Origin of the sequence: Bartonella pachyuromydis, assembly GCF_039543065.1 — a bacterium.
Classification (GTDB): domain Bacteria; phylum Pseudomonadota; class Alphaproteobacteria; order Rhizobiales; family Rhizobiaceae; genus Bartonella; species Bartonella pachyuromydis.
This window is the reverse complement of the sequence record NZ_BAABJA010000001.1, coordinates 284,227-341,897: the sequence shown is the minus strand read 5'-3', so window position 1 is coordinate 341,897 and position 57,671 is coordinate 284,227. Positions and strand designations below refer to the sequence as shown.

Below are 57,671 nucleotides of genomic sequence, written 5' to 3'. Positions count from 1 at the left end.
ATTTTCATTTTTAAACCTCACATCAAAGCTTCTTACAAGATCACACATTTGTTAAATTAGGAAAAAAAGCAGGCATATCAAAACAGCGAAAGCCATAATGATCTAACCAACGCAGATCAGCATCAAAAAACGCCCGTAAATCAGGCATACCGTATTTCAACATAGCAATGCGATCAATGCCCATGCCCCATGCAAAACCCTGATACTCATCGGGATCTAAACCAACATTCTTTAACACATGAGGATGAACCATTCCGCATCCTAAGATTTCCAGCCAATCCTGCCCTTCCCCGAATTTTACTTCCGAACCAGAACGATCACATTGAATATCGACTTCCATAGATGGTTCGGTAAAAGGAAAAAAAGAAGGGCGAAAACGCATCTTGACAGAGGGAACTTCAAAAAAAGCCTTACAAAAAGTTTCATGAAGCCACATCATATGTGCAATCGTAGAGGTTTTATCAATAACAAGTCCTTCTACCTGATGAAACATTGGAGAATGCGTTGCATCTGAATCCATACGATAGGTTTTCCCAGGAATAATAATGCGTATCGGAGCCTTTTGCTTTTCCATGGTACGAATTTGTACAGGGGATGTATGGGTGCGCAATAATTTCCGCTCTCCTGTTTTATCAACATCAAAAAAGAAAGTATCGTGCATTTCGCGCGCTGGATGACCTTCAGGAAAATTCAATGCCGTAAAATTATAATAATCTGTTTCAATATCTGGACCCTCTGCAAGAGAAAAACCCATTTTTGTATAAATAGCTATAATTTCCTCAATAACCTGTGAGATAGGATGTATACGCCCCCGTTCCATAGGCGAAGAACGCACAGGTAAAGTAACATCAACTGTTTCACGAGACAGACGCGCATCTATTGCTTGGCGTTTTAGAAGATTGCGTCTTTGAGACCATAATTCTACAATGCGATTTTTTAAGCCATTAAGAGCTGGCCCAACTTTTTGGCGCTCCTCAGCATCCATCTTCCCTAATGCTTTTAATTTTTCGGAAATACTGCCTTTTTTGCCTAACACTGCGATACGCACTGCTTCAAGCGCTTGTTCATCGCGAGCCCCCTCTAAAGCTAAACAAATTTCTTGTTCCAAACGCTCAATGTCGCTCATATTTTCGCCTACTGTTTTTGAATAGAAAAAATCCCGCACTCGCAACAACCAGTACGGGATCCCAAATAAATGAATGCGTTAAGAGAACACGACCGGCTTATTTGACAGCGCCTTCAAAAGCATTAGGCGTTGTGTCTTTCAAATATTCCAAAGCCTTCTTTGCAGAAGCAACCAAAGCAGAAAATGCAACCTTTTCATGAATTGCTATATCTGAAAGAACTTTACGATCAACCTCAATACCCGCTTTTGATAAGCCATCAATAAAGCGCCCATAAGTTAAACCTTCTGCGCGAACCGCCGCATTAATTCTCTGAATCCACAAAGCACGGAAATTACGTTTCCTATTTTTACGATCACGATAAGCGTACTGCTTCGAACGATCAACTGCTGCCTTAGCGGCACGAATGGTATTTTTACGACGACCATAAAAACCTTCAGCCTGTTTCAAAACTTTTTTGTGTTTAGCGTGCGCTGTTACACCTCTTTTTACACGTGCCATGTAATACTCTCCTAAAAATCAAAAGCGTAAGGTTTAAAAACCATTTGGCAAATAATATTGAACAACTTTTTTAGCATCTGGTTCACTCAAAACCATTGTCCCACGTGCATCGCGAATAAATTTATTCGAACGTTTAATCATGCCGTGGCGTTTACCAGCAGCTGCTACTTTAACTTTGCCTGACGCAGTGATTTTAAACCGCTTTTTAGCGGATGATTTGGTCTTCATCTTGGGCATTTTGCTACTCCATACAATATTTGTTTATTCATACAATTCTATTTTATTCCACCTAATTCTACTCAATTAAAGTGGGAACTCATTCACTCAAGCGGACCAACGCTCGAACAAGCATTTAAACAGCCACGGCATGCCCTGCCGGACGGTTCCAGAGACATTTCATAAGCTAGTATACACAAAATAGCAAGAGCGTATCAAAAAAAAATGGGAGACCCATTGCCTTGAACTTCAACCAAAGGTGCTGGAATTGCATTCGTTTTGATTGCTGCTTTACAGAGATCAGCAATAATGCATTGCATACATTGTGCTTTACGTGCTTGGCAAATATAACGCCCATGTAAAATAAGCCAATGATGCGCATGACGAAGATAATGGGCCGGTATAATCTTTAGCAGTTTTTCTTCAACAACCTCTGGCGTTTTACCAAGCGCTAAACCAAGACGGTTGCTAAGGCGTAAAATATGCGTATCTACCGCCAACGTGGGCTGACCAAAAGCAATATTCAAAACAACATTAGCCGTTTTACGCCCCACGCCAGGAAGGGACATAAGTGCTTCACGCGTATTGGGGACTTGACCACCATAGTGATCAATTAAAAAACGGCAAAGTGCATAAACATTGCGCGCTTTTGCACGCCAAAGGCCAATGGTACGAATATGGCAAGCAATTTCTTCTTCTCCTAAGGCAATCATTTTTTCCGGACAATCCGCGAGGCGAAATAATTCTTTTGTTGCTTTATTAACACTGATATCTGTTGCTTGAGCAGAAAGAACAACAGCAATCAAAAGAGTAAAAACATCTGTATAGATAAGATCACTTTGAGGGGTTGGGCGTTGAACAGAAAAACGGCGAAATATTTCTTCAATTTCATCTTCCCTGTACAATGTTCCAGAAGATTCTCGCGCCTTTGACACTTTTTTTGTCTTTTGAGCCATTAAACTCTCTCAATCTTCTCTCTTGAAGTTATCATCCATACTTGCCATATGAGAAGCATGTAGAAAACACTTTTTATAGAGCTTGGTCAAGAAAAGCCGCTTTGAAGAGGACATTCACAATGACACATGTGACGCCTTTCTCCAATCCCTTTCTGTTAGGATTTGAAACGGTAGAAAAAACATTGCGACGTATTAATAAAGCTGATGAGACTTATCCAGCTTACAATATTGAACGTTTACACAAAAATGATGACACAAATCATATTCGTATAACTTTGGCTGTTGCTGGATTTAAAGTCAATGACCTCAATATCTTGCTCGACGATAATCAACTTATCATTCATGGCAAACAAACAGACAGTCAAAATCATCAATATTTATATCACGGTATAGCAGCGCGCCAATTTCAACGGACCTTTGTTCTCGCCGAGGGAATGGAGGTTATAAATGCAGAGTTGAAAAATGGTCTTTTATCAATTAATCTACACCAACCAAAATCAAAAAAACAAATAAAACAAATTCCGATTAAAGTTAGCGATGCTTAAGTCATAAAAGCCAAAGCGTAGAGGAATAGGGAAATGGGAGAACATAAACAAAGTTTTTCTTTACAGAACATGTTCTGTTCTGAAATGGGACAAATTGCTTATTTAAAAAAAGTTTGTACCGATGACCTCGCTAAAACTTTTCCAGATCTTCCACCAATGACCCCAGGCATTACAATATGGGCTCTTTTTGGTGAAACGGGTTATCCAATCATTTTATCTGATGAACGCTCTATCGCTCTTGCTGGAGCCAATGAGCATGAGCTGCAAATTGTAACTCTACACTAAGCTGTTTTACGAAAAGATATTTTATAAGTTCTATCGATCTTTCTTAAAAAAACTATAGTGATATGTTTTTTTGTAGCTAAATTGGACGGCAAATCATTCCAGCTTCAGAGATGGGAGACTATTTTAATTAAGATATGTGGTTGTGCTTAACTTCGTGCTATCTCTTTAGACTATCAAATCTAACGGTATCTGCTTTTTCTTTTATAGTTTGCTGTTTGGCTTTTATAAAAGATGAGAGCCTTTTTTGATTGTCGCTGTTTTATATATTCTGTTAGCAATCTTTTATATTAAACTTTTTATCTTTTGTTATTGTATTTTCTTTTTAACAAAGATTTTGATAATAATTTCTCAATCACATTCTTAAACAGACTGAAAGAGTTACTTGAACAGAGGGAGATATTTAATTCAATATAAATTTAATATAATGTATCTGATTTATAATGATAATTTGTCGTCTGCATGTCGAATGAGAAACCTAAATATCGTAAGATTCCTTCATCGCAAACCTCTCCCATATTGAATCAATAAACGTATTTTCTGGCATGTTATACGCAAGGCTGGAATATAGATAAGAAACACTAAAAAAGGGGAGCAAATGCCTTTTCTTATGAAGAACCTTAATATAAAGGCTGTCGGCAACATGAGGTGCTAGAAAAATAGTATAATGATTATCACTCGCAGCTTCATAAGCACAAAAACTTTATTGCCAGATAGATCTCAATTCATACCATTCACAAGCTATATTTATGAAATCGCCTTGAAAGCGTGAAGAAATATTTCTTTAAAACCACACCATCATCACTTGGCCCGTGAGAAATTCTGTACTGAAGTAAATTACCAATTCGACTTAATGCTTGTCAGTATTTTCGTAATCCTTCCTAACGCCGCCCACATGCTTTTAGTTGTTGATCATATTGCCTAGACAGGATTGCCATACGCTGTGCGGCCTGTACAAGTGCACCATTTGCATATCCTCGGCTGCGTGCATAAGCACCATGACCCATATGATAATTTAAATAAAGGCTGTAGGCATCATCAAATCTCACACCATTGCGCTCCACACTTTTACGATGATACCAAGCGACAAAATCAGCGGCATCGGCAAAATTTGTACGCCATGCAAAAGATCTGCCCGTAGAACGAAGATACATTGCCCATGTACTGTCAAGCGCTTGAGAATAACCATAAGCTGTCGACCGACGCTTCCATGGAATAAAACCAAGCAATCTTGTGCGTGGAGGACGTGCATTGTGACGAAAGTTCGATTCTAACTGAATGGTTGCAAGAATAATAGGCATAGGAATTCCATAGCGTATTTCTGCTCTTTTGGAGGCCTTTTCCCAATTATCAAAAAAACCATCTTTTTGTGCTAAAATAGCGCAAGCATTGTTTGTATGGATCGGGGTGGTTGTTGCACACCCTTCCAACAAAAACACCAATGCCCCTAAAAACAAAAGGTGTCGCATATTCTCTCTTTTTCTCATGAAGAAATCATGAAAGATGAATACCAAAAAATTATTACCAATCTATAAAGGATATAACGATAATTGTGATGACTAAGAAGCCTATTTTATTCCTCATCAATCAAACGCAATGTTTGTGATTGAGCAGATGTTGTTATTTGCGTTGGTTCAGTATTATCGTCTTTTAAGTGAAAAGTTTCAATACGGTTAGCGCGTTTCATAATTTTCGAGGATGATATTAAAATCCCCTCTATATCTTCACCTGCTTTGTAAAAATGTTTTTGTAATGCGCGAACACGAGTATCCAGTCGTCCAAAATCTTCCATCAATTTTGCTACTTCTGACTGAATCAAATGCGCTTGTTCACGCATCCGCGCATCTTTCATAATGGTTTGTACAACTTGAACGGATAACATCAACAAAGACGGAGATACAATGATCACATGTGCCTTATTGGCTTTTTGTACCAATGGCTCAAAATCCTCATAGATTGTAGCAAAAATCGATTCCGATGGTACAAAGAGAAAAGCCGTATCATGTGTTTCTCCAGGAACAAGATATTTTTGAGCAATATCACGAATATGAACTTCCATATCGCTACGAAATTGGCGTTCTGCCTCTTGACGCTCTTGTGTGGATGCTGCTTTACGCATAGCATTCCAAGCCTCTAGAGGAAATTTAGCATCAACAACCAAGGAAGGTGATTTATTCGGCATATGAATAAGACAATCCGGCCGCTTTCCATTGGAGAGAACTGCCTGAAAAACATAAGCATTTGTTGGTAGAGCATCAGCAATAATTGCTTCCATCCGTCCTTGACCAAAAGTACCGCGCGTTTGCTTATTGCTTAAAATGGCTTGTAATTGAACAACCTGTCCCGTAAGTGACTGAATATTGTTTTGTGCGGCGTCAATGACCGCTAAACGTTCTTGCAAACGATTTAAATTTTCATAAGTCGATTTGGTCTGTACCTGAAGAGTTTGGCCCAAATTGGCTGTCATACCATTGAGTTGTTCACTGAGTGACTTATTCAATTCAGCCTGCCTTTGACCAAAAATTTCTGCCATCGTTTGCATCCGTCCTTGCATTTCAGCTTGTGTTTTGAGCAAGGTAGCCATCTGTATTTGTGCTTCACGAGCATGCTTAGCAACTTCGCTTTCCAAAAATGCCTTTTTCCGGTGAGAATAAATCAATATAAAAAATGCCAAACATACAAGTAGTAATAAAAGCAGAGCACTCAGTCTTGTAAAAGACTCATCAGAGAGCACAAAAGAAAAAAACGAATCAAACATAAGAAACAATATAACGTGCTTATCGCAAAAAAGCGCGAGAATCCGTTATTCAATATTGACCCAAAGCGAACCATTGATTAATCTGTGCCCCATGTCAATGAGATCTTTAGTTATTTTACCTGATCCGATTTTACGGGAAGTATCTAAACCTGTCGAGCATATTGATGAAGCTCTCCAAACGCTTGCTGATGATATGCTGGAAACTATGTATCATGCTCAAGGCGTTGGTCTTGCTGCTATTCAAATTGGTATACCGTTGCGCATGTTGGTTATAGATGTTTCGCAAAATAATGAACAGAAAAATCCGCTTGTTATTATCAATCCAGAAATCTTATGGCTTTCAGAGGAACGTAATATCCACAAAGAGGGTTGTCTTTCTATTCCGGAATATTATGCAGAAGTTGAACGTCCAAAGCGTCTGTGTGTTCACTATCAGGATCGCGAGGGAAAACAAACAGAACTTGAAGCAGATAATCTCTTAGCTACTTGCTTACAGCATGAAATTGATCATTTAAATGGTCGCCTTTTTATTGATCATATTTCAAAAATCAAACGCGATATGGTGATACGAAAATTTAAAAAACGTGCAAAAGAAAAAAATACACAGGATGCAGTATTGTAATGGCATTACGGTTAAGTTTTATGGGAACACCGCATTTTTCTGTTCCTATTTTAAAAGCTTTGTTAGATGCGGGCCATGATGTTGTTGCTGTTTACAGTCAACCTCCTCGCCCAGCAGGACGTCGTGGTCTTAAACTGATCCCATCACCTGTGCAAATTGCAGCAGAAGAAAAATCTATTCCTGTATTCACCCCTCAAACACTCAAAACAACCAAACAACAAGCGCAATTTGCAGAACTTACTGTTGATGTTGCTGTTGTTGTTGCCTATGGCCTTCTCTTACCTAAAGCCATTCTTGAAATACCGCGTTTTGGTTGTTTTAATGCCCACGCTTCACTCTTACCGCGTTGGCGTGGTGCTGCACCTATTCAACGCGCCATTATGGCTGGTGACAAAGAAACGGGAATGATGATTATGAAAATGGATGAAGGGCTTGATACAGGGCCTATCGCTTTATCGCGCTCCACTCCTATCACTGATAACATGACAACCGATGAACTTGCAAATAAGCTTTCATATATCGGTGCAGAACTTATGATAGAAGCTCTATCAGCTCTTGAAAAAGGACGGCTTCAACTTACCCAACAATCAGAAGAAGGCATTACCTATGCCGCTAAAATTGACAAGGAAGAAACCCGCATTGATTGGACAATGCCCGCAGAACATATTCACAGATATATTCGTGCACTCTCTCCCTCTCCTGGTTGTTGGTGTAACATGAATATAGGTGGACGAGAAGAACGTGTAAAAATTCTTGGAAGTCGTCTAACAATGGGTTCTTCTCTTGAAATTGGTCGAATAGAACCAAATTCTTTGATTATCCATTGTGGACAAGGATGCCTTGAAATAACCCATCTGCAAAGATCTGGTGGTAAAGTTCTTGAGTGCGCAACATTTTTGCGAGGTGCTCATATTTCTTCTGTTTGTTGATATGCCACGTTTTAAACTTACTCTCGAATATGATGGCTCAAATTATGCTGGCTGGCAACGTCAAGCAGAGCTGCACACCATACAAGGAGCTCTTGAACAAGCTATTTTTCTCTTTTGCGGACAGCAATTGACCATCACAACAGCAGGGCGAACGGATGCTGGTGTACATGCTATGGGGCAAGTTGCGCATGTCGATTTTGAAAAAAACTGGCAGACACGTACTGTACGTGATGCTTTGAATGCACATTTGCAAAAACAAGGAGAAAATATTTCAATCTTAAATGTAGAAAATGTCTCTGATGATTTTGATGCACGATTTTCTGCAACCAAACGTCATTACCTTTTTAAAATTCTTAATCGCCGTTCTCCACCGGCTCTCAATGCTAAACGTGTATGGTGGATACCAAAACCCCTTAATGCTGAAATCATGCATGAAGCTGCCCAAAAACTTATAGGAAAACATGATTTTACCACTTTTCGTTCAGCACACTGCCAAGCTAAAAGCCCTATTCGCACCCTTGAACGTCTTGATGTGAAAAGAGAAGAGGACGAGATCCTACTCTATGCACAAGCACGTTCTTTTCTTCATCATCAAATCCGTTCATTTGCAGGAAGCCTTATGCAAGTTGGTATTGGACGTTGGAGAGCACAAGATCTTGAAGCAGCTCTTCATGCTAAAGATCGCACACGTTGTGGTGTTGTCGCACCGCCTTCGGGACTTTATTTGACTAAAGTGGAATATTAACTGTCTTACAAAAATGACTTCTTCAAAAGCAATTAAGGAAGTTTATAAAAACAACGTATTTCTTCAAAGGCTTCTGCTGCAGTGTTGACAAATTTTACCAAATCAACATCGGAGGGAGAAATTGTGCCTTGTTCTGATAAATAGCCCAAATTGATCACATTGTGCCAAAATTCTCTGCCAAACAATAAAATCGGAACCTGTTTCATCCGTCCTGTCTGTATTAAAGTTAATGTCTCAAACAACTCATCTAAAGTACCAAACCCTCCAGGGAAAACCGCTAATGCTTTTGCCCGCATGAGAAAATGCATTTTGCGCATCCCTAAATAATGAAAATTAAAACATAAATGTGGCGTCACATAAGAATTAGGCGCCTGTTCATGGGGTAAAACAACATTCAAACCAACCGTTGGTGCACCGACATCAATCGCACCACGATTTCCTGCTTCCATTATCCCTGGTCCCCCTCCTGTGACAACCACAAATTCACGATATTGTGTGGTAGCAGAATAGCGTGAGCATAAACGTGCAAATTCCCTTGCCTCATCGTAATAATGCGACATAGCATGTAAATTCTTTTTTTGCGTGTCATTTTTTGCTGCCCACGCTGCTTGTCCAGATTCAGGAATACGCGCACCACCAAATAAAACAACTGTTGATTGTATGTCAGATTCTTGAAGCGCTATTTCCGGCTTTAAAAACTCAAGACCAATACGTTGTGAACGTAGTTCTGGACGCATCATAAACTCTTGATCGATATAAGCCAAACGATAAGTGGGTGAACGCATTTGTGCTGAATCAGAAATTTTTTTCACGCGTTGTAGGGCATCCTTCGCATGAAGCAATGGTGTCCAATGGTTTTGTTCTTCTTTATGTTTTTCTTTATAGCCTTTTTTCATGCACCTATCCTATTTCCCTTTCTCATCGTTTTGTTGACTGAACAGATTTCTTCGCGTAGTCCATAGAGTCATAAATATTGAAACTTTCAACTTGTTTAACGGAACTCTGGCCATGTCTCATCTCACGCAACTGGAAATGATTATTGAAAAAGCATTTGACAACCGCAATTCTATCAATACCACCACAAAGGGTGAAATTCGTGAGAGCGTCGAACATACATTAAACCTCCTTGATAACGGAGAATTGCGTGTTGCACAACGCCAAAAAAATGGACAATGGCATGTTCATCAATGGCTGAAAAAAGCTGTTCTTTTATCTTTTCGCCTTAATCCTATGCATATCCTTTCTGGTGGCGTTAATGAATCATATTGGTGGGATAAAGTCTCTTCGAAATTTTCTAGTTGGCAAGAAGCTGACTTTCAAAAAGCCGGTTTTCGCTCCGTTCCCGGAGCAATTGTACGCCATTCTGCCTATATTGCACCAAACGTCATACTTATGCCTTCCTTTGTCAATCTTGGGGCTTTTGTTGATGAAGGCACAATGGTTGATACATGGACTACCGTTGGCTCTTGTGCACAAATTGGTAAACATGTTCATCTTTCTGGGGGTGTTGGCATCGGTGGCGTTTTAGAACCACTGCAAGCAAATCCAACCATTATTGAAGATCATTGCTTTATTGGTGCACGCTCTGAAATCGTTGAAGGTTGCATTATTCGTGAAGGTGCTGTTTTAGGGATGGGGGTCTTTATTGGAAAATCCACAAAGATTATTGATCGAACAACAGGTGAAATTTTTATTGGTGAAGTTCCCCCCTATTCTGTTGTTGTTCCAGGTTCTCTCCCAAGTAAACCACTGCCAAATGGCGAACTAGGTCCAAATCTTTATTGTGCTGTTATCGTAAAGCGCGTTGATCAAAAAACACGAGAAAAAACATCTATTAATGATCTTTTGCGTGATTAAATACACTCTTCAAGAACAACATAAAGAACTGTGGCCACTCAACAAAACTAAAGCAATCAATAAGGGAGTTTCTTCCTTTTTTCATTATTTATTCATTTTAAGTGCTTGAATAAAAGCTGACTGTGGAATTTCTACCTTTCCAAATTGGCGCATGCGCTTTTTGCCTTCTTTTTGCTTTTCTAACAGCTTGCGCTTACGCGTAACATCGCCCCCATAACATTTTGCAGTTACATCTTTGCGTAAAGCACGAATTGTCTCGCGCGCAATGATTTTACCACCAATTGCTGCTTGAATCGGAATCTGAAACATATGCTGCGGAATAAGATCCTTCAATTTTTCGCACAGTGAACGCCCGCGCTTTTCTGCAATAGTGCGGTGCACAAGCATCGACAGTGCATCTATTGATTCTCCATTCACCAAAATAGACATTTTGACCAAATCGCCCTCTACATAATCCGTCATCTGATAATCGAAGGAAGCATAACCCTTTGAGATTGATTTTAAACGATCATAAAAATCAAAAACAACTTCATTGAGAGGCAAATCATATGTCACCATGGCGCGCGTCCCGACATAGGACAAACTAACCTGTACGCCACGCCGTTCTTGGCAAAGTTCTAAAACTGATCCAAGATAATTATCCGGAGTCATGATTGTCGCACGAATCCACGGCTCTTCAATGGAAGAAATTTTAACAATATCAGGCATATCTGCTGGATTATGAAGTTTTTTGACAGAACCATCATTCATATTCATACGATAAACAACTGAGGGTGCTGTCGCGATTAAATCCAAATTAAATTCGCGCTCTAATCGCTCTTGAATAATTTCAAGATGAAGAAGTCCTAAAAAACCACAACGAAAACCAAATCCCAAAGCCGCTGATGTTTCAACTTCAAAAGAAAAACTGGCATCATTTAAGCGCAATTTCCCCATGGCTGCACGCAAATCATCAAAATCAGCGGCATCAATGGGAAACAGTCCACAAAAAACAACCGGTTGGGCTGGTTTAAAACCAGGTAATGCCTCTTCACAAGGACGGCGCTCCTCCGTAATGGTATCACCAACCCGTGTATCTGCAACTTCTTTGATAGAGGCCGTTATAAAACCAATCTCGCCTGAACCCAATTCATCTACCTGAATCATTTTTGGAGTAAAAACCCCAACCCGCTCAACTGGATATTTTGCTCCAGTCCCCATCATGCGAATGGTTTGCCCCTTTTTTAATACACCATCAATAACGCGTACCAAAACGATAACACCAAGATATGCATCATACCAGCTATCAACCAACATTGCTTTTAAAGGTTTCTGAATATCACCAGTATGTGGAGGAGGTAATTGTGTAACAATTGCTTCTAAAACATCAGGAATGCCTAAACCTGTTTTTGCTGATATTTCCACGGCTTCGGAAGTATCGATACCTATCACATCTTCAATTTGTTCTTTTACACGCTCAGGCTCTGCTGCGGGAAGATCAACCTTATTAAGTACCACAACCAACTCATGAGAATTATCAATAGCTTGATAAACATTTGCCAACGTCTGTGCCTCTACGCCTTGACTCGCGTCTACAACCAATAGCGAACCTTCACAAGCTGCGAGTGATCGTGAAACTTCATAAGCAAAATCCACATGACCAGGTGTATCAATAAGATTTAAAATATATGTTTCACCACTGCGCGCTTTATAGTGCAAACGTACCGTCTGTGCTTTAATGGTGATCCCACGTTCACGTTCAATATCCATGGAATCGAGCACTTGCTCTTTCATCTCACGAGTCTCAAGCCCTCCTGTCATTTGAATCAAACGATCAGCTAAAGTCGACTTTCCATGGTCGATGTGTGCCACAATGGAAAAATTACGGATATAATTACGATCTACTGTCATAGGGGCGATTTAGCAAAGAATAGCACAAAAGGCAAAGACCAATTATGCTTCTTCGAAAGCCTTTCAAAAAATACAATTTCTCATAGCATAAAAAATGACGCTTTTGTTTGCTAAATTCTATACAAATGATTGAGAATACTATTAACTTTCTCATCATATGCGCTGGTATTAGCTCTGACATGCCGTACATTATTAGAGATGCTTACATAGCTTGAGGCTAGCAATAAAATTCATACAATTTGCAAAAGAGATGACTTTCTCTTTGTCCATGCTAGCCCGTTTTTACTAATTTTACATAAAACAAAAAAAATTCTACCGGAGCAAATGATCTTTGTAACTGTCAAAACTTTAGCAATATATTCCCTTGCGTAATGTCTTTTGAAAAAACACGCACCTTCTAAAAAACTCTTTTTCTTCTTTCTCTTGATAGAGTTACGTCCTTTATAAAAGGCAAAGCGCTGCAAAATATAATGCAATTGTATTATGCATTCATGTCTTGTTTTTAAAAAAACTTTTCTTAATATTCATTATACCTATTTCATGACAGCATCCGTGAATGGTATAATGTAAAACCCATTGAACGCACCATTTTTATACCTAGGCACAAGTGAGCGCTACCACGCTATCGGCAAGACTCTAATGTCGCATACTTCTTGCTTTTGTAAGCGTTTATAAGCAACATTGTTACGCTTTTTTAAACGATTTTATCTACACACCAGCCCTGCTTATAGTATGTAAGTGAATGATTCTAACCATTTCAATATAAACAGAGTTGAAATGAACGAGTTTTACTATATTCAGGAGCTTTCTTTAACATGCGGAGCAATATATCGGTTTAAAGGTAAAAACATCAAAAATTTACTCAATTTTATTAAAGAAATAGACAATGAAATCTCTTCAGATGGAAATATCATGGTACAAATGCATGATTAATTAATTTTTTCAGTTATTTTCGCTTTCTTACGCCATTGTGAAGGTTGTAGTTCAGCCACAACAATCCCAATCAAAATAAGTGTTCCTCCCAATAAAGCTAAAGGAGATAAACGCTCACCAGCCAAACGCCCAACGATACCAGCCCATACAGGTTCACCTGCGTAAATAAGTGTTGCACGCGTGGGCGAAATGGACTTTTGTGCCCAATTCATCGCTAATTGAATGATAGCACTCATCAATGCCAAACCTATACCAATATTCAACCATACCCATGAAAATTCAGGCATGTTTTCACCCATAAAAGGCATACAAAAAAATGAAAAAATACCACTAAAAAATAGCTGTATAACCGTTACACGCCGACTATCAACCTTGCTGGCAAAAATGCTGATAAGTATCACTTCCCCAGCAATTGCTAAAGCACCTAACAAAGTTAAAATTTCACCTTTCGAAAAATCAAGCTGTCCCACCTTTTGTCCAGAAATAAAGACAAGACCAATAAAAGCAAAAATAATGCCAAGCCAAGAAGCTAAACGGGGTGGCTTTCTAAAAACAATCCATTGTAATATTGGAACTGTCGGAACATAAAGTGCTGTGATAAAAGCTGACTGACTACTAATAATTGTCTGAAGTCCCGCTGCTTGTAAAGCATAACCTAAAAACATTCCTACACCAATAGCCATCCCAGCAAAAATCTCATAAATAGTTATACCTTGCATTGAGCGCCAAAAAATTGCGCCGCATATAAGCGATGCAACAACAAAACGAAATCCAACAAAGAACAAAGGTCCACTATAGCGTACCGCAATGTGAACTACTAAAAATGTAATACCCCATAATATTGTCGCAGCAAATAATGTGAATTCTGGTTTGCTTAACAAAGAATGTTTCAACTGTTTTATATTAATCATGAAAGGTAGTTTTCTCCAATTCTTCTTTATATCTTATGAAACAATAAGTGTTCCAACGCCCTGTTCCGTAAACAGTTCTAACAAGACAGAATGCGGGGTTTTGCCGTTTAAAATGACAACACCTTCCACACCATTTTGAAGGGCTTTTATACAAGTCTCTACTTTCGGAATCATACCACCTGAAATTGTTCCATTTTTAATGAGGTTTTCAGCTTCCGAAATTGTCAATTCCTTTAAAAGATTGCCCTGTTTATCTAAAACACCGGGGACATCCGTTAAAAATAAAAGACGCTTAGCCTCTAATGCACCAGCAATGGCTCCTGCAAAAATATCAGCATTAATATTATAAGTTTTTCCATCGCGGCCTGGAGCCACAGGAGCAAGAACTGGAATCATTTCAGAACATGCTAAAAGATCCAATAATGTGCGGTCAACTTCAACTGGTTCTCCAACAAAGCCCAAATCTAAAACACGTTCAATATGCGAATCGGGATCAAGAACAGTTTTATAAGCCTTTTCAGCAAAAACCATATTGCCATCCTTGCCACACAACCCTATTGCCCATTCCCCCTCTGCATTGAGAAGAGCGACAATTTCTTTGTTTATGGAGCCTGCCAAAACCATTTCAACCACTTCGACAATCCGTTCATCGGTTACGCGTAAACCGTTTTCGAACCGTGATTCAATGCCCATTTTCATCAAGATTTCAGCAATCTGAGGCCCTCCACCATGAACAACAACAGGATTGATTCCTGATTGCTTCAACAGAGCAATATCACGTGCAAATGCCCGCCCCAAAGCAGGATCACCCATAGCATGACCACCGTATTTCACAACGACAGTTTCATTTTCATATTGTTGCATATAAGGTAAAGCAGACGATAAGAATGCTGCTTGTTTTTCAAAAACATCTTCAACATCATTTTCAACTTTATCCATTAAAAGAGCCTCCTCATCACTTTTTTCCTTCTCTTAAGTAGAAGAGAGGAAAAGTGAAAATAAATTTCAAAACAAGCTTACTCTGCCCATCCCCCTGAAAAATGCTCATTGTTTAAATCATCACAAAAGTAATAAAAAGATGCGATAAAGGCTGCCCTTTAAAAAATTAGTATCTAAAAACTAAAAAAAATATTATTGTTTTTATGACCCTGTATATCAATGAGAGCAGAATTTAGAAGAACTTTGAAGCTACACCGTACACTTAACTTACTGATGTCATCTTATGGATCTTTAACAATGAATACGGACATATACAACCATTGATTTTATAAGATGAAAATAAAAATCACGATGAAATTAATTAGTATATCACCGATACAGAAAATAGCTCAGTCGCACATATGTCCACCTACAAATAAGTTAAAGTTTTAATTTAAAAATTTGTCTTCTTTCCAATCATCGAATATAAGAAAATATGAACTAAACGATCTACCCTTACTACATATTGGTAATCACTATAATCAACTGATTTATAACGATAATTCATTACTACTCTTTTAAATTAAGAGTTCTGAATATAGAAATGTTTTCTTCATTTTTAATCCCTTTTTATGATAAATCCCTAAGACCATTTACTTACATATGGCAAATAGTCACAGCGTTTGGTTAAAACTATTAAAAAAAAAGTTGTAACAATAGAAGCGTACAAATGAATGATAGAACTGGTTTGACAACACCACATCAGAAAACCTTTAGATCAGTCTCATACTTTGTGATTTTTAATAGAATACAAAAACTCCCTGATAGAGAGCCGTAAAATCATTTAATTGTTCCTTCTCTTCGTTTTATACTCCATGATTTATAAACCATCCACAGATAGCCATAAAACCGTATCCTAAAATATCTACCCTCTTTTCTCTTCAAACAACTTCATAAAAAAGCAAACTTTTCAAATATTGTGATACAATGGAAAATGGATTTTAAATAATCTTGCTAGTACACAAATCTCGTCCCATACAGAATTTTGCTGCACATCTCCTAATTTTGTCTCGAGATATTTTCAAAAAATTCTTTCATACGTGAAAAAAAACCGTGTGATTGTGGTGAATTCTCATGATTTGAAAGCTTTTCAAACTTTTGTAATAACTCGCGTTGTTCTTGTGTTAGTTTCTGTGGTGTTTCAATAGTGATATGGATATAAAGATCACCTCTTTCTTGCTGACGGCGCAACATAGGCATACCTTTTCCTTTAAGGCGAAATTGACGTCCATTTTGTGTACCCTCTGGAACTTTAACACGTGCTTTGACGCCATCAAGATCAGAAACCTCAAATTCACCTCCTAAAGCAGCTGTCACCATCGAAATTGGAACACGACAATGAATATCTGCACCTTCTCTCTGAAAAAACTCATGCGGTTTAATAGAAAGAAAAATATAAAGATCACCGCTAGGACCACCACGAATGCCAGCATCTCCTTCACCAGAAAGACGAATACGCGTACCATCTTCAATACCAGCTGGAATATTCACGCTTAATGAACGCTGTTTTTCTACTCGTCTCGTCCCCTGACATTTCGGACATGGATTTGTTATGGTTTCACCACGTCCATGACATGAAGGACATGTCCGTTCAATCGAAAAGAAACCTTGTGCGGCACGTACACGCCCAGCTCCATGACACGTTCCACAAACTTGTGGCTTAGAGCCCTTTTTAGCACCCGATCCCTCACAAGTATCACAAGTAACAGAACTTGGAATATTAATTTGCGCGGTTTTTCCTGAAAATGCCTCTTCCAAGGTCACTTCCATATTATAACTCAAATCAGCACCACGCTCGCGACCATCACTACGCTTACGCTGCATTCCTCCCATAATTTCGCCAAAAAAATCTTCAAAAATGTCGGGAAATCCGCCACCAGCAGCAAAACCACTAAAGGGATTTGCTCCTTCGCGTCCACCATTTTCAAAAGCCGCATGGCCAAAACGATCATAAGCAGCACGCTTTTGAGGATCTTTAAGAACTTCATAGGCTTCGCCAATTTCCTTAAATTTCCGTTCTGCTTCTTTATCCCCTGCGTTGCGATCAGGATGATATTGCATTGCCAACTTACGAAAAGCAGATTTCAACTTTTTATCATCACATTCGCGAGTCACGCCAAGAATTTCATAATAATCAACCTTCATCATGTATTCCTGATAATTTTTCATCCATCTTTATGGATAATATTTGTTTTCAATTTATATTTTTAGCAAAAAAGTTGCAACTCATCTCAAATAACAAAGCCCAGCCTTATATTTCAAAGGCCGGGTTTATTCATTAATTAACACATTTGCTTACACTATTTCTTCTTATCATTAACTTCTTCGAAATCAGCATCAACAACATCATCATCCTTTGTATCTGTCTCAGTATTCGCTTCGGTTGCTTGTGAAGCTTCATACATTGCCTGTCCAAGTTTCATACTAACTTCCGCTAATTTCTGCATTTTCGCTGTTACCTCTTCAGTGTCGGTGCCATCAAGTGCAGATTTCAAGTCAGATATTGCTGTTTCAATCTGTCCTTTATCTTCAGAAGAGACCTTATCACCGTACTCTTTCAGCGACTTTTCCGTTGAATGGATAAGAGCTTCCGCTTGATTTCTTGCCTCAACTCCTTCACGGCGCTTTTTGTCCTCAGCTGCATGCTCTTCTGCGTCCTTTACCATTTTCTCAATATCAGCATCACTTAAACCACCTGATGCTTGAATACGAATTTGATGCTCTTTACCAGTTCCTTTATCTTTAGCCGAAACATTGACAATACCATTCGCATCAATATCAAAAGTAACTTCAATCTGAGGCATACCACGTGGTGCTGGTGGAATACCAACAAGATCAAACTGAGCCAACAACTTGTTATCATTAGCCATCTCGCGTTCACCTTGGAACACACGAATAGTCACAGCACTTTGATTATCATCAGCCGTTGAAAAAACTTGCGATTTCTTCGTTGGAATAGTGGTATTGCGTTCAATAAGACGTGTAAAGACTCCACCCAATGTTTCAATACCCAAAGATAAAGGTGTGACATCCAACAGCAAGACATCTTTCACATCGCCTTGCAATACACCACCCTGAATAGCTGCACCCATTGCAACAACTTCATCAGGATTAACGCCTTTATGTGGATCTTTGCCAAAGAAGCTTTGCACAACTTCTTGAATCTTGGGCATACGTGTCATACCACCCACTAAAACAACTTCGTCAATCTCACCAGCTTTTAACCCCGCATCTTTCAATGCAGCTTTACAAGGCTCGATAGTGCGCTGAACCAAATCATCAACGAGAGATTCAAATTTTGCCCGAGTCAATTTCATTGTTAAGTGCTTGGGACCAGATTGATCAGCCGTAATAAATGGCAAATTAATTTCTGTTTGTTGTGAAGAAGAAAGTTCAATCTTTGCTTTCTCTGCCGCTTCTTTTAGACGTTGCAATGCTAACTTATCATTCTTTAGATCGATCCCTTGTTCTTTCTTGAATTCATCAGCAAAATAACCAACCAAGCGCATGTCAAAATCTTCACCGCCTAAAAAAGTATCTCCATTGGTCGACTTAACTTCAAAAACACCATCTCCAATTTCAAGCACAGAAATATCAAATGTACCGCCACCAAGATCGTAAACCGCAATAGTTTTCCCGTCTTTTTTATCCAAACCATATGCTAAAGCAGCAGCTGTAGGCTCATTGATAATCCGTAAAACTTCTAGTCCAGCAATTTTACCCGCATCTTTCGTAGCTTGACGTTGTGCGTCATTGAAATAAGCAGGAACAGTTATAACCGCTTGCTCAACTTTTTCACCAAGATAAGACTCGGCCGTTTCTTTCATCTTTTGCAAAATCATCGCTGAAATTTGGGAGGGAGAATATTTCTTACCTGCTTCTTCAACCCACGCATCACCATTATCGCCTTTAACAATTTTATAAGGTACAAGTGCTTTATCTTTTTCAACCATGGGGTCATCAAAACGGCGACCAATTAAGCGTTTAACTGCAAAAACTGTTCCTTCAGGATTTGTTACAGCTTGCCGTTTAGCAGGTTGTCCAACAAGCCGTTCTCCCCCATCCGTAAAGGCGACAACAGAAGGCGTTGTGCGCGCTCCTTCTGAATTTTCAATAACTTTTGCGTTTTTACCATCCATGACAGCAACACAAGAGTTTGTTGTTCCCAAATCAATACCAATTACTTTTGCCATATTATAATCTCCATTTCAGCAAGCTACCTCAATCTTCATCAAGCATTTTCTAAGACAGCTCCTCATAACACTCAAAGCCTGCATCCCACTTCAAGTCACATAAACAATAAACTGCAAGTCGCAACAAGCCTTTCTGCCTCGTATATAAGAACAGGCTCTTATCGCTACAAGAGAGTCATGAAAGAAACATTCTTAAAATAAAATTTTTCTTTTAAAATAGCTATTCTACTTACCCGCAAGCAACCTCTTTGACTGATAATGCGAATACCATAGCATCCCTTTTTACGATGTAATCAATATATAAATCTATAAAAATTGGAAAATAAAAATAACAATTGTGTACCCTTTCTTAATCTCTCATCTCTCCATGAGATTCTGATTAGGAAATTGTTCAACACATCACTCAAAAGTAAATGACTAATACCACAAATATTACATTCTCCCTTAGCCCACCGCTGTCATGACCATTATATCTTTATTCGATCAATAAACGCCGCGTTCTTTACATCACTGTATCTATAGCGTTAAGCTTCATCTTTCTAAATACATTCTTTGTAAGGGCATACTCTGTCAATCTATTCATAATAGCTCCATTTCTGAACAACTTATTATTCATTACTCTTTAAAAGCTGCACTGTGAATAAGCTCGACGTCCTTTTCTCTTTAATCTATTTATTAAATCCACTAGTAGAATTCACAATACCCTTTTGCCTTTAAATACATTGTTCAAATTCTAAAGATCTATGCATCTATTCTTGTTCATATAACTCTAGTAATTCTTTCTTTTATTTTGAATAAAAACGCTCTAAAATAATAAATAAGGAGCATATAGCAGTGAATTGACCAAAGGAGGGTGAATAATGGTAAAACTTATTATCGAGCAAATAAAGAAGTTCATATCTCAATATATAACTTACGGACAATGGCCACTTAAAACGATTTTTACAAATGTCGTGTGGGCCCTTCTTTTCACTTGTATAGCCCATCCAGCAACCGCTCAGCAATATAAAGTCGGAAACATAGAAATCCTTCATCCTTGGGTGCGCGAAACAGCTAGAGGTATTAAAGTTGCTAGCGGTTATCTCTATATCATTAATCACGGTAATATCCCAGATCGTCTGGTTTCTGTTTCAGCAAATGGAGTACAGACAGCAGAAATCCATTCCATGGCAGTTGTTAACGATATTATGAAAATGGAAAAAATGCACCATGGTATTGAAATTCCTGGCAATGGTGAAATCACTCTTAAACCCGGTGGTGATCATATTATGTTCATGGGACTTTCTCAACCATTCAAACTAGGTGATAAAATCAGTGCAAAATTGACGTTTGAGAAAGCAGGAACAATAGACGTTGATTTCTCTGTAAATGCTATGGGAGGAAAATCACCTTCCAAATCAGCTCCTCATCATTGAGTTCTTTCATCATTATTTAACGAATGAATTGAGAAGCGTGAAAATTTTTCCATGCTTCTTATTTTTGTTTAATGCCATAAAACATACTCTAAAAAATTATTCTTTCTTTTAATCAAATATGATCAAGTTCAGGAATACGCAAAACTTGTCCAGGATAAATTTTATCGGAAGATTTGAGCATTGGCTTATTCGCTTCGAAAATAAATGTATTTTTATCCCCTTGCCCTTTTCCATAAACTTCTTCAGCAATTTTCCAAAGCGTATCACCAGATTTAACCTCATAAAAGCGAGACGCTTTTACAGACGTGGTATCTGCAATCTTTAATTGATCAATATCAACAGAAGAAATACCTTGCGAATTACCAACAACTAAAAGTGCTTTTTCAAATGTTTCCCTATCTGGAACCTCACCACTTAAAATAGCTTGACCGTTTTCAATCTTAATATTTACTTTTTCTGTGCCAAGTTGAAAATTATTAAAGGCCTCCTTAAAATCCTTTTCTTCTGGCTCACGATCCCCAATACCAAGTTTTTCTCCAACTGTTTTTATAAAATTAAAAAATCCCATTTATGCTCTCCTTTCGTGCAGTGAAAGAAAAATTTTTGCATATATGTCACTACACTCTTTTCTTTGCTCTTAAAAACAGATAGGCGATTTTTCTAAACGTCAACAATCACGAACAGATCTGTTTAATTATGGGACATAAAAAATAATACACTTTGGTAAAAAACATATTTTATGAAAATTTTCTTTCAAACAAAGGGATCTTTACGCACGCAACAGCATTATAAAATTACAAAGATAAAACAAGCTTTTACCGTAAAAATGAAAGGGTGTTTACTTCGCTACAATTTGTACCACATTTGTTTTGCAAAAAAAATGTGAACTCCCATATAAATAATGTGGATAATTTGCTACCATAGCAATAGAAAGGTCTAAGAAGCCATGAAAGATACACCAACAATCACGCAAACGATCGTACTTGTTGATGATGATCGCAATATTTTGACATCTTTATCTTTTGCGCTTGAGACAGAAGGCTATCGGGTTGAAAGCTATACAGATGGAGCATCTGCGCTCAAAGGTCTAACTCTTCATCCTCCACATTTAGCTATTTTTGATATTAAAATGCCTCGAATGGATGGGATGGAACTTTTGCGCCGATTGCGTCAAAAATCTGATATTCCTGTTATCTTTCTTACCTCTAAGGATGACGAAATTGATGAGTTATTTGGTCTTAAAATGGGGGCGGATGATTTTATTACCAAACCTTTCTCTCAACGTCTTCTTATTGAGCGCGTAAAAGCTATTTTACGTCGTTCAAATGCGCGCAACCAACCACTTATAACAGGAACTTCTCCTACCTCTTCTCTCAAACGTGGGGATTTGGTGATGGATCAAGAACGTCACACCTGTACATGGAAAGATAAACCTGTTATCTTAACTGTTACGGAATTTTTGATTCTACAAACCTTAGCGCAAAGACCTGGAGTCGTAAAAAGTCGTGATGCTTTGATGGATGCTGCTTATAGTGATCAAGTCTATGTAGATGATCGCACCATTGATAGTCACATTAAGCGTTTGCGTAAAAAGTTTAAACAAGTGGATGATGATTTTGCAATGATTGAAACACTTTATGGTGTAGGTTATCGTTTTCACGAGGTATAGAACTATTTTGTCGCAAAAGTTTGAACGGCGATCAAATCGATGACAAAAAATACTCAACTGGAAACTCTGCAAAAAACGACATCTAATGGCCTCCTATCAACGCCATTTCCTATGTTTACTTATTGGCATCTTCAGGTGCGGCGTCTTTTTAGACAATTGCTTTTTTCCAGTCTTACACGCCGTATTGTCATCTTAAATATTGCTGCTCTTGCCGTTCTTGTTACTGGTATTTTGTATCTTAATCAATTTCGCGATGGTTTAATTGAAGCAAAAATTAAAAGTTTGTGCATCCAGGGAAAAATTATCGCTGGAGCTATTGCCGCCTCTGCAACGGTGGATACCAATTCTATTCTCATTGATCCCCAAAAACTTTTAGAATTACAGACTGGGGAAAGTGTTACACCCGCACCTCAATCAACCGATTCTTGGGACTTTCCTATTAATCCCGAACAAGTTGCTCCTCTTTTGCGACGCCTCATCACCCCCAAAACAACAAGAGCACGTATCTATGATCGTGATGCGACTTTACTTCTTGACTCGCGTGTTCTTTATTCTAGTGGTGAAGTTTTTAGCTATAATTTACCCCCACTTAAAACTGAACAAAACATGTGGGAACGCTTCATTTCATGGTTCTCAAACACATTTTACGGCAATACTATCACTCTTGATAGAGAACAGGCAAGAACCAGTGGTATTGCTTACCCAGAAGTGTACCGAGCATTAAACGGATCTCTTGCTACTGCTAAACGACGTAACAGACAAGGTCAACTCATTGTTTCTGTTGCTGTTCCTGTTCAACGCTATCGTGCCGTGGTGGGAGCACTTCTTCTTTCAACAACCGGTTCAGATATTGACAACATTGTAAAAGGTGAAAGACTAGTTATTTTTAAAGTCTTTGCCGTGGTAGGCAGTGTACTTTTAGTCCTTTCTCTCTTTTTAGCCCATACGATTGCGCATCCTTTAAGCAAACTATCTGCTTCTGCTAATCGTGTGCGTAATGGTAATAATAAGCGCGTAGAAATTCCTGATTTTTCAATGCGTGAAGATGAAATTGGTCGCCTTTCAACCTCTATTCGTGATATGACCAATGCTCTTTATATGCGTATTGAAGCCATTGAACGCTTTGCTGCTGATGTAAGTCATGAATTAAAAAATCCGCTTACCTCACTGCGCAGTGCTGTTGAAACGCTCCCTCTGGCTAAAAATGAAGAAGCACAGGAACAATTATTCGAAATTATTCAACATGATGTACGTCGTCTTGATCGTTTAATTACTGATATTTCCGATGCCTCTAGGCTCGATGCAGAACTTGCTCGTGAAACCGCACAGATCGTTGATATGACACCGCTTTTGGAAAGTCTTGTTCATGCTGTTCAAGAAGTATACCGTAATAGGCAAACCATCGATATAAGCCTTAATATTATCCCACGTCCTCATGGAAAAGCCTATCTTGTGTTGGGGCATGAACTACGTTTGGGACAAGTTATTTCGAATCTTATTGAAAATGCACGTTCCTTTATTCCCCATGATAGAGGTAAAATTTCTATAGCTATGAAAAGTCATGCTTCAACTCTTATCTTAACCATTGAAGATAATGGTCCTGGTATTCGTTCAGAGAACATTGAACGCATTTTTGAACGCTTCTATACTGATCGACCAAACGAAGATAGTTTTGGTCAGAATTCAGGTCTTGGTCTTTCTATTAGTCGACAAATCATTGAGGCGCATAATGGGACAATTACAGCCGAAAATATTATTGATCCCAATCTTGAAAATAGTAAAACTGGTGCACGTTTTATTATTATGCTCCCCCTCGCTAAATAAATCTTCATCCAAAGTAACAAGGCATGACAACAAAAAGCGAAATACTTCACGCAAATTGCCTTCAACTAGGAGGGAAAGGGCTGTTGATTATAGGACCATCGGGATCAGGAAAATCAACCCTTACCCTCTCTCTGCTCGATCGTGCCGAATGGTCAAAACGTGAAGCAAAACTGATCAGTGATGACTATACAATGGTGCGTGTGGAAAATGGAAAACTTCATGGATACACCCCTGAAGGTTTGCAGGGCGGTATTGAGATTCGTGGTGTTGGTCTTTATATGATAGAGTTTGAAAAACAGACAACGATTGATTGTGTTGTTCTTCTTGGACCCGAATATGAACGCTTTTCCACAAATCAAACTTTTCAATTTGCAGATCTACATATTCCTCTTTTAAAACTCCCTAGCCTTCATGAAGCCGATTGTACAGCCATTTGTCAGGCTATTGAAGCATTCTTTTTTAGAAAAATATGGCATAAATCGGTTTAATTTTTTTCTAAACACAAAAAATTACATTTTTTGCCTTTTTTTTGCAAATTTTTCTTGGCAGCAGAATAAAGCTTTGTAAAATATACTCTCCACCAATATGGTTGGATCTTTAGTTAACAGGAGTTTGTGTAAATGATTGGACTCGTGCTTGTAACGCACGGTGAGCTGGCTGTTGAATTTCTACATGCTGTGGAACATGTTGTTGGAACACAAGAAAAGTTCGCAACAATATGTATCTACCCTGATGATGATATGGATCAGCGCCGAGGCGATATTATAGCTGCTGTTTCCTCTACAGATACAAACCATGGTGTGATCATATTAACAGACGTATTCGGTGGAACACCATCAAATATGGCTATTTCTGCTGTTGAAAAAGGACGTGTTGAAATGATTGCGGGGGTTAATCTACCTATGCTCATTAAACTCATTTCTATTCGCCAATGCCCTAATATTTCATTATCAGAAGCTTTAAAAATAGCACAAGAAGCAGGACGTAAATATATTAATGTACCAGTATAACTTTATAGCGGATAATTAAACTCTAATGCTTTCCAAAGATCCTCTCCCCTCTAAACTCAGTCGTCATTTTAATATCTGTAATAAACGTGGGTTGCATGCACGTGCATCTGCAAAATTTGTTCAAACTGTTGACAATTTTAATGCTAGCGTTGAAGTTGAGAAAGATGGCAAAATCGTTGGTGGTTCATCAATTATGGGACTTATGATGTTAGCAGCCTCCTCTGGTTGTAACCTTACCATTCGTGTTTGGGGACCAGAAGCAACTGATGCTCTCGATGCTCTCGAAAAACTCATCAATAATAAATTTGGTGAAGAGAATTAGAATTCATTATTCATAAAAGATGTATGATCATCTTTTTTGTCATTCATTGTTTTGATTGGTTGCTCTATTTTTCTCTTAAAAATACAAATACTGACATCCATTATCGATGAGCATTACGATTATCATAGGCATAAATATTTACTAACGATTATGTTGTATATAATAACAGTATTTGTGTTTTCTGTCACTCTAAATTCTATCAGACTCATTCAAATATTTGTTGTTTAAAGCTATTCTCATACTGAGCGCGCATGAGAAAATATTCATCTTTTACTGAATATGCTTAATTTTAAAGTACATTGAGGAAATGTAAGAATGAGCGCCACAATTGAAATTTACCAACTTTCCTTATCACGTTGGATTTGTGGTGTTTTTAAATGATAACATATTGATTATAATGATATTTTACAGTTTTTTCATATTAAATGATAAACCCGAATATCGTAAGATTTCTTTCATCTTAAATCCTTTCATATTAAAACAATTAAAATTATTCCCTCAATATTACAAAGCAGATTGGCGTGTGGATAAAAACTCTTAAAAAGGAGTAAAATGCCTCTTATAAAAGCTCTCAGCCACTAAAATGTTGCAATATTGAGAGCTGGAAAATACAATAACGGTGTTGATTGGCTCTATCATAAGTGTAAAGATGCTAGTGCACAATGGATATATGATTGCACCATTTACGGATATCATCGTGAAATGAAAATATAAATAATTCCACTATTGCATATTTTTACTATGAAACAAAGGTAAACACAGTTTTTATTGTCAGCATAATCACTCTCGTAAGAGAAATAAGTTTTAGGAATTAAACCCATCATTATAACAAACATTTTTTCGACATTCTTTTTTGCCACAATTGCCTTATCCTAAGTGATGTATTCCGCCTTTATTATCCACCATCGTATTTGCGGTGGCATCTTTTTACCATAAGGAGATTCCATGTCCCGTCTATTTAGTGCTGTTCAGATTCCTCAACAAACAACACAAGCACTCATATCGTTGCAAAGTGGTTTACCGAACGCACAATGGATTAACCCACAAAACTTTCATATCACCTTGTCTTTTTTTGGTGAAGTTGAAAGCATTGTAGCCGATAAACTTATCCGCGCCTTTGAGACAATAAAGCTTCCTCCTTTTATGCTATATACAAAGGGTTTTGATGTTTTTGGTTCAGAAAGTTCTCCACATTCCCTTGTTGTTCGCATTGAACCTTCTGAGACTCTCAGCCTCTTACACAAAAAGATGCAATCTATTCGGAACAGCTTAAGCTTATCTCCTGATGAAAGACCATTTACTCCACATATTACTGTTGCACGATTGCTTGATATTAAACCCGAATATCTTCCTTCTTATCTCTCTTCTCGGGGTGATTTTTCATTTCCTCCTTTTGAAGTCGATCACTTTGTTTTATTGTTATCGCCATCTCCCTCAAGTGATGCTCCATATGTTGTAAAAGGACGTTGGGCACTCCAAGGATAAAGGGTGTTTTACCACCCTTTAGGATTTTCTTGGATACAATACCTCACGAAAACAGGGTGGTTATATGCAATGCCATATTTTCATGCTGGAGGTATTGTTATTGGTGTATTTTAAGCCGGATCAGATTCAACAGAAGGCTCTTTTATCCCTCCTTTGGCTACGCCAACTATAGCTGGACGCAAAACACGATCACCTATAATGTAACCTGCTTGAACAACTTGCTGGACAGTATTATCCGGTACATCGGAATTAGGGATTTCAAACATCGCTTGATGAAAGTGAGGATCAAATTTTTGCCCTTCTGGATGAATTTTCTGCACCCCATGACGTTCTAGCGCCGCTATCATTGCACGCTCAGTCATTTCTACGCCCTCAGCTAATGTTTTCAAACCAGCATCATTCTCCTTTGCACCTTCTGGAATAGCCTCCAAAGCACGATTGAGGTTATCAGAAACAGATAACATGTCACGTGCAAAATTAGCAATTGAATAAGCTCTTGCATCTGCCACATCACGCGCCGTACGACGCCGAAGATTCTCCATATCTGCAGCAAGACGCAAAAGCTGATCTTTCAGTTCTTTATTTTCATCTTGTAAAGCAGTTAGGGGGTCGACAAATTCATCTTTTTCTTCTTCGACCTCTGCGCGTGCCTCTGCTTCACGCGTTTTTAAAAACTCATCCGCTGCTTTTTTAAGCGCATCACGATTAACCGGATTTTTCAAATCGCAATTTTCAAATGAAGCGTCAGTAAACTTGTTTTTTTCGTCAGACATAAAAATTCCATTCCTTCATAAGATTTGTTATTCTCGATATCGAAATTTTGCAGACAAAAATCAAGGGGTATTTATGTATCTTAATATAATGAACATTTATAGTACGAATATTCACTTAGTTATTTTAACGCAACAGTTGTGATATAAGTTGCGCTGTATAATCGACCATAGGTACAATTCTTGCATAATTAAGCCGTGTGGGCCCGATAACTCCTAAAGCGCCAATCACCCTTTGTTTTGAATCACGATACGGTGCAACGACTAAAGAAGAACCAGAAAGTGAAAACAACTTATTTTCTGAACCAATAAAGATACGAACTCCTGACCCTTCATCCGTTAAATCGAGAAGCTGTGCCATACTTTCACGTGTTTCAAGATCATCAAACAAATGCCGTAACCGCTCTAAATCTTCTTCTGCTTTCACATCTTCAAGTAAATTACTGCGCCCACGAACAATAAGGTGTATTTTATGATCAGCATCTTCTCCTCCTAGCAAAGCTAATCCAGTTTCAACGAGATGATGGGATAAATGATCAAGTGCAGCCCGTGTTTCTGAGCATAACCGTGCTATTTCTTCTTTCGCTTCACTCAATGTGCGCCCCTGAATATGGGCATTAAGAAAATTCGTTGCCTCCGTCAATTGCGCATGAGTAACCCCTTCTGGTAAATGAACAATACGATTTTCAACCTCACCTTGTTGTGTTACCAAAACAGCAAGAGCGTGCTCTCTATCAAGACGCACAAATTCAATATGTTTCAATGTGCCTTCATATTTTGTTGCCAGAACAAGCCCTGCACCACGTGAAAGATCTGAAAGAACGCGGCTTGCTTGAATGAGAAAATGTTCAACTGATTGTGTATGACCAGCTTCTTTGACTTGAGCTTCAATACTTTCACGCTCCTCGTTTGGCAAATCACCCGCTTCCATAAATGCATCAACAAAAAATCGTAATCCCGACTGTGTTGGCATCCGCCCCGCAGATACATGAGGTGCATAAATTAAACCAAGGTGTTCAAGATCACTCATCACATTGCGAATCGTGGCTGGTGATAATGTCTGTCGCAAAAGCTTTGAAAGATTTCGTGATCCTACAGGTTCACCATCATTAAGATAAGCCTCCACAATATGGCGAAAGATATCTCGCGAACGCTCATCAAGATATTTTAATTCATCATCAATAGGTTTGTGCTTCATAACGCTTGTTTCATGACTTTAAAACATTTCTCTCTATATATGAGTTTTACCAAGGCTTGGCCAAATAGGCTAAAGTAGTGGAAAAACATAACATATATTTATCATAAAAAATGCTACTATCAAAAAAAGAGATCATATATCTTTTCAAACATTGTCATCATAATAAAATATAAAAGATTTCATTTGACTAGAATATTTATAAAGTTGCAAAAAGAGAGTATTGTGTAAAGTTTGGTGGAATTTGTATATTAAACGTTCCAGTTAATTTTTTTAGCACAAAATAGTTCCCTTTTTACTTCTGGAGAGATCTCTATGAGAAGCATAGCAGCTAAAAAACTCGTTATTGCTACACATAACACCGGTAAATTGCATGAAATTACCACACTGTTTGCGCCCTTTGGATTAATAATACAATCCGCAAAAGAGCTTGGATTGCCAGAACCACAAGAAACGGGAACAACATTTGAAGAAAATGCCTATATAAAAGCTTTTTCGGCAGCAAAAAATACAGGACTTCCGGCTCTTTCTGATGATTCAGGTTTGGAAGTAGATGCCTTGAATGGTGCTCCGGGTGTTTATACAGCAGACCTTGCTCTTCAACCGGATGGCACACGTGACTTTTTAAAAGCTATGCAAAAAATAGAAGATGAACTTCAAAAAAACGGAGCGCATGAAAAAAGCCAACGAAAATGCCGATTTATATCCGTCATTTGCATCGCATGGCCTGATGCTCACGCCGATTATTTTCGTGGATGCGTTGAAGGAACATTTATTTGGCCTCCACGGGGAGATAAAGGTTTTGGTTTTGACCCCATTTTTTTACCAGATGAATATGAAAATACCTTTGGAGAAATGTCCACAAAGCAAAAACATGGCTGGAAACTCAATGATAAAACGCCCCCACTCTCACATCGTGCACGCGCCTTCAAACTTTTAGCTGAAAATCTCTTAACGCTCTCATGAATGAAACTTTTGGCATCTATATTCACTGGCCTTTTTGTGCTGCAAAATGCCCCTATTGTGATTTTAATTCCCATGTTCGTGTTCATGGTGTTGATCAGCCACGTTTTGTAACCGCCTTTGAACGTGAAATAGAAACACAATACCATAAAATAGGCCCACGTCATATTACCAGTATTTTTATTGGTGGAGGAACGCCATCTCTTATGACACCTCAAACTGTTGATGCCTTATTAAAAGCTCTTACAAAAAAATGGACCGTTGATGATAAAGTTGAAATTACACTGGAAGCAAACCCATCAAGTGTGGAAGCCGAACGCTTTCGCGGATATCGCGCAGCAGGCGTTAACCGCTTATCCTTAGGTGTGCAAGCACTCAATGATCAAGCACTGCGAAAACTTGGCAGACTCCATGATGTGAAACAAGCCCTTCACGCTATCGCTTTAGCACGAGAAATCTTTCCACGTTTATCCTTTGATCTTATTTATGCTCGCCCCGAACAAACTCTTGAACAATGGAAATGGGAACTTTTTCAGGCCCTTGATTTTGCAGCAGACCATCTTTCTCTTTACCAATTAACCATCGAAGAGGGAACCGCCTTTAAGCGACTTTATGACGCAGGAAGACTTATCCTTCCCCCATCAGAACTCGCAGCAGACCTGTATCATCTTACCCAAGAAATAACCGAACGCCGTGGATTACCAGCCTATGAGATTTCAAATCATGCAACTCTCGGTGCCGAATCAGCACACAACCTTCTCTATTGGCGTTATCATGAATATGCAGGCTTTGGTCCAGGAGCCCATGGACGCTTTATTGAGTACTCACCAAGTCATTGTCCGACCTCTTCAAAAACAGCTACTTCTCAAATTGAAAATCGTGAACGTTATGTGACAATAAATGAGAAATATCCCGAACATTGGCTTGAATTGGTAGAAACTACGGGACATGGTTGTATTGAAACGGAACATTTGACCATTGAGCAGCAAGCAAATGAAATGCTCCTCATGGGGTTACGTCTTTGCGAAGGTTTAGATCTTGTACGTTATGAAACTTTAAACACCAAGGGTTTACCAATGAAAAAGCTTATCGATTTACAACAACAAGGGCTGGTAGAAATGATAGGAAATCACCGCTTAAAAGCGACAGACAAAGGACGAATCCTTCTTGATCATGTCATTAGTCAATTGGCAAATTAAAATTTCTATAGTTTTCATCTCCATTACATCAATTGTGCTATCATATGTATGATTTTTAATTTGTAATAGAGATGTTGTTGAAAAAACAATTTCTTCTTTTCATTATGTAAAAAAGTCAACAATGAAACGTTCATAAACAGCTGTGAGAGTTTCCATTGCATCGAGAGTTACACACTCATCCACCATGTGCATGGTCTGTCCTGGTAAGCCGAATTCAACCACTGGACAATAATCTTTAATAAATCGCGCATCCGAAGTTCCCCCTGAAGTTGAACATTCGGGTATATGCCCTGTTATGCTTTTAATAGCATTGGATAATGTATGAATGAGTTTATCATTTTGGGTTAAAAAAACATCCCCTAAACTTGGAATCCATTCAAGTTGATAGAAGGGTAATTGATTTTTGTTGTTTTTTGATTGCACTGAGGTAAGACGTTTTTCAATTTCCCTCATAAGCATTGCTTTTGTCCAAAGATCATTATAGCGTATATTAAAACGAATTGTCGCCTGCTCTGGAATAACATTTACCGCAGAGTTACCCGTATCAATAGTCGTTAATTCCAAATTACTCGGTTGAAAATTTTCTGTACCTTGATCTAAAGTTGTTTGTGTTAACGCTTGAAGAATCTCACTGACTAAGGGCAATGGATTGGCAGCTCGCTCAGGAAAAGCAACATGTCCTTGGCGACCTTTAACGGTAATAATACCAGAAATTGACCCTCGACGACCAATTTTTATCATATCACCAACCGTTTTTACACTTGTTGGTTCACCAACAAGAGCAGCAGTCCATTTTTCACCTTTTTGTTCTGCCCATTTGAGAAGTTTAACCGTACCATTCAAAGCTGGTCCCTCTTCGTCACCGGTAATCAAAAGGCTTACCATTCCTTTAAGGGATCTTTTCTCAAGAATTCGAGCAAGTGCTGCAACGAAACAAGCAATACCACCCTTCATATCAACAGCACCCCGCCCGTATAATTTTCCTTGATCTATCACAGCTTCAAAAGGAGGATATGTCCATTGTTCCAATGTCCCTGGCGGTACAACATCCGTATGACCCGCAAACATAAGATGCGGCCCTTCTTTTCCTATCTTGGCATAAAGATTTTCAACATCTTCTGTGCTTTTTTCTGAAAAAATAGGACGCTCAACATGAAACCCCATCTTTTTGAGAAATTGTTCTAAAGTTGATAAAACACCTGCTTCGCGTGGCGTAACAGAAGGGCAACGAATAAGTGCCTGTAATAGCTGAAGGGGATCTGTAAGGACAGGCATAAACGCTCTTCCAATCTCAATTTAAGAATTATGAAATATTATTAAGCTGAATTATAAAAAAGATAAAGTAAAAACATTGAAGACACTCAGCAAACGAAGCAGGGGAAGACAATATTGCTGAGGCTTCAATGCATTCCTCATCATGTCATGAGGCACATATATAATAAAATGTTCAATAAAAAGTTCCACCGAATATTATCTTCTTCAAGTTTTTTCATATTTCCAGCTTATATGAATGAAAATCAATAGCCTGCAACTTATAACCATTTTCTTTCAACCAAGCACGATGCTTTTTACTTTCTGGACAAAGTTTTTCACAAAGAGCCCAAAATCTTGGGCCGTGATTCATTTCAACAAGATGGGCGACCTCATGCGCAACAACATATTCAACAACTTCTTTTGGTGCCATAACAAGACGCCAAGAAAAAGAAAGGTTGCCTTTTATTGAACAAGAACCCCAACGACTTTTCGTATCTTTATAACAAATTGATTTTACTTTACGCTCTACTTTATCTGCATAATATCCTACCAACGGTGTTATAATGAGTGCAGCCTGTTTTTTTAAAACATCAGCAACACGTCTTGGTAAATGTTCTAATTGACCATAAACGATAATTTGGGGCTCTTGCTCTCCATCTCCTGTAATAATTTCTGTTATCCCACGTCCTACTTTATGTCTTATGGTATGTTCAATACCCAATATAGGAATCGTTATTCCCTCTTTGAGATAAGAATTTTCATGAGGAATTTGCACGCGAGTAAGACGCGCTTCAATCCAAGATCGATTCTTTTCAATAAAACCTTGAACTGAAGAGAGACTTACCGCTGGTGGCGTTGTTATACAGATCTCCTGACTCCTTGCATCAATACGTAATGTAAGCCGACGCGCATGTTTATGTGCATGCACACGTACGGGTACAACACGATCAGAAAAAATGAAAGGCTGTTCATAAAAGGTCATATATTATGTCTTTAGCATCAGTAAATTTGACCTCTATCTTGCATTAATTTTGTCAACAAATGATCGTAACACTGTTTCAAGACACTCTAAATCTTTTGGGCGTGAAAACCGATGGTTTGCATCACGAACAAGTGTCAATGTTACATCCTGTAAAGGCAAATGATTCAGTAAAGTCAATGTATGTTGATAGGGGATTTTTTCATCCTCCATCCCTTGGAGAATATGAATAGGGCAGCCAATATCAATGCATCCCTTCATAACACAGTTGTCTTTCCCATCTTCAATAAATGCTTTTGTAAAAGGCATCGGTTCATCATCATCACTATCCGGAGGTCGTTCAACATAACCTTTTTCTTCCAAAATTTTCCATTCTTCCGGACCTAATTCTGGTTCTAGCAATGTTTGTGTAAAATCAGGAGCTGGTGCAATCAAGATCATGCCAGCAAATCTCTTATTTTTCTGCGCTAATAACCTAGCGAGCCTTAGCGCTATCCATCCCCCCATAGAAGAACCAATCACTATTTGCGGCCCTTCACAATAGGTTTCAAAAACCGCTAAACTTTCTTTAACCCAACGTGAAATCGTGCCTTGAAAAAAATCACCCTCCGATTCTCCATGGCCAGAGTAATCAAAACGCAAACAAGACAAATCATGCTTCTGAGCAAAATCATCAACCAATATCGCTTTGCTCCCTAACATATCAGATTGATAGCCGGAAAGCCAAACTAAACCCAAAGAACCGCGACCTTTGCGATACCGCACCGCAAGAGGAGTGCCTTCAAACGAAAAAAACTGGCAAGGAATATTTTGCTCCATGATTCTTTTCCTCCATAAAACACTTTATGATAATAAAAGAAAAATTTCTATTTTACAAATCAAACCTCAAAGCCGTAAATCAAATATGAAAAAAGCACGAAACCTAGTTGTTTTTCTGTGTGTAATTGTATATTAAATTACGCTATAGATGAATCAGAACTAAGGAACATAAACCATTCGTAGACCGTTTAAAATATCACCTACCCAAAAAGACGGGCCACGCTCAAATCAAGATATTCGCGTTCCGCGTGTTCAGCTTATTAATGATGAAGGACAACATCAGGGAATTGTTGCAATACAAGAAGCGCTTGCTATGGCTGCAGATGCAGGACTTGATTTGGTTGAAATTGTCCCAAATGCGGAACCACCTGTATGTAAGATTATTGATTTGGGAAAATTGAAATATCAGACCCAAAAAAAAGCTGCAGAGACACGTAAAAAACAGAAAATCATCGAAATCAAAGAGATTAAGATGCGTCCAAATGTTGATGTCCATGATTATGGCGTGAAGCTTAAAGCAATTCATCGCTTTATTGGTAATGGTGATAAAGTAAAGATTACTTTGCGTTTTCGTGGGCGTGAAATGGCTCACCAAGATCTTGGATTAAAACTTCTTCAACGAGTTAAAGAAGATACAAGTGAAATCGCCAAAATCGAATCTGAGCCAAAGCTCGAGGGGCGTCAAATGATGATGGTGATAGCAGCTAAATAATTCTTTTAGAATATAAATCATGAGAGAGTTGAGCATTTAGAAGCATCATAGAGTTTTGTTGTGGTGCTTTTAAATAAAGTTATGTGCGTACCAACCTTTCTGTAAAACATTGTTTTATCAGAACGGTTAAAGTGTTTTTAATCAAAGTGCTTCAGTCTTGCATAGAACAATGAGAGTATAGAAGCATCTCATGGTAAAAAAACGAATTTCCGCTTTTGATAAACATCTTATCTTTCGTCTTTTGCGAGAAAATTTTCGTAAATTTTATCAATCAACGACTTCAAAACTATCTCAAGGCACTCTAAATCCTTTGGGCGCGAAAACCCGTGATCTGCATCACGAACAAGTGTCAATGTTACATCCTGTAAAGGCAAATGATTCAGTAAAGTCAATGTATGTTGATAAGGTATTTTATCATCCTCCATCCCTTGGAGAATATGAATAGGACAGCCAATATCAATGCATCCTTTCATAACACAGTTGTCTTTTCCATCTTCAATAAATGCTTTTGTAAAGGGCATCGTTTCATCATCTTCATCCCCAGGACGTTCAACATAACCTTTTTCTTCCAAAATTTTCCATTCTTCCGGACCTAATTCTGGTTCTAGCAATGTTTGTGTAAAATCAGGAGCTGGTGCAACCAAGATCATGCCAGCAAATCTCTTATTTTTCTGCGCTAATAACCTAGCGAGCCTTAGCGCTATCCATCCCCCCATAGAGAAACCAATCACTATTTGCGGCCCTTCACAATAGGTTTCAAAAACCGCTAAACTTTCTTTAACCCAACGTGAAATCGTGCCTTGAAAAAAATCACCCTCCGATTCTCCATGGCCAGAGTAATCAAAACGCAAACAAGACAAATCATGCTTCTGAGCAAAATCATCAACAAACACCGCTTTGCTTCTTAACATATTGGATTGATAGCCGGAAAGCCAAACTAAACCCAAAGAACCGCGACCTTTGCGATACCGCACCGCAAGAGGAGTGCCTTCAAACGAAAAAAACTGGCAAGGAATATTTTGCTCCATGATTCTTTTCCTCTATAGAACAGTTGATACAAAAAAATTTCTATTTTACAAATCAAACCTCAAAGCCGTAAATCAAATATGAAAAAAGCACGAAACCTAGTTGTTTTTCTGTGTGTAATTGTATATTAAATTACGCTATAGATGAATCAGAACTAAGGAACATAAACCATTCGTAGACCGTTTAAAATATCACCTACCCAAAAAGACGGGCCACGCTCAAATCAAGATATTCGCGTTCCGCGTGTTCAGCTTATTAATGATGAAGGACAACATCAGGGAATTGTTGCAATACAAGAAGCGCTTGCTATGGCTGCAGATGCAGGACTTGATTTGGTTGAAATTGTCCCAAATGCGGAACCACCTGTATGTAAGATTATTGATTTGGGAAAATTGAAATATCAGACCCAAAAAAAAGCTGCAGAGACACGTAAAAAACAGAAAATCATCGAAATCAAAGAGATTAAGATGCGTCCAAATGTTGATGTCCATGATTATGGCGTGAAGCTTAAAGCAATTCATCGCTTTATTGGTAATGGTGATAAAGTAAAGATTACTTTGCGTTTTCGTGGGCGTGAAATGGCTCACCAAGATCTTGGATTAAAACTTCTTCAACGAGTTAAAGAAGATACAAGTGAAATCGCCAAAATCGAATCTGAGCCAAAGCTCGAGGGGCGTCAAATGATGATGGTGATAGCAGCTAAATAATTCTTTTAGAATATAAATCATGAGAGAGTTGAGCATTTAGAAGCATCATAGAGTTTTGTTGTGGTGCTTTTAAATAAAGTTATGTGCGTACCAACCTTTCTGTAAAACATTGTTTTATCAGAACGGTTAAAGTGTTTTTAATCAAAGTGCTTCAGTCTTGCATAGAACAATGATAGAGTATAGAAGCATCTCATGGTAAAAAAACGAATTTCCGCTTTTGATAAACATCTTATCTTTCGTCTTTTGCGAGAAAATTTTCGTAAACATGCACGTTGGTATAGTGCAGCTATTTTCTCAATGATCATTATTTCCTGCACAACTGCAGCCAGTGCGTGGATTATGCGTGACGTTGTCAATTATATGATTGAAGCGCAGAATTTTGGTATGATTGTTTTGATTTCTGGTATCATTGCTTTCATTTTCATTCTCAAAGGAATTGCAACTTTTTCGCAAACTTACTTTTTGAGCAAAGCAGGTAACAGTATCATTGCTGAACAGCAGCGTAAAATTTATGCGCGCCTTATGGAACAAGGTGTTTCTTTTTACCATAATAATACTTCATCTGATTTACTTGTCCGCATAACCCATAATGCTACAGCAGTGCGTAATATCATTGATACAATTATCACAACTTTTGTGCGCGATTTGCTTTCCGTTAGTGGCCTATTGCTTGTCATGTTTATTCAAAATTTTACGTTAATCGCCATTACTTTAATAATAGGACCACTGGCTTTTTTAGGAATTCGAATGGCTTTAAAACGTATTCGTAGCCTTGTTGAAAAAGAACTCCTTTCGCTTGGTGAAATTATCAAAATTGTACAAGAAAGTTCTATTGGTATACGAGTCATCAAGGCTTTTTCACTAGAAGAATTAATGAAAAAACGTATGAACCAAGCCATTAATGACGTTGAAAAACAAGCAAATACTATTGCAACGCTTCAAGCCATTACAAATCCTATTATGGAAACTCTCACTGGTATTGCTATTGCGGGTATTATCTGCTTTTCCGGCTACCTTGCAACACAACGTACAGGCGTTCAAGGTGAATTTATGTCTTTCATTGTCGCTTTGCTTCTCGCTTACGAACCTGCAAAAAGGCTAGCAAATGTACGAGTCAAAATTGAAACTGGTTTGGTTAGTATCCGTACGATGTTTGATGTACTTGACTATCCTCTCACAGTTATAGAACATGAGAATGCTAAAGATCTCGATGAAACACAAGGGAGCATTCGTTTCGAAAACGTTTCTTTTGCGTATACAGATAAAAAGATGATCTTGAATAACATCAATCTAGAAATAAAACCTAGAAAAATGACAGCGTTGGTAGGGCCATCTGGTTCAGGAAAATCAACCCTTATCAATCTTATTATGCGCCTTTATGACCCCACAAAAGGACGTATACTGATTAATAATCAAGATATCCGTTATGCGACATTTCGTTCTTTGAGAAAACTTATGGCCTATGTAGGACAGGATACTTTTCTCTTTCAAGGAACTGTTAAATATAATATTGGTCTTGGAAAAGAAGGAGCCAGTGACGAAGATATTATAAAAGCAGCAAAAACAGCCAATGCTCATGATTTTATTATGGACTTGCCAAATGGCTATGATACACAAATTGGCGATAATGGCTGTAACCTTTCAGGTGGACAAAAACAACGACTCGCTATCGCTAGAGCAATGCTTCATAACAGTGAAATTCTTATTCTTGATGAAGCAACAAGTGCATTAGATTCGCATACTGAAGTACAAATTAATGAAGCACTTCATCGCCTTACCAAAGGACGCACAACTATCATCATTGCTCATCGCCTTTCAACAATTGCTCGCGCTCATAAAATTGTTGTTATAAAAAATGGTCAACTGATTGAACAAGGTAGCCAACAAGAATTGCTCGCAAAGGAAAATAGTTTTTACAAAAAACTTCATAATATTCAATTTAAAAAGCACATGTCTTAGCTTTTAGGCGCCTCCATAAGATTTGAGATAAAAAGTGAAGAAATAGTCCTTATCTTTTATACAAAACAAAGATATTGCATGGAAAAATATTCCACTAAATACAGCTATGAAAAAAAGCTATCGTTTATTAAGGGTACGTGTCTAGGATTTATATAAAAATGAAAACCTCTTCTGTTTTTTGATTGAAAGCGTTTATTTCAAAACAAAAGCTTGATAGTGAGAAGTTTATCCTTTTTTCAGCTCAGTAGCATAACATCCATAAATGTTATGGTTCTCATATGCATCAAGACAGCTAATATCAAATTTTGGGAAACTTTCTAAAAACTATGATCGCACAACTGTGATAATTTACGCAACCTTTGTCTGAATTCATCTCTATGCTATTTACTATGATTTTTTTCCACACTGTGAACTCGTGTGAAAAGCACGCTTGAAAATAAGGAAAAATTTATCATAAAATTTCTTTCTGTAATAAATACCTTAAATCAAGTTTTGCATTTTATTCTCAGATCTGGGAGCAACAATGGTATGACTTAACATGGCAATTTCTTAAAATACTTGAAAAAACATATGTCATTATCAAATCAAGATATTGATTTATAATGATAATTTGTTGTAATTTGAATGAGATATCCCGAATATCGTAAGATTCTTCCATTCTAATCCTATTTTATATTGAATTAATTGCATATCATTCGCTCACACACCACAAGTGGGATTAGTGTGAGGGTAAGAACTATTTATAGAGAAGGGAGTGCTTCTTATGAATGTTCTTAAATATAAAGAAGCAACATTAGGAGCCAAGCCAAATAGAACGAGGGGTTCAATGCGCACGTTTATAAATACAAAGACGGTGCTATATGATCTCTTAAATTTTCGCATTCAAAAAAATCGTTCGCTTCATACTACAAGTAAGGTTAGTGTGTAGATAAAACTGTTTAACAAAGGAGTAAATATGCTACTCATGAGCTTTCTCAAGGAAAAAGCAACATAATATTGAGAGTTAGAAAATAAAATCTAGTGCCGTTTTGCATGCCCATAAATGCAAAAAACGGCAGCACACAATGAAGATTTTGCTTTCTATCATTCATGAACAGTGCTGGTAAAATGGAATGAGAAGTTATGAATACACAAAAGCACAGTGGTACGCGTTTGTTTCATAAAGGACGTAACTCTATTCAAGAATAGGTTTTAAAACTAAGCACTTTAAATATACCTTGGCGCGATGTGCTAAAAATTTCTTTTTTATAGCTTAATCTTTCTTGAAAATGCATTCGATAAAATAATTTTTTATAAAAATATCCATTATCGTTATGAAGTATTTTGTCGTTTATGCAATAAAGAATGATAAAAATATTGTTTTGCTCTTCGTTGGTTCTGCGGAGAATCTTAATTATAAGCATTTATTATCAATGCGCCTAAGCACATTTTACGCCACCACTCGTGAGTAGTATAATATGGAGTTTATTGTGCACCATAATCTTTATATCTATAAACGTGCAAGCGGAACCACTCATGCTATTTGGTTTGCTCCCAATGTAGCTTCTTTATATTTAAGAGCCTTCATAAGAAACACTCCCTTCTCTATAAATAGTTCTTACCCTCACACTAATCTCACTTATTATGGTATGTAAGCCAATAATTTTTTGATTTTGAATTGCAAAAACTTAAATAAAAGAATCTTTTTAATATTTGAAGTTCTTATTCGAATTACAAAACGATATCATTACCAATAAGCGTGTTATCTTTCTCTAATACAGAGAGTTAAATGCATAAAATTGCAGTCATTAAATTTCAGAATTTTAATTCTTAATAATCTCTTTCATAAAAAAGACCAATACTAGAATTCTTTTCATTCCCTATAGCACCTCTAGCTTTAAGATGACGTGAAATGTTCAAATTAATTGTTCCCTTCGTCGTTCCATCTGATCCTGCTTCAAAACCTAAATAAATGTTGTTGTGTATATAACGTCCAATACGTAAGCCAGTATTTCCCTTTTCATCAACGACAACATCAAGATCATCAAGACCAATTTTAGCTCGTAGAGTATTCAATAAAGATGTATTAGAAGCACCTGCAAGATCAGCTGCCGCTGCCGCAAGTTGAGCAATCTGAAATGGTGATAATTCATTAAGAGAGCGGTTAAAAATCAAACGCGCCAAAATCTCATCCTGTGGTAAATTGGGTTGTGAAGAAAAATTAACATCAAGATTATCAATTGTTCCACTTACCGTGACAGTGACATTAATATCACCACTATTTTTATTAGCCACAAAATAAACCGTAGGATTAAGATTACCGCTAAAACTTGCTTGTCCCTGATCAAAATTAAGACGCTGTGAAAGAATATCAAAACGTCCACGAATCATTTGAAACTCACCAACTGGATGCACATCATGTAATGGACCTGCTATGTTAATACGCCCTCCTAGTTCAGCATCTAGCCCTCGTCCACGCACAAAAAACTGATTGCGCGCCGTAATAAGCATATTTGATAGTACAACAGATGAAGATTCTTGAGAGATATCGACATCACGATCTGTGTTAGTGCTCTTAACATCAGCACGTTCAAGCGTTTTTTGAATCGACTTTGTTAAATTTTTATTTTTAATATCAAGAAATTTCGCATTGTGAAAATGATCCGGAACTAAAACTTCAGCTTTTTCAACTGCGATATCACCGCCAATAACAAGATTATCCCCAAAATGCCCTGTCATTGTCATCTTTCCCGACAATGTCGCAAGAATCATAGAACCATCATTATAATTGGCATTATCAAGATAGAATACCAAATCTGGTTGTAGATCATTAGAGATACGGCCTGAAGCAGAAATTCTTCCCCCCTCCGATGAAGACGCAATAGCTTTCTCTATTAGGATATGATCACCATTTAATTTTCCTTCTATTGTTACATCGTTAAGCCCGAGATTTGTTTTTGAATCAAAAAAGCTACCATTCACTATGGAAACATTTCCTGTAAACAGTGGCTTAAGCAATGAACCATTAAGGGTTGCATCCATTTTTGCCATACCCGTTATATGCGCACCACGCTTTGCTAATAAAAGATCAATAAAAGCAAGAGGCATTGTCCCTTTAATATTTAATTTGGCCTCTGAATCATTGAGAGAAACAGGCCCATTTATGGAAAGCTCTAGTCCCTTATCTCCTGTCGCTACCATATTCTCAATATCAAAAGCCGATTTTTTGTAAGAACCACGAGCATTCATATCAATCGACAGTGGTCCTTTATGTGTCATAACAGTCAAGTTTTGGCTAGAAAGCTCAAAATGAGCAGAAGGATCTTTCAGGGTGCCGCCGATATCGACCTTACCTACCACCGCTCCTCCAAGTGCTTGCCCTTCAATAAAACTATTAAGCAAACGTGTAGGAAAATCTTGCAAGTTAACATGGAGATCAAGCTCGTTTTGATTGAAAGATATGCTTCCCTGTGCTTGTGCCCTTGCCTCTTCCCCTGTTAAACTTGCATTCAAAGTAAGATTCTTATCTATGGTTTTACCTGTAGCAGTAAGCACAAAAGGCATTACTTTTTTATCTTGAAGTGCGATCGTTGTAAGTCCTTCACCTTTTATATCATAAGTCACATCGGGCTTTTGAAAACTGCCACGAATTATAACTTGCCCCGTCACAGTACCAGCTGCTCCAAGATCGGATTTCCATAAATTGACTAACGAAGCAGGCAAGGCATTCATGGTAAGATCTAGATTAAGAGTATCTTGAACATTTCCTGCCAGGATAATTTTACCGCCATTAATCGCAAGTCCTAATCCATTAACTGTCATACCATCTTTATCAAAAACAATCGTAGCTGCTTTAGGCAATGTCGCGTGAAAATTATGTTGTTTTACATCCACTGTTTCAATTTGTATTTCTCGTTTTATATCTTCTGGGACTTCTACTGCAACCATACGGCCAGAAAGCTGTGCATTGGTATTATGAGGCAACACCGCTTGAAGAGTAAAAACTGTTTGTCCGTCTTTGCTATTAGCATGAGCATTTAAATGATTAACCATTATCAAAGGCGTTTGAATTTGCTCTGCATTAATAATCCCTTCTAACTGGGCCATGCCAAAAGGATCAAACAAGTCTGCTTTGACTTCCAACTTTTTAATTTTATTTTTTGCAAAATTTAAACGATCAATATGCGCTTTTATATTGGCTTGTTGTTTGCCATTTTGTTCATCAAAAACAAAATCTCCTGTTACTTTTCCACTACCTTCTTGCAAAAATAACGCTGATAATACTGAAATATCATCAGCATCAACATGCAAAGCGCCTTTAATAAAACCTTGCGTCTGAGAAAGATCTCCGGTTATTTTTGCACTTCCTCCTCTTATATCGATATCTTCAAGTTGTCGAATTTGATGAGAATTTTTAAAAGAAGCTGATAAATATAAAGGTTTCTTAGCAAAAGTGCCTTCACCCTTTACATCGCCGGTTACTTCTGTAATGGGCAATGTATTATCTACCAGTGTTTTCATTGTAAGTGTTGTATTCTGTAATTGCTTCCCCATAAAAAATGCTTCAGCAACATTTGCACGCGTTTTAAGATTTATAAGGCTATTGAGCCCTCTAGCTGTACTTTGAATTGTAAGTGCACCTTTCATTCTCGAATCCAATTTAGCAAGATCCGATATTTGAGCATAGAAGTCCATTTTGGCTCTCTCACTTGAAAAATATCCATCAGCTTTTATATCCGCGTATGAGCTTTTCAAATCCAAATGACGCAAAATTAAATTCTCCGTGTCGTAAGCCGCACTACCTGAAAGAGTAAAATTTCCTTTGAAAAAACGATCGAACGGCTCCACACCTATTTTCATATTGTCAGCTACCCCTGATAACTCAAGATCAAAAGCGCCACTCATTAAACCTATTGTTCCTTTGGCTTTAATATCTGTGCTACCAGTGAGTGATTGCTCACGCAGCAAACTGAAAGGAGCAAATGCTTGTGTTTTTAAACCAAGGTCGCCTTTAAAAATAAAATGCTCCATTTTCCCTTTTAACCAAGCAGAAAACCCCTGGCTCGTAACACTAAAGTCATGAATCAAAACTGGTTTTCTAGCAAAAATATCCGTATCTAAATGCACATGAACTGTTTGGTCTAAGTCTTTTCCTGATGTATCTTTACGTTTTTCACCCCCTCTAAGTATTCCTTTAACCTGAATACCAACATGACGAGAAGCTGCATTATCAAGATTTTCGCTTACTCCCCCCATATCAAAAATGGCATCGCGAATGTGAATGTTGTTATTGCTCACATGATCTACAACAAGCTTTCCCTGCCAAGATTGTTTTCCTTTTCGGCCATAGTCAATGTTTAAAGAAAGATTACCCAAACGCATTGGCATTTCTGATATTGATAAAGGTACAACCTCTTTTTCCTTATCAAAGGCCATTTTGCCATCAACAAAAAGCTTCCGTAAAAACCCATCTGCTGTTATTTCAGCATTGGCTACAATATTCATTGCCTTATTCTGAAGCATCATATGATCAAGGTGTGTCACACCTTCTTTGGTCATTCTTGCTTCTGCTTTCAATGTTACATCAGATTCGAAAAGGTTACGATATTGGGCAGGCACTAAAGGGCCCAATGTACCAACAAGTTTTGCAGAAAAACTATGTCCTTCCGCAAAATGAGCAAGGCTAACATTGCCATCTAAAACAGGATGATGATCAACTTCCGAATAAAGTTTGACAACCAAATCATCAAAAGTACCATCACCTGTAATGGCAAGATTTAATGCAGGACGCTTTTCAATTTGCAAAATATTCGCCAAAATGCCATTTTGCGGTTCATTAACGGAAATATCAATCTTAGCTGTACGGTTGCTATTGGATAGGTTAGTGAGAATAGAAAACGATCCTGGTGCATCTAAACGATGAGCTGTTAAATCAACATCAAAATCATCATTGGCCAAGGTTAGATTTCCCTTTAAGGATATATCAGCAGAAAAACCAAAAAGATCTTGTTCAAACGCTACATGTTGAGCGGTAACCCTATTGATAGAGATAGCAAGTGGCAACTTTGGCAAAGAAAATTTCCCTACCTCAAGAGAAGAAACAAGGGAAGAGTTACCCTGCGGTTTGCGCAACAACGTAATCTGTTCTAATGAAAGCTCATTAATACTCATACGCCCCTTCAGCAACGCTAGACGGTTCCAATCCATTTTAGCATTGGTAATTTTCAGCCAAATACCTTTTTTATCACTCACGGTAATAGCTTCAATTGATGCTTGAGAAGACAGCGTTCCTTTTATATTATATAAACGAACTTGGCGATTAGGCCCTGAAAGTCCGCGTTCAATGAGAGAGACTAACCATGAACGATCATCTGTACGCCCTTGGCTAGAGAATGAATTCCCTTCTCGCGCAAAAACAAAAGCACTAAGCAAAAGAAATGAAAGTCCAAATAAGAAAGTCCATAAACGCATAGTTTTTTTCATTAAAATGCTTGCCCTATACCCACATAAAAACCAATGCGAGGATCACCTTTTTCTCGCTTAAGAGGAAAAGCTAGATCAACGCGTAAAGGACCAAGATCTGTCATATAGCGACCGCCAATGCCCGCACCCCATTTTATTTTTTTAGAAAAATCAAAACGCGCTTTTTCTCCCACACTACCGCCATCAAGAAAACTGACAAGCCCTATCTTATCAGTTAAAGATAAACGTAACTCTGCTGACCCCTCAAGAAGTGCCCGCCCACCAACAACAGCATCATTGTCTGTTTTGATACCAATATTGCGATAAGCATAACCGCGAACAGATCCACCACCACCAGAAAGAAAGAGTATATCTGAAGGTAGTTGTGCTCTATCACTGCCAAGAATTGTACCAAGCTTTGCTCGCGCAGCAAAAACGAAACGATTTCTTTCATCCAATGCAAAATACGAACGACCTTCTACCGTCATTTTTTCTATAAAATTGCCAAAGCGCATTTCATAAAAAGGTTCGACATTCACTTCACCATAAAAACCATTTGTCGCATTAAATTTATTGTTACGACTATCGTAAATTAAACCACTCGGTAATCCAACTGTTGTAAAATAACGGTTTCCAAAATGAATATCATGAGAATAACCAGTAGAAACTTTTATCGCCATCCGTCCTGATAGATTACCATTGAAAATATGCGTTATACCAAACTTTCCTCTAATGGCTTTTGTCGTATAATTTTCTAGGACATCTTGCTGTATTTTCAGTTCCGTCCTAAAGTCTGTATCAGGAGTAAATATACCAGGCTTTATAAATGTGCCACCCAAAAGATAATCAAAATTTTTAAAATTATATGATTGTTTCTTATTGCCACCAACACCGCTTATTTTCGCTTCAATTTTAAGCTGTTCCGCATGACCCAAAAGATTATTATGCATCCAATAAGCTTCAAAACCAGCTCCATCTAATGTTGAATAGCTACCACCTGCACCAAAACGACGTGGTTTACGTTCTTCCACCACAAGTGTCAGTGGTAAACTACCATCGGGGCGAATGGCCTCAGCCTCTCGTATATTCACAGCACGAAAAACATTAAGACGTGCAAGTCTTTCACTTGCCTTGGCTAACGCAGCAGAATCATATTTTTGTCCTACTTTTAATCCTGTCATCCACGCAATATAAGCTGAATCTACGCGTGGCTTTGTGCTAATATTGCGCACACTTAAGGGACCATAATGCGCTTCTTGCCCAAGATCAATGGCAATCTGCGCATCAATGAGACGTGCTGCATGATCAGCAACAACTTCACTTTTCATAACTTTGGCTTTAGCATAACCTTGTCGACGCCATCCCTCTATCGCCCATCTTTCTGCTTTTAGAATGGTTTCAGATTTGGCAATCACTCCAGTCTTATAACCTAATTCTTCAATTGTCGGCATTCTATTGGTTTTATATTTTATCAATGGAGCAGCTTTATCAATATCAGCAACATTAAAAACATATTGGGGACCAGCATCAATGATGATAACAATTTTGGATTGTGCTGGAAGTTGTGTCACAGGACTTAAATCAGCAGCTTCTAAGCCGTTAATCTTGATACTAATAATACCACCATAACGTCCATCCGCGTATAGAGCAGAAAGAATAGCTCGATAATCTGAACGAGCTTTGGCTAACAAACCAGACGAACTAAATGCTTTATCTTTATCAGCAACCAGTGAAGAAACAGACTTTACTATTTTTACACCTTCTGATGGCGCGCCCAATGGAGCTACAACATCAACCTTATAAAATTTCTCTGTACCATTGACATTATATGAAGAGGAATTGATTGTCTTTTGACCAAAAAGAGGGATGCCAAATAACTCAAATGCTGCAAGTGACTGAGGAAAAGCACAGACAAAGCATAAGCTTATAAATACACTGCGCACGGTTCCTGATTTTAAAAAAACTCCTGTCTGATATACCATCCAACCAGATACCTTCAATACACTTCACGTCACTTTGTACTATAAATAATATCAAACAAAAAAGATAAATATGCCTACCATAGATATTTCACACCTTTGATTATAGCAAATAACTCTCTTTGCTTGCTGTGCATAATCTCTCCTCTCCTTGAATATTCATAAAATTCTCTACAGACGTGCAATAAAATAATCTTGCTCCTTTTCTCCTAACACATTAATTTAATTCATTTAAATGTTTTATTGAATCCTATAAAATCATAGTTAAATTTGTGCAAATCACTTTCTATGAAAGTACTATAAAGCTTTTATATATAGATTTATATCTCCAAAAAACCATAGCGACACTTCTTGATTTTTATGTAAAGATATGATTGTCTCTTCCAAGTAAAAGGGGGAGAGACAATTAATGATCGCGCGTGTTACAACTGTTGCTTTTCGCGGTCTAGAAGCGGTGCCTGTAGATGTACAGGTTATGATGTCCTCCGGTAAAATAGGAATAGCTATTGTTGGATTAGCCGATAAAGCAATCGCAGAAAGCCGTGAACGCGTACAAGCAGCTTTGCATGCTTGTGGACTTTCTATGCCTAACAAACGGGTTACGATTAATCTTGCACCAGCGGATCTTCCTAAAGAAGGATCACATTATGATTTGCCCATTGCTGTAGGATTAATGCTTGTTATGGAGATTCTTCCTCCCGAAGTCGCCCAAGACTACGTTATTTTAGGTGAATTATCACTGGATGGTTCCCTTACAGCTGTCAATGGTGTTTTACCTGCTGCAATGACAGCTTTATCACTCGATAAAGGCCTCATTTGTCCCTATCAATGTGGACCTGAAGCAGCATGGGCAAATGCGGAGATGAATATTCTTGCCCCAGAAACTCTTCTCTCTATGGTCAATCATTTTAAAGGAACCCAAATTCAAAAACGCCCTCAACCACGCCAATATACTATCCAAACTGAACTTCCAGACCTTTGCGAAATTAAAGGACAAAAAACCGCCAAACGTGCATTAGAAGTTTGCGCTGCTGGACGGCATAATCTTTTGTTTGTAGGTCCTCCTGGCGCAGGAAAATCTATGTTAGCGCAACGATTGCCTTCCATTCTTCCGCCCCTTGATAGCCGTGAGCTTCTAGATGTTTCTTTGATTGCTTCCATCACAGGAGAAATGGTTCATAATACCATTTCACTCCACTGTCCCTTTCGTGCTCCGCATCATTCCGCTTCCATGGCTGCAATGATCGGTGGTGGACTTAAAGGGCGACCAGGAGAAGTTTCACTTGCACATAATGGTGTTCTTTTTCTTGATGAATTGCCTGAATTTTCCCCTCAAGTCCTTGACTCTCTTCGTCAACCCTTAGAGAGTGGAGAATGTGTTATCGCTCGCGCCAATCACCATATTAGCTATCCTGCTCGCTTTCAATTTATTGCTGCAATGAACCCTTGTCGATGCGGTATGGCAGGCGAAAAAAATCATGTTTGTGCTAAAGGAATACGCTGCCAAATTGATTATCAGTCCCGTATTTCTGGCCCTCTCCTCGACCGAATTGATTTACGGATTGATGTCCCTGCACTAACAGCTATGGACCTTATGCAACAAGAAAAATCAGAAAAAAGCTGTGATGTTGCAAAACGTGTCGCACGATGTCGTGCCATCCAAGCTAAACGTTTTACGACATTGGGTCTTGACCATATTTGCACCAACGGTAATTGCCCTGCCAAAATTATTGAACAAATTGCCATACCTGATAAAAATGCCGCTAAACTCTTACGTGATGTAAGTGAAAAGATGCAGCTTTCCGCCCGCGCCTATCATCGTATTCTCAAAGTTGCACGCACCATTGCCGACCTTGATGAAGCTGAACATCTTGCTCGCCATCATCTTGCTGAAGCTATTTCTTACCGGTTGGGTACGGAAAGATTAACAGCTCTTGCCTAAAAGAACTATTCATCAATAAAAACTTATTGGAAAATAACGCAGATAAAGTTCTGTAAGCTTGCCATCATCTTCTAATGATTTCAGAGCGTAATTAAGTATATCAATTAATTTTTCATTCTTTTTTGCCACAGCAAGTTGCATTCCTTGCCCCAATAATTGTGGAGCCATATACACTCCTCCAACAAAATGACAACAGTCCGCAGATTTGGAATTATTTAGCCATAAAGATAAAGCAAACCCATCATCAAAAATAACATCAATTTTATGATCCTGTAACGCTTTATAAAGCTGTGTCCTGTCTTCAAATCCTTGCCATTTGGCGCTAGGAAAATAACTACGAAACAGCTTTTCGTGAACAGTTTTAGACAAAACGCCACTGTTTAAATGTATCACTTTATCGCTTATTGACTCATCGAGATTCATAAGTTGAGATATAATAAATCGAGACGCAACAAATCGAGCTGGGAAACGCAAATAAGATCTTGTAAACACAAGATCTTGATGCGTTTTACTTGTTTCTTTTAAACCGGCAATAATGACTTCTGCACCACCATCTTTAACATGCTCTATAAGCTCTTCCCAAGGAATAACTTCTACCTCACAGACTTTTTCAAGGTTTAATTTTGCACAAATAGCACGCAATAAGTCGATATTATAGCCTGCAAGATGTCCTGTTTGATCAAGAAAGTTAAAGGGAGGAAAATCAAAAGTTGTTACAAAACGCAACCGAACTATATTTGTTGTATCAGGCTGTATAAAATGTTCATGAGAGTCAAAAAAAGTAGGGAGCCTGCCAGCCATTTCAGCTCCTGCGAACGAGGAAAACAAAAATCCCCATGTTCCACATAAAATTCCAATAAGAGCATTCAATCCATTTATAAATTTCTTTCTTTTCAAAATCTTACCCCCCATTTTACAATGCTACCTATACCCCTTTTCAGTCATCATATCTAATGCATCGAATGAAAATATCCGCTCCTTTCATAAATTAAAATTTTTGCACTTTTCTCAAAACTGTAAAAAATTTAATCGTTTCTCTCGTTTTCAAGACAGATTGCTGGTAACAGAACATTTGTGTGCACTGCTCTCAAATAAATGCATGAGAAAGCTTTTTAGTAAGAAGGCGATTTTTGATGTATATCTATCAATAAAAAGTTTCTGTATTATTGCTTATTTTATTATTCATCTCTTTGATAAGATGAGAATTCTTGATTTTTCTTGCATAAAATCTCATGATTCTTACGTGAGGGAGAAGTATCATTGTATTGCACATTCATATACTTTCTTTAAAGAAATGTTTCTTGTTGCTCCCTACCCTATCTCATAACATCATTCATAGATGAGATAACATAAAATCCGTTGAGCACCGCCATCTTTACGTTGATAAAAAAGTAAGGGGTAGCGTCATTTTTTTACAACATTGGCAACTAACATGAAAAATGATGATGGCTTTTGTTTCATACGCAGAAAGATGGGAGTGCTCAATGGATTTACCATTATACCCTTCATGAATGCCACCCCGAAATGAGTTTAGGTACTTTGAAAAATTTTTCTTTAAAACAAACAGGCAAATTAGCAATCAATGACGTTTTGTTTTATGTGAAGAGAATGCCTCTCATTAAGAAACGTGATAAATAAAAATATGAAATATATGCGTAATCTCTATTATTTAAAAAATATTGCTTAAAATGCTTTTAAACGCTGTAAAACAGAATGAAAAGCAATGGTATGGATAGCAATTTGTTACCCTTACGTCTTTCTATTCTTCCCCAATGAGGATGTAAGTCTGTTTGAGAGATTATGCCAACAAATATATGTAATATTCTCACCCCTCTTTGGCTTATAAAAGCTGCAACAGCTAAGAGAGCTCTTATCTGTCTTATATTTTTGTCGCAAACGTGCTGTTCCATGAAAACTTGATATTAATTTATAGGGAAACAATATCGTGTGTAAAAATTATCCTCTTAATCTACAAACAATTATATATTAACAGATGTTGAATATAAGTCTGATATACGATAAATGTTTGATATGGTTATTCCATAAATAACTGATCAAAATGTTAAGCTTTTAAAAGAGCTGTTTGGGTATCGTAAACTGAATGCAAAAGTGGATTAACTTATGAGTGATGAAATAACCTCACCGACATCTAGTAATGACTATGGAGCCGCTTCTATCAAAGTTCTCAAAGGTCTTGATGCTGTACGTAAACGCCCTGGCATGTATATTGGTGATACAGATGATGGTTCGGGCTTGCACCATATGGTCTATGAAGTCGTAGATAACGCTATTGATGAAGCTCTAGCCGGTCATGCTACTCTTGTAAATGTCACACTCCATGCTGATGGTTCTTGTTCTGTTCGCGATAATGGACGTGGAATTCCAACAGATATCCATCCAACAGAAGGCGTTTCGGCTGCTGAAGTCATTATGACGCAGCTCCACGCTGGTGGAAAATTTGATCAAAATTCTTATAAAGTTTCAGGAGGCTTACACGGCGTTGGTGTCTCTGTTGTAAATGCATTATCCGTTTGGCTTAAATTGAAAATCAAACGTAATGGTAAAATTCATGAAATGTCATTTACCCATGGAGTTGCTGATTCTCCACTAAAAATTATTGGCGATTGTAATCAAGAAAGTGGCACAGAAATCAGATTTTTACCAAGCTCTGAAACCTTTACAATGGTTGAATTTGATTTTGAAACTTTGGAACGCCGTTTGCGTGAACTCGCTTTTCTAAATTCTGGTATACATATTCTTCTCGTTGATGAACGCCATGCTGATATTAAATCCGTTGAATTGCATTATGAGGGTGGGTTAGTTGAATTTGTCAAGTATATTGACCAAACAAAAAAAGCACTGCTGGATACCCCTATTTACATTGCCAGTGAAAAGGATGGTATGAGTGTCGATGTCGCTCTATGGTGGAATGATTCCTACCATGAGAAAGTGTTATGTTTTACAAATAATATCCCTCAACGTGATGGTGGAACGCATTTAGTAGGTTTCCGGAGTGCTTTAACGCGCCAAATTAATGGTTATGCCGAATCTTCAGGTATTGCAAAAAAAGAAAAAGTTAACTTAACGGGTGATGATTGCCGTGAAGGACTTACAGCTATTCTTTCCGTCAAAGTTCCTGATCCTAAATTTTCTTCACAGACAAAAGACAAACTGGTTTCTTCTGAAGTACGCCCCATTGTTGAAAATTTGGTCAATGAGGGTCTTTCCACATGGCTTGAGGAGCATCCTAATGAAGCGAAGCTTCTTATCAGTAAGGTCGTAGAAGCTGCAACAGCACGTGAAGCCGCACGTAAAGCACGTGAACTCACAAGACGCAAAGGAGCTCTTGATATTACTTCTCTACCGGGAAAACTTGCCGATTGCCAAGAACGTGATCCAGCAAAATCAGAAATCTTTATTGTTGAGGGAGATTCGGCTGGTGGATCAGCTAAAAGTGGACGTTCTCGTCAAAATCAGGCGATTTTGCCGCTGCGCGGCAAAATTCTTAATGTTGAACGGGCGCGATTCGACCGCATGCTCTCATCTGATATGATTGGAACACTTATCACTGCTCTTGGGACTTCCATTGGTAAAGATGAATTCTCACCCGATAAATTGCGCTATCATAAAATTATTATTATGACAGATGCAGACGTTGATGGTGCCCATATTCGTACCTTACTGCTCACTTTCTTTTTTAGACAAATGCCTGAATTGATTGAACGTGGACATCTCTATATTGCGCAACCACCCCTCTATAAAGTGTCACGAGGTAAGTCTTCCCAATATATTAAAAATGAAGCAGCATTTGAAGAGTTTTTAATTGATACTGGCTTAGAAGATGCGGCCTTAGAACTTTCAACGGGAGAAGTGCGTACAGGTGCCGATTTATATCAGCTTGCCAAGGATGCTCGTGTATTGCGTCAACTTTTAAACGGTCTTCATACACGTTATGACCGTAACATTGTTGAGCAAGCTGCAATTGTTGGAGCTTTTAACCCTGAAGCCTTTGTAACATCAGAAAAAGCGCAAAAAACGGCCGATACCATTGCCCATCGTCTTGATTTGATTGCCGATGATATAGAACGAGGTTGGAGCGGTCAATATACATCAGATGGAAGCTTATGTTTTGAACGTGTTTTACGCGGAGTTAAAGATGTGATCACTCTAGATACAGGGCTTATCAATTCTGCCGATGCACGTCAAATTGATCGCGTCTCTAAAAATTTCATAGAAATATATAACCCTCCCCCTCTCCTACATCGCAAAGATAAATCAGAGCGTATTTTTGGACCTCTGAGTCTCTTAGAGAGCATCTTTGCAAATGGTAAAAAAGGTATTACGCTCCAACGTTATAAAGGTCTTGGAGAAATGAATGCTGAGCAGCTTTGGGAAACAACCCTTAACCCCGATGCACGCTCTCTTTTACAAGTTAAAATCAATGACGCAACCGATGCAGATTCACTTTTTTCCCGTTTAATGGGTGATGAAGTAGAGCCTAGGCGAGTTTTTATTCAAGATAATGCCCTAAGCGTTGCCAATCTTGATATCTAAAGGTACTCTTTTGTTTCTGCCTGTATAAACGTCGTGGTTTTATACGTTATTTTTCGTATTTGAACATTCCTTCTATTTTCATTTACGATAAAAGAAAAATAAGGAAGGTCATGTATATGACAGCTGAAACAGAACGCGTCGGAGCCAAGGGTGGTATGGAACATTCTTTTGGCTTTACTAAAGTTGATGAAGCACAAAAACAATCCATGGTTGATGGGGTATTTCACTCTGTTGCTGAAAATTATGATAAGATGAATGATATCTTATCGTTAGGACTACACCGTGTGTGGAAAAACTCTATGGTTGCGTGGCTTTCTCCCCCAGCACTTTCCAATTGGAAGGTTCTTGATGTGGCAGGCGGGACTGGTGATATCGCTTTTCGTATTCTTAATGCTTCACGCCAAAAAGTCCATGCTACAGTGCTTGATATTAATGGCTCAATGCTCCATATCGGTAAAAAGCGTGCACAAAAAAATGGTCTTGCTCCTCTGATTGATTTTGTTGAAGCTAATGCAGAACATTTGCCTTTTGAAGATCAAAGCTTTGATGCCTACACGATTGCTTTTGGAATTCGCAATGTACCTCATATTGATACGGCTCTTAGAGAAGCTTTTCGTGTTTTAAAACCGGGAGGACGTTTTTTATGTTTAGAATTTTCAAATGTTGAAATGCCTCTACTCGATAAAATCTACGATCTTTGGTCTTTTCATGCCATCCCTAAGCTTGGTCAAATCATTGCAAATGATGGTGATTCTTACCGTTATTTGGTTGAATCTATTCGTAAATTTCCTAAACAAGATGATTTTGCACAGATGATCAATCTAGCAGGTTTTTCGCGAGTATCATATCGCAATCTCACCGGTGCTATCGCAGCACTTCACTCAGGTTGGAAAATTTAAAAAATGGTGCAGATTTCCACTTACTTTCAATTGATGCGCGCAGGATGGGTTTTAGCACGTGAGGGTGTTTTGAGTGCTCTGCCGCATGATGATCTTCGAGGATTTCCAGCATTCTGTCACCGTATAGCAAGTGCATTAGCGCGGCGTAAAACAAAAAAGAAACGACGATCTGAAAATATTTCTTGTGCCATCAATAGGCTTGGACCTTCTTATATAAAACTTGGTCAATTTCTTGCTACAAGACCTGATATTGTTGGGCGCGATATTGCCGAAGATTTGGCACAGCTACAAGACCGTGTCCAAACATTTTCTTGTCCTGATGCTGTTGTACAAATTGAAAATTCGCTTGGTCGCTCTATCAATGATTTATTTGTAAATTTTTATCCCCCCATTGCTGCCGCTTCTATCGCCCAAGTTCACCCAGCTGAATATTACAATGAAACTGGTCAGAAAAGAAAATGTGCTGTTAAAGTCATTCGTCCCAATATCAGAACCCGTTTTGCCAGAGACCTTAGAGGTTTCTACCTCATTGCGCATTTACAAGAACGTTATATACCAGCTTCTCGACGGCTGCGTCCCGTTTGTGTAGTTGATACTTTGGCACAAAGCACACGTATTGAGATGGACTTACGGTTAGAAGCCGCTGCCATATCAGAAATGGCTGAAAATATTCAACACGATACAGGCTTTCGGGTTCCAAAAATTGATTGGGAGCGTACAGGGCGTAATGTTCTCACAATGGAATGGATCGATGGTATAAGAATATCTGAAATTTCTGCTCTCAAAGAAGCAGGGTTTGATTTGAAAGTACTCGCCATTACGCTTATTCAATCTTTCCTTCGTCATACATTACGTGATGGTTTTTTTCATGCCGATATGCATCCTGGTAATTTATTTGTAGACGCACAAGGATGTATTGTTGCTGTTGATTTAGGAATTACAGGACGCCTTGGAAAAAAAGAAAAACATTTTCTTGCTGAAATCCTTTACGGTTTTATTACCCGCGATTACCACCGCGTAGCACGTGCTCATTTTGAAGCAGGATACGTACCTCCACACCACAATATTGAGAGCTTTGCTCAAGCTAACCGTGCTATTGGTGAACCAATTCATGGGCAATCAGCGCAAAGTATTTCTATGGCTAAATTGCTCACATTATTGTTTGAAGTCACTGAATTGTTTGATATGCGAACACGACCTGAACTTTTATTACTCCAAAAAACTATGGTGGTTGTTGAAGGTGTAGCGCGCACCTTAGACCCTCATTTTAATATGTGGAAAGCTTCTGAACCCGTTGTCAGAGAATGGATTAGCAAAAATTTAGGACCTATAGGAGTAGCTAAGGACTTTAGTGAAGGGGCGCAAGCACTCCTTTCGTTGGCTCGTAAAACACCACAACTGGTACAAAATTTTCAACGTATAGAAGAAGACCTTAACCAAATCAGAGAAACAGGATTTAATCTTTCTCCCTCAACCCTTAAAAAACTTGCTGTTGAACAAAGTCGTACCAACCGTTATGGTCGTTATAGTCTGTTTATCATCGCACTTTGCTGCGTTTGTCTTACTTTTTACCTTTTTCATCTTTTCTAATCTGCTCAATATGCTAAAAAATACCAATAATGAAATCATTGCAAGCATTTTGTCTCTTGGAGGTATTTTATGGCTAGTCTTACCATTCGTAACCTTTCCCCCAAAGTCAAAGAAGCTTTACGCATACGTGCCGCAAAAAATGGCATCTCTATGGAAGAGGAAGCACGCCGTCTTTTAAGCAATCCTAGCGCTTTAACTATCTCCCCCTCTCAAGCAAGCACCATTGATATGCAATCATTGCAATCAAAGTCAATTCTTCTCATTATTGGTGGAAGTATTGCAGCTTATAAAGCACTTGACCTCATTCGCCGTTTACAGGAACGTGGCGCACATTTAAACATTATCATGACAAAAGCAGCGCAAAAATTTATTACGCCTTTAGCAGCGGAAGCTCTCAGTGGCCATACGGTGTATAGCGATTTATTTTCACGCGCAGAAGAACATGATATCGGACATATCCGGTTAGCGCGTAATGCTGATCTCATTATTTTAGCTCCCGCCACTGCCAATCGTATTGCAAAAATAGCCAACGGCATAGGAGATGATTTGGCTGATTGTGTGCTTTTAGCAGCACGCTGTCCACTCTTAATTGCACCAGCTATGAATCCAGCAATGTGGACACATCCTGCAACCATACGCAATGTTGCAAAACTACGCACTGATGGTGTTCATATAGTCGGGCCAGAAATTGGCAAAATGGCTGAGCGTGATGAAACAGGTTGTGGGCGCATGAGTGAATCTTTAACCATTGTAGCGGCAATAGAAACTCTTTTAGGGGTGCAGGAAAAACCGCTTTCTGGACGTCATTTCATTGTTACTTCTGGTCCTACTCATGAACCCATCGACCCTGTACGCTATCTTGCTAATCGTTCCTCAGGAAAACAAGGGCATGCCATCGCAACAGCTCTCGCCCATTTGGGTGCTAAAGTAACGCTTATTTGTGGACCAGTTCATCTTTCTGACCCACAAGAAGTAAAAACTATTCGTGTTGAGACCGCGTATCAAATGTTACAAGCTGTTCAAGCCGCATTACCTGCTGATGGTGCTATTTTTGTCGCCGCTGTTTGTGATTGGCGTAGCCAAACAAAATCTTTACACAAGATCAAAAAAAGTGCTCATAAAACACCGCCGTCTTTGCATATGGTAGAAAATCCTGACATTTTAGCAACAATTGGGCATGCCCCAAATCGCCCCCCGCTCGTAATTGGATTTGCAGCTGAAACCTCTGACCTCATCGTAAATGCGCAAAAAAAATGTATCGAAAAAGGTGCTGATTTCATTCTTGCCAATGATATTTCCCTTCAAGCTGATGGCACTCGTGTCATGGGCGCTGATACAAATCAAGTTTATCTTGTGAGTAAAGAAAATGTTGAAGAATGGCCACAAATGACAAAACAGCAAGTAGCACAAAAATTAACAAAGCTTATTATATCATTTTTTGAATCTTATACTCCTACGCCTCAGTGAGAAAAGAAAAACGTTTTTTATAAATTGGAAATAAAAGTTTAGCTTGGAACT

The 57,671-nt window shown here is 38.2% G+C and carries 46 protein-coding genes (1 of these 46 running past the window's edge); 23 read left to right on the top strand and 23 right to left on the bottom strand.

Annotated elements, in window-relative coordinates; translation table 11 throughout:
* The 5 genes from pheT to nth form a co-directional block, all read right to left on the bottom strand.
* Positions 1-8 carry the 5' portion of a phenylalanine--tRNA ligase subunit beta gene (gene pheT, locus ABD917_RS01475; RefSeq protein ID WP_345118311.1) on the bottom strand. It extends 2,407 nt beyond the left edge of the window, so the window shows 8 of its 2,415 coding nt (coding positions 1-8); its start codon is at positions 6-8; the stop codon falls past the left edge of the window.
* A 32-nt stretch (positions 9-40) separates the two neighbouring features.
* Positions 41-1,126 (bottom strand): phenylalanine--tRNA ligase subunit alpha, encoded by a 1,086-nt coding sequence (gene pheS, locus ABD917_RS01470; RefSeq protein WP_345118310.1) that lies wholly within the window; start codon positions 1,124-1,126, stop codon positions 41-43.
* Between the two features lie 97 nt (positions 1,127-1,223).
* Positions 1,224-1,625: a 50S ribosomal protein L20 gene (rplT, locus tag ABD917_RS01465; RefSeq protein ID WP_345118309.1), complete on the bottom strand. Its 402-nt coding sequence runs from the start codon at positions 1,623-1,625 to the stop codon at positions 1,224-1,226.
* Between the two features lie 33 nt (positions 1,626-1,658).
* Positions 1,659-1,862, bottom strand: a complete 204-nt coding sequence (gene rpmI, locus ABD917_RS01460) for a 50S ribosomal protein L35 (RefSeq protein WP_345118308.1) — start codon at positions 1,860-1,862, stop codon at positions 1,659-1,661.
* A 194-nt stretch (positions 1,863-2,056) separates the two neighbouring features.
* On the bottom strand, positions 2,057-2,797 hold the full coding sequence (gene nth, locus ABD917_RS01455; RefSeq protein ID WP_345118307.1) for an endonuclease III: 741 nt from the start codon (positions 2,795-2,797) through the stop codon (positions 2,057-2,059).
* A gap of 119 nt (positions 2,798-2,916) precedes the next feature.
* Between nth and ABD917_RS01450 the strand changes: the two genes are divergently transcribed.
* Together ABD917_RS01450 and ABD917_RS01445 are read left to right on the top strand one after the other, a co-directional pair.
* The gene (locus tag ABD917_RS01450) at positions 2,917-3,342 is read left to right on the top strand and encodes an Hsp20 family protein (protein WP_345118306.1); all 426 of its coding nucleotides are present in this window, start codon (positions 2,917-2,919) and stop codon (positions 3,340-3,342) included.
* Between the two features lie 33 nt (positions 3,343-3,375).
* On the top strand, positions 3,376-3,627 hold the full coding sequence (locus tag ABD917_RS01445; protein WP_345118305.1) for a BQ00720 family protein: 252 nt from the start codon (positions 3,376-3,378) through the stop codon (positions 3,625-3,627).
* 878 nt (positions 3,628-4,505) lie between these two features.
* Here ABD917_RS01445 and ABD917_RS01440 read toward each other — a convergent pair.
* Positions 4,506-5,093 carry a transglycosylase SLT domain-containing protein gene (locus ABD917_RS01440; RefSeq protein WP_345118304.1) on the bottom strand — a complete coding sequence of 196 codons (588 nt, stop codon included), beginning with the start codon at positions 5,091-5,093 and terminating at the stop codon, positions 4,506-4,508.
* Between the two features lie 104 nt (positions 5,094-5,197).
* On the bottom strand, positions 5,198-6,382 hold the full coding sequence (locus ABD917_RS01435) for a DNA recombination protein RmuC (protein WP_345118303.1): 1,185 nt from the start codon (positions 6,380-6,382) through the stop codon (positions 5,198-5,200).
* Positions 6,383-6,473: 91 nt separating this feature from the next.
* On the opposite strand from ABD917_RS01435, the gene def reads away from it, so the two are divergent.
* Genes def through truA form a run of 3 tightly spaced genes read left to right on the top strand, consistent with a single transcriptional unit; the run spans position 6,474 to position 8,678 of the window.
* Positions 6,474-7,004: a peptide deformylase gene (gene def, locus ABD917_RS01430; protein ID WP_345118390.1), complete on the top strand. Its 531-nt coding sequence runs from the start codon at positions 6,474-6,476 to the stop codon at positions 7,002-7,004.
* Complete coding sequence (fmt, locus tag ABD917_RS01425) at positions 7,004-7,933, top strand: methionyl-tRNA formyltransferase (protein ID WP_345118302.1); 930 nt, start codon at positions 7,004-7,006, stop codon at positions 7,931-7,933. Before def ends, fmt begins: the two co-directional genes overlap by 1 nt.
* A gap of 1 nt (position 7,934) precedes the next feature.
* Complete coding sequence (truA, locus tag ABD917_RS01420; RefSeq protein WP_345118301.1) at positions 7,935-8,678, top strand: tRNA pseudouridine(38-40) synthase TruA; 744 nt, start codon at positions 7,935-7,937, stop codon at positions 8,676-8,678.
* A gap of 32 nt (positions 8,679-8,710) precedes the next feature.
* Here truA and ABD917_RS01415 read toward each other — a convergent pair whose 3' ends face one another.
* Positions 8,711-9,574: an LOG family protein gene (locus ABD917_RS01415; RefSeq protein WP_345118300.1), complete on the bottom strand. Its 864-nt coding sequence runs from the start codon at positions 9,572-9,574 to the stop codon at positions 8,711-8,713.
* A gap of 112 nt (positions 9,575-9,686) precedes the next feature.
* On the opposite strand from ABD917_RS01415, the gene dapD reads away from it, so the two are divergent.
* The gene (gene dapD / locus ABD917_RS01410) at positions 9,687-10,535 is read left to right on the top strand and encodes a 2,3,4,5-tetrahydropyridine-2,6-dicarboxylate N-succinyltransferase (RefSeq protein ID WP_345118299.1); all 849 of its coding nucleotides are present in this window, start codon (positions 9,687-9,689) and stop codon (positions 10,533-10,535) included.
* 84 nt (positions 10,536-10,619) lie between these two features.
* Here dapD and lepA read toward each other — a convergent pair whose 3' ends face one another.
* From lepA to dnaK, 5 genes are all read right to left on the bottom strand, one after another.
* On the bottom strand, positions 10,620-12,425 hold the full coding sequence (gene lepA / locus ABD917_RS01405) for a translation elongation factor 4 (protein ID WP_345118298.1): 1,806 nt from the start codon (positions 12,423-12,425) through the stop codon (positions 10,620-10,622).
* Positions 12,426-13,354: 929 nt separating this feature from the next.
* Complete coding sequence (locus ABD917_RS01400; protein WP_345118297.1) at positions 13,355-14,269, bottom strand: DMT family transporter; 915 nt, start codon at positions 14,267-14,269, stop codon at positions 13,355-13,357.
* Positions 14,270-14,302: 33 nt separating this feature from the next.
* Entirely contained in the window at positions 14,303-15,208 is a 906-nt protein-coding gene (argB, locus tag ABD917_RS01395; protein WP_345118296.1) for an acetylglutamate kinase, read from the bottom strand.
* A gap of 1,038 nt (positions 15,209-16,246) precedes the next feature.
* A complete protein-coding gene (dnaJ, locus tag ABD917_RS01390; protein ID WP_345118389.1) occupies positions 16,247-17,392 on the bottom strand; it encodes a molecular chaperone DnaJ in 1,146 nt (381 codons plus the stop codon).
* A 155-nt stretch (positions 17,393-17,547) separates the two neighbouring features.
* On the bottom strand, positions 17,548-19,440 hold the full coding sequence (dnaK, locus tag ABD917_RS01385) for a molecular chaperone DnaK (RefSeq protein WP_345118295.1): 1,893 nt from the start codon (positions 19,438-19,440) through the stop codon (positions 17,548-17,550).
* Positions 19,441-20,300: 860 nt separating this feature from the next.
* On the opposite strand from dnaK, the gene ABD917_RS01380 reads away from it, so the two are divergent.
* Positions 20,301-20,855, top strand: coding sequence for a copper chaperone PCu(A)C (locus ABD917_RS01380; protein ID WP_345118294.1), 555 nt, complete (start codon positions 20,301-20,303; stop codon positions 20,853-20,855).
* Positions 20,856-20,967: 112 nt separating this feature from the next.
* On the opposite strand, the gene lysM is transcribed toward ABD917_RS01380, so the two are convergent.
* Positions 20,968-21,423, bottom strand: a complete 456-nt coding sequence (gene lysM, locus ABD917_RS01375; RefSeq protein ID WP_345118293.1) for a peptidoglycan-binding protein LysM — start codon at positions 21,421-21,423, stop codon at positions 20,968-20,970.
* 378 nt (positions 21,424-21,801) lie between these two features.
* Between lysM and ABD917_RS01370 the strand changes: the two genes are divergently transcribed.
* From ABD917_RS01370 to thpR, 6 genes are all read left to right on the top strand, one after another.
* Positions 21,802-22,524, top strand: a complete 723-nt coding sequence (locus ABD917_RS01370; protein WP_345118292.1) for a response regulator transcription factor — start codon at positions 21,802-21,804, stop codon at positions 22,522-22,524.
* A 39-nt stretch (positions 22,525-22,563) separates the two neighbouring features.
* Positions 22,564-24,348, top strand: a complete 1,785-nt coding sequence (locus ABD917_RS01365; RefSeq protein WP_345118291.1) for a stimulus-sensing domain-containing protein — start codon at positions 22,564-22,566, stop codon at positions 24,346-24,348.
* Positions 24,349-24,371: 23 nt separating this feature from the next.
* Positions 24,372-24,836: an HPr kinase/phosphatase C-terminal domain-containing protein gene (locus ABD917_RS01360; protein ID WP_345118290.1), complete on the top strand. Its 465-nt coding sequence runs from the start codon at positions 24,372-24,374 to the stop codon at positions 24,834-24,836.
* A gap of 132 nt (positions 24,837-24,968) precedes the next feature.
* Positions 24,969-25,358, top strand: coding sequence for a PTS sugar transporter subunit IIA (locus tag ABD917_RS01355; RefSeq protein WP_345118289.1), 390 nt, complete (start codon positions 24,969-24,971; stop codon positions 25,356-25,358).
* Between the two features lie 25 nt (positions 25,359-25,383).
* Entirely contained in the window at positions 25,384-25,680 is a 297-nt protein-coding gene (locus ABD917_RS01350) for an HPr family phosphocarrier protein (protein ID WP_345118288.1), read from the top strand.
* A gap of 945 nt (positions 25,681-26,625) precedes the next feature.
* Positions 26,626-27,165 carry an RNA 2',3'-cyclic phosphodiesterase gene (gene thpR / locus ABD917_RS01345; protein ID WP_345118287.1) on the top strand — a complete coding sequence of 180 codons (540 nt, stop codon included), beginning with the start codon at positions 26,626-26,628 and terminating at the stop codon, positions 27,163-27,165.
* Positions 27,166-27,275: 110 nt separating this feature from the next.
* Here the strand turns inward: thpR and grpE are convergent, their stop codons facing one another.
* Positions 27,276-27,938: a nucleotide exchange factor GrpE gene (gene grpE / locus ABD917_RS01340; protein WP_345118286.1), complete on the bottom strand. Its 663-nt coding sequence runs from the start codon at positions 27,936-27,938 to the stop codon at positions 27,276-27,278.
* A gap of 124 nt (positions 27,939-28,062) precedes the next feature.
* Positions 28,063-29,133, bottom strand: coding sequence for a heat-inducible transcriptional repressor HrcA (gene hrcA / locus ABD917_RS01335; protein ID WP_345118285.1), 1,071 nt, complete (start codon positions 29,131-29,133; stop codon positions 28,063-28,065).
* A gap of 312 nt (positions 29,134-29,445) precedes the next feature.
* On the opposite strand from hrcA, the gene rdgB reads away from it, so the two are divergent.
* Both rdgB and hemW read left to right on the top strand, forming a co-directional pair.
* On the top strand, positions 29,446-30,096 hold the full coding sequence (gene rdgB / locus ABD917_RS01330; RefSeq protein ID WP_345118284.1) for an RdgB/HAM1 family non-canonical purine NTP pyrophosphatase: 651 nt from the start codon (positions 29,446-29,448) through the stop codon (positions 30,094-30,096).
* The gene (gene hemW / locus ABD917_RS01325) at positions 30,093-31,292 is read left to right on the top strand and encodes a radical SAM family heme chaperone HemW (RefSeq protein WP_345118283.1); all 1,200 of its coding nucleotides are present in this window, start codon (positions 30,093-30,095) and stop codon (positions 31,290-31,292) included. Before rdgB ends, hemW begins: the two co-directional genes overlap by 4 nt.
* A gap of 102 nt (positions 31,293-31,394) precedes the next feature.
* Here the strand turns inward: hemW and dapE are convergent, their stop codons facing one another.
* The 3 genes from dapE to ABD917_RS01310 all read right to left on the bottom strand — a co-directional run bounded on the left by dapE (position 31,395) and on the right by ABD917_RS01310 (position 34,344).
* Positions 31,395-32,567 (bottom strand): succinyl-diaminopimelate desuccinylase, encoded by a 1,173-nt coding sequence (dapE, locus tag ABD917_RS01320; RefSeq protein WP_345118282.1) that lies wholly within the window; start codon positions 32,565-32,567, stop codon positions 31,395-31,397.
* 214 nt (positions 32,568-32,781) lie between these two features.
* Positions 32,782-33,528, bottom strand: coding sequence for a M48 family metallopeptidase (locus ABD917_RS01315; RefSeq protein WP_345118281.1), 747 nt, complete (start codon positions 33,526-33,528; stop codon positions 32,782-32,784).
* Between the two features lie 33 nt (positions 33,529-33,561).
* A complete protein-coding gene (locus ABD917_RS01310) occupies positions 33,562-34,344 on the bottom strand; it encodes an alpha/beta hydrolase (protein ID WP_345118280.1) in 783 nt (260 codons plus the stop codon).
* Positions 34,345-34,537: 193 nt separating this feature from the next.
* On the opposite strand from ABD917_RS01310, the gene infC (ABD917_RS01305) reads away from it, so the two are divergent.
* Positions 34,538-35,056 carry a translation initiation factor IF-3 gene (infC, locus tag ABD917_RS01305; RefSeq protein WP_345118388.1) on the top strand — a complete coding sequence of 173 codons (519 nt, stop codon included), beginning with the start codon at positions 34,538-34,540 and terminating at the stop codon, positions 35,054-35,056.
* Between the two features lie 227 nt (positions 35,057-35,283).
* Here infC (ABD917_RS01305) and ABD917_RS01300 read toward each other — a convergent pair whose 3' ends face one another.
* Complete coding sequence (locus tag ABD917_RS01300) at positions 35,284-36,084, bottom strand: alpha/beta hydrolase (protein WP_345118279.1); 801 nt, start codon at positions 36,082-36,084, stop codon at positions 35,284-35,286.
* A gap of 186 nt (positions 36,085-36,270) precedes the next feature.
* Here ABD917_RS01300 and infC (ABD917_RS01295) point away from each other — a divergent pair, with 186 nt between their 5' ends.
* The gene (gene infC / locus ABD917_RS01295) at positions 36,271-36,789 is read left to right on the top strand and encodes a translation initiation factor IF-3 (RefSeq protein WP_345118388.1); all 519 of its coding nucleotides are present in this window, start codon (positions 36,271-36,273) and stop codon (positions 36,787-36,789) included.
* A gap of 192 nt (positions 36,790-36,981) precedes the next feature.
* Positions 36,982-38,748 (top strand): ABC transporter ATP-binding protein, encoded by a 1,767-nt coding sequence (locus ABD917_RS01290; RefSeq protein WP_345118278.1) that lies wholly within the window; start codon positions 36,982-36,984, stop codon positions 38,746-38,748.
* Positions 38,749-40,557: 1,809 nt separating this feature from the next.
* Here the strand turns inward: ABD917_RS01290 and ABD917_RS01285 are convergent.
* Together ABD917_RS01285 and ABD917_RS01280 are read right to left on the bottom strand one after the other, a co-directional pair.
* On the bottom strand, positions 40,558-45,210 hold the full coding sequence (locus ABD917_RS01285; RefSeq protein WP_345118277.1) for a translocation/assembly module TamB domain-containing protein: 4,653 nt from the start codon (positions 45,208-45,210) through the stop codon (positions 40,558-40,560).
* A complete protein-coding gene (locus ABD917_RS01280) occupies positions 45,210-47,171 on the bottom strand; it encodes an autotransporter assembly complex protein TamA (RefSeq protein WP_345118276.1) in 1,962 nt (653 codons plus the stop codon). Before ABD917_RS01280 ends, ABD917_RS01285 begins: the two co-directional genes overlap by 1 nt.
* A 406-nt stretch (positions 47,172-47,577) precedes the next feature.
* On the opposite strand from ABD917_RS01280, the gene ABD917_RS01275 reads away from it, so the two are divergent.
* Positions 47,578-49,110 (top strand): YifB family Mg chelatase-like AAA ATPase, encoded by a 1,533-nt coding sequence (locus tag ABD917_RS01275; RefSeq protein WP_345118275.1) that lies wholly within the window; start codon positions 47,578-47,580, stop codon positions 49,108-49,110.
* 12 nt (positions 49,111-49,122) lie between these two features.
* On the opposite strand, the gene ABD917_RS01270 is transcribed toward ABD917_RS01275, so the two are convergent.
* The gene (locus tag ABD917_RS01270) at positions 49,123-50,007 is read right to left on the bottom strand and encodes an ABC transporter substrate-binding protein (RefSeq protein WP_345118274.1); all 885 of its coding nucleotides are present in this window, start codon (positions 50,005-50,007) and stop codon (positions 49,123-49,125) included.
* Positions 50,008-51,231: 1,224 nt separating this feature from the next.
* On the opposite strand from ABD917_RS01270, the gene gyrB reads away from it, so the two are divergent.
* The 4 genes from gyrB (at position 51,232) to coaBC (ending at position 57,620) form a co-directional block, all read left to right on the top strand.
* Entirely contained in the window at positions 51,232-53,664 is a 2,433-nt protein-coding gene (gene gyrB / locus ABD917_RS01265; RefSeq protein ID WP_345118273.1) for a DNA topoisomerase (ATP-hydrolyzing) subunit B, read from the top strand.
* 116 nt (positions 53,665-53,780) lie between these two features.
* On the top strand, positions 53,781-54,563 hold the full coding sequence (ubiE, locus tag ABD917_RS01260; RefSeq protein WP_345118272.1) for a bifunctional demethylmenaquinone methyltransferase/2-methoxy-6-polyprenyl-1,4-benzoquinol methylase UbiE: 783 nt from the start codon (positions 53,781-53,783) through the stop codon (positions 54,561-54,563).
* Positions 54,564-54,566: 3 nt separating this feature from the next.
* Positions 54,567-56,153 (top strand): 2-polyprenylphenol 6-hydroxylase, encoded by a 1,587-nt coding sequence (gene ubiB, locus ABD917_RS01255; RefSeq protein WP_345118271.1) that lies wholly within the window; start codon positions 54,567-54,569, stop codon positions 56,151-56,153.
* 69 nt (positions 56,154-56,222) lie between these two features.
* On the top strand, positions 56,223-57,620 hold the full coding sequence (gene coaBC / locus ABD917_RS01250; RefSeq protein WP_345118270.1) for a bifunctional phosphopantothenoylcysteine decarboxylase/phosphopantothenate--cysteine ligase CoaBC: 1,398 nt from the start codon (positions 56,223-56,225) through the stop codon (positions 57,618-57,620).
* Positions 57,621-57,671 lie beyond the last annotated feature (51 nt).

What these genes read in the sequence shown, in the direction of transcription:
- pheS (WP_345118310.1), bottom strand. Translation starts at nt 1,126, where the DNA reads ATGAGCGACATTGAGCGTTTGGAACAAGAAATTTGTTTAGCTTTAGAG.
- rplT (WP_345118309.1), bottom strand. Translation starts at nt 1,625, where the DNA reads ATGGCACGTGTAAAAAGAGGTGTAACAGCGCACGCTAAACACAAAAAA.
- rpmI (WP_345118308.1), bottom strand. Translation starts at nt 1,862, where the DNA reads ATGCCCAAGATGAAGACCAAATCATCCGCTAAAAAGCGGTTTAAAATC.
- nth (WP_345118307.1), bottom strand. Translation starts at nt 2,797, where the DNA reads ATGGCTCAAAAGACAAAAAAAGTGTCAAAGGCGCGAGAATCTTCTGGA.
- ABD917_RS01450 (WP_345118306.1), top strand. Translation starts at nt 2,917, where the DNA reads ATGACACATGTGACGCCTTTCTCCAATCCCTTTCTGTTAGGATTTGAA.
- ABD917_RS01445 (WP_345118305.1), top strand. Translation starts at nt 3,376, where the DNA reads ATGGGAGAACATAAACAAAGTTTTTCTTTACAGAACATGTTCTGTTCT.
- ABD917_RS01440 (WP_345118304.1), bottom strand. Translation starts at nt 5,093, where the DNA reads ATGCGACACCTTTTGTTTTTAGGGGCATTGGTGTTTTTGTTGGAAGGG.
- ABD917_RS01435 (WP_345118303.1), bottom strand. Translation starts at nt 6,382, where the DNA reads ATGTTTGATTCGTTTTTTTCTTTTGTGCTCTCTGATGAGTCTTTTACA.
- def (WP_345118390.1), top strand. Translation starts at nt 6,474, where the DNA reads ATGTCAATGAGATCTTTAGTTATTTTACCTGATCCGATTTTACGGGAA.
- fmt (WP_345118302.1), top strand. Translation starts at nt 7,004, where the DNA reads ATGGCATTACGGTTAAGTTTTATGGGAACACCGCATTTTTCTGTTCCT.
- truA (WP_345118301.1), top strand. Translation starts at nt 7,935, where the DNA reads ATGCCACGTTTTAAACTTACTCTCGAATATGATGGCTCAAATTATGCT.
- ABD917_RS01415 (WP_345118300.1), bottom strand. Translation starts at nt 9,574, where the DNA reads ATGAAAAAAGGCTATAAAGAAAAACATAAAGAAGAACAAAACCATTGG.
- dapD (WP_345118299.1), top strand. Translation starts at nt 9,687, where the DNA reads ATGTCTCATCTCACGCAACTGGAAATGATTATTGAAAAAGCATTTGAC.
- lepA (WP_345118298.1), bottom strand. Translation starts at nt 12,425, where the DNA reads ATGACAGTAGATCGTAATTATATCCGTAATTTTTCCATTGTGGCACAC.
- ABD917_RS01400 (WP_345118297.1), bottom strand. Translation starts at nt 14,269, where the DNA reads ATGATTAATATAAAACAGTTGAAACATTCTTTGTTAAGCAAACCAGAA.
- argB (WP_345118296.1), bottom strand. Translation starts at nt 15,208, where the DNA reads ATGGATAAAGTTGAAAATGATGTTGAAGATGTTTTTGAAAAACAAGCA.
- dnaJ (WP_345118389.1), bottom strand. Translation starts at nt 17,392, where the DNA reads ATGAAGGTTGATTATTATGAAATTCTTGGCGTGACTCGCGAATGTGAT.
- dnaK (WP_345118295.1), bottom strand. Translation starts at nt 19,440, where the DNA reads ATGGCAAAAGTAATTGGTATTGATTTGGGAACAACAAACTCTTGTGTT.
- ABD917_RS01380 (WP_345118294.1), top strand. Translation starts at nt 20,301, where the DNA reads ATGGTAAAACTTATTATCGAGCAAATAAAGAAGTTCATATCTCAATAT.
- lysM (WP_345118293.1), bottom strand. Translation starts at nt 21,423, where the DNA reads ATGGGATTTTTTAATTTTATAAAAACAGTTGGAGAAAAACTTGGTATT.
- ABD917_RS01370 (WP_345118292.1), top strand. Translation starts at nt 21,802, where the DNA reads ATGAAAGATACACCAACAATCACGCAAACGATCGTACTTGTTGATGAT.
- ABD917_RS01365 (WP_345118291.1), top strand. Translation starts at nt 22,564, where the DNA reads ATGACAAAAAATACTCAACTGGAAACTCTGCAAAAAACGACATCTAAT.
- ABD917_RS01360 (WP_345118290.1), top strand. Translation starts at nt 24,372, where the DNA reads ATGACAACAAAAAGCGAAATACTTCACGCAAATTGCCTTCAACTAGGA.
- ABD917_RS01355 (WP_345118289.1), top strand. Translation starts at nt 24,969, where the DNA reads ATGATTGGACTCGTGCTTGTAACGCACGGTGAGCTGGCTGTTGAATTT.
- ABD917_RS01350 (WP_345118288.1), top strand. Translation starts at nt 25,384, where the DNA reads ATGCTTTCCAAAGATCCTCTCCCCTCTAAACTCAGTCGTCATTTTAAT.
- thpR (WP_345118287.1), top strand. Translation starts at nt 26,626, where the DNA reads ATGTCCCGTCTATTTAGTGCTGTTCAGATTCCTCAACAAACAACACAA.
- grpE (WP_345118286.1), bottom strand. Translation starts at nt 27,938, where the DNA reads ATGTCTGACGAAAAAAACAAGTTTACTGACGCTTCATTTGAAAATTGC.
- hrcA (WP_345118285.1), bottom strand. Translation starts at nt 29,133, where the DNA reads ATGAAGCACAAACCTATTGATGATGAATTAAAATATCTTGATGAGCGT.
- rdgB (WP_345118284.1), top strand. Translation starts at nt 29,446, where the DNA reads ATGAGAAGCATAGCAGCTAAAAAACTCGTTATTGCTACACATAACACC.
- hemW (WP_345118283.1), top strand. Translation starts at nt 30,093, where the DNA reads ATGAATGAAACTTTTGGCATCTATATTCACTGGCCTTTTTGTGCTGCA.
- dapE (WP_345118282.1), bottom strand. Translation starts at nt 32,567, where the DNA reads ATGCCTGTCCTTACAGATCCCCTTCAGCTATTACAGGCACTTATTCGT.
- ABD917_RS01315 (WP_345118281.1), bottom strand. Translation starts at nt 33,528, where the DNA reads ATGACCTTTTATGAACAGCCTTTCATTTTTTCTGATCGTGTTGTACCC.
- ABD917_RS01310 (WP_345118280.1), bottom strand. Translation starts at nt 34,344, where the DNA reads ATGGAGCAAAATATTCCTTGCCAGTTTTTTTCGTTTGAAGGCACTCCT.
- ABD917_RS01300 (WP_345118279.1), bottom strand. Translation starts at nt 36,084, where the DNA reads ATGGAGCAAAATATTCCTTGCCAGTTTTTTTCGTTTGAAGGCACTCCT.
- ABD917_RS01290 (WP_345118278.1), top strand. Translation starts at nt 36,982, where the DNA reads ATGGTAAAAAAACGAATTTCCGCTTTTGATAAACATCTTATCTTTCGT.
- ABD917_RS01285 (WP_345118277.1), bottom strand. Translation starts at nt 45,210, where the DNA reads ATGAAAAAAACTATGCGTTTATGGACTTTCTTATTTGGACTTTCATTT.
- ABD917_RS01280 (WP_345118276.1), bottom strand. Translation starts at nt 47,171, where the DNA reads ATGGTATATCAGACAGGAGTTTTTTTAAAATCAGGAACCGTGCGCAGT.
- ABD917_RS01275 (WP_345118275.1), top strand. Translation starts at nt 47,578, where the DNA reads ATGATCGCGCGTGTTACAACTGTTGCTTTTCGCGGTCTAGAAGCGGTG.
- gyrB (WP_345118273.1), top strand. Translation starts at nt 51,232, where the DNA reads ATGAGTGATGAAATAACCTCACCGACATCTAGTAATGACTATGGAGCC.
- ubiE (WP_345118272.1), top strand. Translation starts at nt 53,781, where the DNA reads ATGACAGCTGAAACAGAACGCGTCGGAGCCAAGGGTGGTATGGAACAT.
- ubiB (WP_345118271.1), top strand. Translation starts at nt 54,567, where the DNA reads ATGGTGCAGATTTCCACTTACTTTCAATTGATGCGCGCAGGATGGGTT.
- coaBC (WP_345118270.1), top strand. Translation starts at nt 56,223, where the DNA reads ATGGCTAGTCTTACCATTCGTAACCTTTCCCCCAAAGTCAAAGAAGCT.